Origin of the sequence: Tessaracoccus sp. SD287 (assembly GCF_017355265.1) — a bacterium.
Lineage (GTDB): Bacteria > Actinomycetota > Actinomycetes > Propionibacteriales > Propionibacteriaceae > Aestuariimicrobium.
Map to the genome: position 1 here is coordinate 57,408 of NZ_JADIJQ010000008.1, position 53,505 is coordinate 110,912.

Below are 53,505 nucleotides of genomic sequence, written 5' to 3' on the forward strand. Positions count from 1 at the left end.
GCCGAGGTCCTCGGCGTAGTGGACCAGCTCGAGGCATTCCACGGGTTCGTCACCGCGGCAGACCGTGTAGACCGAATTGCCGGCGTTCGCCATGGAGGCGAGCAGCAGGCCCACCGTGACGTCCGCCTCGACGGTCATCAGGGCGACGTGCTTCTTGGCGGTGATCGAGGCCCAGGCGACCGAGGCGGCCACGTCCGGCACCCCGGAGACCTCCAGGACGAGGTCGACCGGCAGCTGGGGCAGCAGCCGCCCGTCGCGGAGCACGACCCGCTCGCCCCGCTGAATGCGCTCAATCGCCTCGGTGACGTCCTCGCAGAGGACGGCTCCCGGAAGGCCGGCGCGTTCGAGGGCCCCGACGGCCCGGTCCGGGGCAATGTCTGCCACGGCCACCACCTCGATGCCCTTGGCGCGGCTGAGCTGGGCGATCAGGCCGCTGCCCATCTGTCCGGCTCCGACCTGCGCGACGCGGACGGGGCGTCCAAGCTCGTCCTGCCTGCGCAGCAGTGCCTGGGTGTAGTACATGGTCAGCTCCTCGGGGTTTCGGCGCCGCCGGCGCGGGTCAGGGGGGTGGCGCGACGGGTCACACGGACACGGTCCTGCTGCCGGCCGGCGCCGGGGGCGACTGTCGACAGGGAGGTGTCGCGCTGCCCGCGCAAGCTCTTCAGGCGGGTCAGGGCGTCCTCGATGGCTCTGCGGACCTGGACGTCGGTGGTGCGCTCGGCGATGGTGGCCACCGGGCCGACCAGGTGCGGGGCGGGACGAAGCCGCGCCACCACTGTCGCCCCCGCCATCACGCTGGCCGCCACCACGTCCTGGCTGGCGCTGTCCACCACCAGGACGACGACGGCGCCGCGCAGGCGTCCCTTACCGCGTCCGGAGACCAGATGCCGCCCGGGGGCGTTGTGGGACAGCGCGATGGCATTCACGTCGGCGGTGTACTTCTTGGTCTGCCACACCGACAGCCCAACGCTCAGCAGCAGGGCGGTCAGCAGCAGGATCGGCAACAGCCATTCCATGTCGGTCACTCCCCCCGGGTGAATCGGAGGGTCAGGCCGGGCAACGGCATCGGGACGCCGTCACCGGCCGCCTTGATGGCGCCGGGCAGCAGCTTCTGGTCGGGCTGGTTGGCGTAGACCACGACGTGGCCGAGTTCGGCCAGGTTCGCGTTCGCCCGTTCGCCGACCTCTGCCACGGTGAAGCGGTCCTCACCGATCCAGAAGTCGTCGCCGGGGCGCACCTCGGCCGCCTGCCCGGCACCGTCGTGGACGATGCTGACATCGGCCAGGGCGTCGGGGACGGGTTCACCGAACAGGATGTAGCAGCCGGCGTCGAACATCTCGGGTGCGTCGTCACCAATGCGGGTGACGGTGGCGGACCAGATGTCAGTCATGGGTTCTCCTGGGGTTGTTGGGGGCAGGTGCGTGACCACCCGCCCCCAACCGATCAGATGAGGAACGAGGCGAGGAAGGCGATGATGACCGCGATCGGCGAGGTGATCAGGCGACTGAACAGCACCGCCGGGACACCGACCGACACCGTCTCCGGCTGGGCCTCCCCGAGGGACAGGCCCACCGGGACGAAGTCACAGCCCACCTGCCCGTTGATCGCGTACAACGTCGGCAGGGCATACTGCACGGGCACTGCCCCCTGCGCGATCTGGGTGCCCATCAGCACACCCACCACCTGGGCAATCGCCGCACCGGGACCCAGAATGGGTGACAGGAACGGGAGCGCGGTGATGATGCCGAGGGCCACCAGCCCGATCGGGTTGGACGCCATCGGCGAGACGCCGCGGGCGATCCAGTCCGAGATGCCGGTGTAGGTCACGATGCCGATGAGCAGCGAGACGTAGACCATGAACGGCAGGATCGTGTTGAGCATCAGCTTGACCGACTGCCGACCCGAGCTGAGCAGCGTGTTGATCAGGTAGCCGATCGCGCTGCCGAACTTGACCACGATCCCGGTGAAGCCGCCGCCGGCGGCTGCCGTGGCCGCCTCGCGGCGTGCCTCGGCACGGGCGGTGGTCTCGCGCAGTTCCTCCACGGGGGTGGGCTTGGCGGTGGTGACCACGTCGCCCTCCTCGGCCAACTGCACCTGGGACTCGCCCACCGCCGAGACGAAGATGTCCTCGGTGATGTACTGGGCCAACGGACCACCCGGCTCGCCGGCGAAGACGTCGACGGTCGGAATCCCCTTCTTCGGGTAGACCCCCACGCGGGCAGTGCCGCCACAGTTGATCACCGCAGCCATCACCTGGGCGTCGGCGACGTGGTTGGTGAATCCGTCCACGACGTCGGCACCGGACAGTTCGGCGATCCGCTGGGCCACCGGATGGATTCCTCCGCCGGTGACCGACAGGACAACCTTCTTCTCCTCGGTGGGGGTCAGCACGAGTCCGGTACCCCAGCCGCCCTGCCCCTTCGAGATTCGAACGCTGCGGAACATCAGAACACCCCTCCGGTGGTGGCGGCACCGGCACTCTGGAAGTGGCCGTGCTCGTAGGCCTCGTCGAACTTCTTGAAGACCTCCCCGTGACCACCGCGCTTGATCAGCAGCGCAGTGATGACCTGGGTGACGTAGCCACGAATGGCGATCACGACGATGCCGGTCAGGAAGTACAGGGCCGCCAGGCGGGCGTATGCCCCGTCGTCGACCTGCATGACACCTGCGGAGACGCCGGCCCACACGAAGATCTCACCCGCATTGGCATGCGGGAAGAACGACGTGACCGGGTGGACGAAGGAGACCGCGGAGTCGTAGAAGGCGGGCTTGTAGCGCTCGGGCAGGAATCGTCCGAACGAGTAGCACATGGGGTTGGTCAGGATCAGGACGCTGATCACCGGCATGATCGTGTAGCGGGTGAGGGCGTACTTGCCGGCCCACTGCACTGCCTTGGTGACGCGCTCCTCCCCGATCCATGTGGTGATCGCATACATCGCGGTCAACAGGACCAGCAGCAACGGCAGGATGCCGGTGATGAGGCCCAGGAGACTCTCGGCGGACGCGTTGAACAACCCGATGAAGTGGGTTGCGAACCAGGTGATGCCCCGCATCACCGGGTTGCTGCTTGTCTCAAGCAGCACGAAGTCAAAGGCGGGCATACTCAACTCCTCTGTTGGTGAGCACCTTTATGCACATCCATGCGAGCAGATGTGCAGTTGCGGATCATCATGACACCACGCCGGCGCTCTTGCCAAGGCCCGACACCCAGGATCGCTGTGCAAATAGTTGCAGATACATCTGCACCGTTGTGGGCTATGGTGGTGGCCATGTCAGGAGATCACACTGAGCTCGCCACCGATACCCTGCGCACGATGTGGCGCATCCGCCTCTTCGAGGAGGCCGTCGAGGACCTGTACGGCCGGGGCATGATGCACGGCACGATGCACCTGTCGATCGGCCAGGAAGCCGTGCCCACGGGCGCGTGCCAAACCCTCAAGGGCGGTGACCAGATCACCTCCACCCACCGCGGTCACGGCCACTGCATCGCCAAGGGGGCCGACCTGGGCCGCTCGATGGCCGAACTGCTGGCCAAGGACAACGGCTACTGTCGTGGCCGCGGCGGCTCCATGCACATCACCGACGTCTCCCAGGGCAACCTCGGAGCCAACGGCATCGTGGCCGGCGGCGTCCCGATCGCCACCGGCGCCGCCCTGTCCAACAAGATGCGCGGCACGGACAACGTGACCCTGTGCTTCCATGGCGACGGAGCCGTGGGTGAGGGCGCCTGGCACGAGGCCGTGACCCTGGGCTCCATGTGGTCCCTGCCGGTCGTCTACATCTGCGAGAACAACAAGTACGGGATGTCGATGCCGTCGGAAAAGGCGTTCAAGGTCGAACGGCTCTCCGACAAGGCGGCCGGCTACGGCATCCCCGGCGTGACCGTCGACGGCAATGATGTCGACGCCGTCCGTGAGGCCGTCGCCGAGGCCGTCGAGCGCGCCCGCCGTGGCGAGGGTCCGACCTTCATCGAGTGCCTCACCTACCGGTGGCGCGGGCACTCCAAGTCGGACAAGAACCTGTACCGCACCAAGCAGGAGATCGCGCAGTGGCGCGACCGCGACCCGATCGCCGCCTACGCCCACAAGTGCCTCGAGAACGGGTCACTGACCCAGGAGCAGATCGACGCGGTGGCCGACGAGGTGCGGACCCAGATCCGGGAGGCTGTCGTCTTCGGCACCCAGGGCGCCGAACCCACCCTCGAGGACATGCTCGCCGGCGTCTACGCCCCCTCCCCCGTCGACGCCCAGGACATCGCGAAGGGTCTGATCTGACATGACGAACACCGAAACGCGAACGATGACCTACGCCGAGGCCATCCGCGAGGCCATGGCACAGGCCCTCGAACAGGACCCCCGCGTGTTCCTGATGGGCGAGGACGTGGGCGTCTACGGCGGCGCCTTCGGCGTCGAGAACGACCTCATCGACAGGTTCGGTCCCGAGCGCATCCGCGACACGACGATCTCCGAACTGGGCTTCGTCGGTCTCGGGGTGGGGGCCGCGGTCACCGGGATGCGGCCCATCGTCGAGATCCAGTTCTCCGACTTCACCGCCCAGGCCATGGACCAGATCGCCAACCAGGCTGCCAAGCTGCACTTCATGGTCGGCGGCCAGCAGAGCGTCCCACTGGTCATCCGCGCCCCCGGTGGCTCCGGTACCGGTGCGGCGGCGCAGCACAGCCAGTCCCTCGAGGCGTGGTTCGCCCACGTCCCCGGGCTCAAGGTCGTCATGCCCTCCAACGCCACCGACGCGGCGTCGCTGCTGCTCGCCGCCCTCGAGGACCCCAATCCCGTCGTCATCCTCGAACACAAGCTGCTGTACAAGCAGCAGTTCGAGTGCCCCCTGGAATGGCCGAAGGCCCTGCTCGGCCAGGGGCGCATCGAGCGGGAGGGCACCGATCTGACGATCGTCGCCACCGCCATCGAGGTGCAGCGCTCGGTGCAGGCCGCCGAACAACTCCAGGCCGAGGGCTTCTCCGTCGAAGTCATCGACCCCCGCACCATCAAGCCCCTCGACACCGAACTGATCCTGGCATCGGTGCGCAAGACGGGTCGGGTGCTGCTGGTCCAGGAGGCGGCCAAGACCGCGGGGTTCATGGCCGAGGTGTCGGCGATGATCACCGAGTCGGACGCCTTCGCCTACCTGCAGGCGCCCGTGAAGCGACTGTGCGGCCTGGACACGCCCATCCCCTACAACCCCCAGTTGGAGAAGGGCACCGTTCCCCAGGTGGACGACATCGTCCGCGAAGCCAAGCAACTGATCCAGGAGTGGTGACCATGCCCCGCATCCCGATCAACATGCCGAAGATGTCGATGACCATGGAGACCGGCACCCTGGTCGAATGGTCGGTCAGCGTCGGTGACGAGGTCCATGACGGCGACGTGCTCTGCGTCGTGACCACCGACAAGGTGGACATGGACGTCGAGAGCGTCGCCGACGGGGTCATTGCGGAGTTGCTGATCGACGCCGGCGACTCGCTGCCGGTGGGCCAGCCGATGGCCTGGCTGGACTCGGCCAGCGAGGACCTGCTCGGGGACCTCTTCGCCGGGTCCCCGGCGCAGGAGAAGGCTGCCGACACCCCGGCGATTGCCACGGGCGACTTCGAGTCCGATTCCGCGGACGAGCCCGCCCAGGGCGGACCTCCCGCTCCCACCGAGCGGCTCCGCGCGGTGCCGCTGGCCCGCACCCTGGCCAAGGAGCACGGCCTGGACCTGCGCCAACTGGCCGCAGCCCAACCCGGACGCGTGGTGCGCGCCCGCGACGTCCGCGAAGCACTCGAACGCCAGGAGCAGCCAACCGCCGCGCCCGCGCCCCAGCCTGAACCGGTCCGCGCCGAACCGGTCCGCGCCGAACCGTCGCCCAAGCGTCAGGCACCGGCGACCGACCGCAGGTCCCGCGTCCGGCAGGCCACCGCGCGGGTGATGGAGACCTCAGCCCTGGTCCCGCAGTTCACTGCCTACCGCACCCTCGACCTGACCCAGACGGCGCGCGCCCGCACGGCCGGCCTGAAGGGCGTCTCGTGGACGACGATCCTGGTCAGGGCCTACGCCATGATGCTGGAGCAGTACCCCGACCTCAACGCCTCGTGGGTCGACGGCCAGGTGACGGCGAACGAGGACGTCGTGGTGTCCCTGGCCGTCGACACCCCCGACGGTCTGCTCGCACCCGCCGTGACCAACCCGCAGCGGACCTCGATGAAGGCACTGGATGCCCAGATCCGCGACCTCGCCTCTCGGCTGAAGCAGGGAGCACAGGACCGCGACCTGTTCGCCCAGGGCACCGGCACCGTGTCCAACCTGGGGGGCATGGGGGTGGAGATGTTCAATGCCCTGCTGACTCCCCCGCAGGCCACGGCCCTCTCGCTGGGCTCGGTGGGCCACAAGTTTCGGACCGACGAGGCCGGCGCGCCGGCGGCGTTCATGGGCTGCACGGTGGGGCTGACCATCGACCACCGCGTGGCCGATGGAGCTGACGCGGCTCGTGCCCTGGACACCCTGCAGGCGCTCCTGGCCGATCCGATCACCCTGCTGGCCTGACCGACGGGGTCAGCGTCCACCAACGACGAGGGGACCCATCCTGGTGGATGGGTCCCCTCAATAATGTCGCCGTATGTCGCAGCCGGACGGCTCAGGAGGCGAGAACCTCGTCGAGCAGTACCTCGGCGCGCTCCTCCTCGACCTTCTCGGCCAGGGCAAGCTCCGAGACCAGGATCTGTCGGGCCTTGGCCAGCATCCGCTTCTCGCCAGCCGACAGGCCGCGGTCCTTCTCGCGACGCCACAGGTCGCGGACCACCTCTGCCACCTTCAGCACATTGCCTGAGTGCAGCTTCTCGAGGTTCGCCTTGTACCTGCGCGACCAGTTGGTGGGCTCCTCGGCATGGGGCGCACGCAGCACGCTGAACACGCGCTCCAGCCCTGCCGCGTCCACCACGTCGCGCACACCCACGAGATCGAGGTTGCAGGCCGGGACCCGCACCACCAGGTCGTTTTGTCCGATGATCCTCAGGACCAAGTACAGCTGGTCCTCGCCCTTGATTTTCCGGGTCTCAATGTCTTCAATGACAGCCGCCCCATGATTGGGATAGACCACCGTTTCGCCAACCGTAAACGTCATGAGAATATTACCCCTTTCGCCACTCAATTCTAGCACGTCGTGGCGGGGTCAGCCTGACCGATCATCCTAGCCACAGCGACGCCCGATGTCTTGACACCGACCCCGCCGTGTGCCCGGCGTGTCGTCCAGAAGCGCACGTCACTGTGCCAGCGCCAAGGGTTTTCGCTAGTCTACCCGTGGACGCGGGGTGACCCGGCAGTGCAGAACGAGGGAGATGACATGGTTACGGCCCGTATGCGTAGCGCCGCGGCAGCTCTGGCCCTGGCTGGGGTCGTGGCGCTGGGCGGTTGCACCAGCACCTTCACCGCCCAGCCCTACACTCCCGGAGTCGGCACGAACATCGACGCAGGACCCGTCAAGGTGCGGGCACTCGTGCTCGTCCTGGACGGCGACAGTGCCCGGTTGACCGGCTCGATCGTCGGCATCGAGTCCGACACCCTGGTGGCCATTCGCGGGTACGCCCAGGATGCCTCGTTCACCAACCTGGGCGCGCTCACCTTCCCCGACGCCCGCATCGCCGTGGCCCCGAACAAGCTCACCTCGCTGACTGACAAGCTCCTCACCACCACCAGCCCTGACCTCACCGCCGGGCTGACGGCCGAGATCGTCCTCGAGTTCGAGAAGGCCGGCCCCGCCACGCTGCAGGTGCCGGTGGTCAGCTCTGACCACGGCGACTACTCGACGCTGGGAACCCCCGGCGCCTGAACCACCGCCGTGGCCCCAGGGCTCAGCCGTCGAACTTGTAGCCGAGCCCGCGCACGGTGAGCACCCGCACCGGACGCGACGGGTCGGCCTCGATCTTGGAGCGCAGCCGCTTGATGTGCACGTCCAGCGTCTTGGTGTCCCCGACGTAGTCAGCGCCCCAGATGCGGTCGATGAGTTGACCGCGGGTCATCACCCTGCCGGCGTTGCGCAGCAGCACCTCGAGCAGTTCGAACTCCTTCAGCGCCAGCCGCACCGGGGTGCCGTCGACCGACACCTCGTGGCGCTCCACGTCGACGCGCACGCCCTGGCCCTCGACCACGTCGGGGCTCAGGTCCGGATCGACCCCGCGCCGCAGCACGGCGCGGATCCTGGCCACCAGTTCGCGGTGGCTGAACGGCTTGGTGACGTAGTCGTCGGCGCCCAGTTCCAGGCCCACCACCTTGTCGACCTCCGAGTCACGAGCGGTCACCATGATCACCGCCACATTGCTGCGCTGCCGCAGCTGGCGGCAGACCTCGGTGCCGGGCATGCCGGGCATCATCAGGTCGAGCAGGACGAGGTCTGCACCGTTGCGCTCCATCTCGGCCAGACCAGTGGCACCGTCCTCGGCCTCGGCGACGTCGAAGCCCTCGCGGCGCAACATGAATGCCGTCGCCTCACGATAGGACTGCTCGTCCTCGATGATCAGGATCCTGGCCATCAACTTCCCTTCACCGGAGTGGTCACTGTGTGGCTCAGCCCTGGTCGGCGTCCGCGCTCGTGCGCGGCAACCGCAGGGTGAACGTGGAACCCTGACCGGGCTGGCTCCACACGTTCACCGTACCGCCGTGAATTGCCGCCACATGCTTCACGATCGCCAATCCGAGACCGGTGCCACCACTGCTCCTCGACCGGGCATAGTCGACGCGATAGAACCGTTCGAAAATGCGCTGTTGTTCTTCGGGGTTGATCCCTATGCCATTGTCGGCCACCGCAATCTCGACGAACTCGTCGTCGCCGTCGACGACCGTTCGGTAGGTGATGGCGACCCGACTGCCTTCATCGGAATAGACGATGGCGTTCTGCAGCAGGTTGGTGACGGCATCGGTCAGCCGCCGCGCGTCGCACCGCAGCCCCAGGTGCTCGTCCCCCGCGGTGGCGATGGTGACCTGGCGCTGCTGGGCCAGTTCGCGGGTGCGGTCGATGGCACCCTCGACGATGCCGTGCACCTCGGCGACCTCGTCGCCCAGCAGCGGCTCGGCCGCCTGCAACCGGGACAACTCGATGATCTGGCCCACCAGGTCGGCGAGCCGGCGGGACTCCTTCGACAGGCGCATCGCGAAGTGCTCGACGGCCTGCGGGTCGTCCGCGGCCTCACTGACCGCCTCCGACAGCAACGAGATGGCCCCAATGGGCGTCTTGAGTTCGTGGGACACGTTCGCGACGAAGTCACGGCGGGTCTCGTCGACCCGCAGCATCGGGGTGCGGTCCTCGGCCAGGACGATGACGACGCCGTCGTCAAGCAGCGCGACCCGCACCGTCAGGTGCAGGGTGGACGAGCCGGCGCCACGGCTGACCTCGAGGTCGGTGGTGGTGCGGTGGCCGCTGACCCGGCACTCCCGCACCAGGTTGAGGATGGCAGGAATGCCGATGCGGTCGGCGCGGGCCAGGGTGTAGGTGCGGGCAGCGGCATTGGAGCCGATCACCTCGTCGTGGGGCCCGATCACCATCGCCCCCGCCCTCAGGATGCCGATCATCGTGCGCACCTGGGGATGCACCTCGCCGAATCTGCTCACCGCTTGGCTCCGGGCAGCTCGCCAGACGCGCCAGCGGACCGCGACAGCGCCGATGACGATGCCGACCACCAGGCACCCGGCCAACGCCGCTGCTAACCACCACTCCACGCCGCCAGCTTAGGGTGCGGCCCGCCTCGGTGCGTCCCCGGACCACCCGTTCAGGTGCTGTTCACCAGCGGTTCACCGTCACTGCCCCACACGGTCGTCTGGGACCCCTAGTCTCTGACCCGAAGCCCGCCGGTCGGCCCGTCGCGGTGCCGATAACTATCGCCTGTAGTAGATTAGGATGTTTGCAGTTGGTCCAGTGCCAGCCGCAGACGAGGGAAGGACGCACCGATGCGCGCGATGCGAGAGAACTACCACGACGAGCTCAACTCGGTCATCAGTGACCTGGTCGCCATGACCGAGCTGGTGCAAATCGCGCTGAGGGACTCCACGCGTGCCCTGCTCGAGGCAGACCTGACCCTCGCCGAGCAGGTCATCAGCAACGACGCCAGGATCGACGCGATGAACGACGACCTGGAGCAGCGGGCCTTCGTGCTGCTCGCGCGCCAGGCTCCGGTCGCCGGGGAACTGCGCACCATCGTGGCCGCGATGAAGATGATCTTCGAGCTGGCGCGGATGGGCGACCTGTCGGCCCACATCGCCAAGATCGCACGGTTGCGCTACCCCGAGAAGGCGCTGCCGAGCGACCTGGAGCCCAGCTTCGCGCGGATGGCCGAACTGGCCGGTGAGATGGTCGCCACCGCCAACCTGACGCTGACCAAGCGCGACACCTCGGTGGCCCTGACCCTGGCCGACGAGGACGAGGAGATGGACAAGCTTCGTCGTGACCAGTTCAAGGTGCTGCTGAGCGACCAGTGGCAGCACGGCGTCGAGAAGGCCGTGGACGCGGCCCTGCTCGGCCGTTACTACGAGCGGATCGCGGACCACGCGGTGGCGCTGGGCCGTCGCATCATCTACATCATCACCGGCGAGGCGCCCGAGGGCGAGAACTGGCCGAACACGTTCTAGTTGCTGACGAGCAGGAAGACCCCGGGGCGGCGCGCGCCCCGGGGTCTTCGTGTCTGGTGGGACTGGTGCTCCCCCCGGGGCTACTTCTTGCCCTGGTTCTTGACTGCCTCGATGGAGGCGGCAGCAGCCTCCGGGTCGAGGTAGCGACCGCCGCGGGTGACCGGGGCGAAGTCGTCGTCCAGTTCGTAGAACAGGGGCACCCCTGTCGGGATGTTCAGGCCCGAGATGTCGTCGTCGGAGATGCCGTCCAGGTGCTTGACCAGCGCCCGCAGGGAGTTGCCGTGGGCAGCGATCAGTACGGTCTTGCCGGCGGCCAGGTCAGGCTTGATGTCGGACTCCCAGTAGGGCAGCATCCGGGCGACGACGTCCTTGAGGCACTCGGTCAGGGGACGCTCGTTGGCGGGGATGTCGGCGTAGCGCGGGTCGTGGTACTGGCTGTACTCGCCGTCCTGGTCGATCGGCGGCGGCGGCACGTCGTAGCTGCGACGCCACTGCATGAACTGCTCCTCGCCGAACTGGTCGCGGATCTCCGTCTTGTTGAGGCCCTGGAGCTTGCCGTAGTGGCGTTCGTTCAGGCGCCAACTGCGCTTGACCGGAATCCAGTGGCGGTCGCACCCGTCCAGGGTGATCTGGGCAGTGTGGATGGCGCGACGCAGCAAGGAGGTGTGCAGCACATCGGGCAGCAGGCCCTCGGCCTCCAGCAGCCCGGCGGCCTTCTCGGCCTCGCCCACGCCCTTCTCGTTGATGTCGACGTCCACCCAGCCGGTGAACAGGTTTTTGGCGTTCCATTCGCTCTCACCGTGGCGGAGCAGGATCAGCTTCGAGGTCATGCGGGTGATTCTAGCGAGCACGCCGGACCGGCGTTCGGGTGGGTTCGGCTGACTAGGCTGACGGCATGCCCGATTCCCGCACAGCGATGCAGGTGAGCATCCGCACCCGGATCATCGCCCTGGTCATCCTGTTGACGGCGCTGGCGTTGGCCGTGTCGGGGTTCACCCTGTACGTCCTGCAACGGGCCAACACCCTGACCCGGGTCGACGACTACCTGCTCAAGGTTGAGGAGGAGTTGAAGATCCTGGCCCAGGACGGCGTTGATCCCGTCACCGGCGAGCAGTTCACCGGCCCCAGCGAGGTGCTGCGCACCTACCTCGAGCGCAACGTGTTGGCCGCCAACGAGGGACAGGTCGCCGTCGTCGCCGGGAAGATCCGCTGGACCGCCGCCGAGGGTGTGGCGCTGCGGCCCGAGGACGATGCCGAGATGATGCGCCAGTTGGTGCCGCTGGCCGACCTCGACCGTGTCTCCCGCGGCCAGATCCAGACCGCATCGGGTCGTTACGTGTACTTGGTCGTCCCCTTGCACTTCACCTCGCTGGGCGACTCCTCCGAGGCCCGGGGCGCGCTCATCCACGTCCACGACCTCGACGTGGAGCAGGCCCTCATTGACCAGACCGTCAGGCAGTATGCGATCGTCGCCAGCGGTGCCCTCGCCCTGGTCTCGGTGCTGGTGTGGCTGGTCGTGGGACGCCTGCTGCGGCCCATCGAATGGTTGCGCCGGACCACCCAGTCCATTGGGGAGGACGACCTCACCACCCGCATTCCCGTGCAGAGCCGTGACGACCTGGGCGGGCTGACGACCAGCATCAACGGCATGCTCGACCGGGTGCAGCACTCCTTCGAGAGCCAGCGCACCCTGCTCGATGACGTGGGCCACGAGCTGCGCACCCCCATCACCATCGTCCGGGGCCACCTGGAACTGCTCGACCCCCACGACCCCGATGACGTGACCGCCACCCGCGACCTGGCCCTGGACGAGTTGCAGCGGATGGGGAACCTCGTCAACGACCTGCTGCTGCTGGCCACCTCATCCCGCCCGGACTTCATCCAACCCGGCTGGGTCGACGTGGCCACCCTGCTGGACTCCACCTTTGAGAAGGCCCGGGCGCTCGGGCCCCGGACGTGGCGCATCTCCGCCATGGCCTCCGGTGAATGCTGGCTCGACGAGACCCGGATCACCCAAGCCTGGCTGCAACTGGCCGCCAATGCGGTGAAGTACTCCCAGCCTGAGACCACCATCGCCCTGGGCACCCGAGTGACCCGAGGCGAGTTGCACCTGTGGGTCACCGACCAGGGCATTGGCATCGCCGAGGAGGACCTGGTCCGCGTCCGGGAGCGCTTCGGCCGCAGCCGGGCAGCCGCGAACCGGGCCGATGGGGCCGGGCTGGGCCTGAGCATCGTCGAGACCATCGTCTCGGGCCACCACGGACGGTTGCAGATCGACAGCCAACCGGGCAGCGGGTCGACGTTCACGATCGTCCTGCCCATCACCGCCGGCGAGGGCACCGAGGTCGATGGGTATCGTGGCGGACATCGTGTCGCTGCGTCGGCACCGGCTGGCGAGGACGAGGAGGGGTCGCCGTGAGCACCATCCTGATCATCGAGGACGAGGTTCGCATCTCGAGCTTCATTGCCAAGGGTTTACAGGCTGCGGGCTTCACCACCCACGCCACCACCTCGGGGGTGGAGGGGGTGCAGCACGCCGTGCACGGCAACTTCGACCTGGTCGTACTGGACGTGGGGTTGCCCGACATTGACGGATTCCAGGTGCTGGAGCGGTTGCGCGGCCAGGGGGTGAACGTCCCGGTCATCATGCTGACCGCTCGCGGATCGGTCACCGACCGCGTCGCCGGCCTCGAGGGCGGAGCCGACGATTACATGTCCAAGCCGTTCAGCTTCGAGGAGTTGCTGGCCAGGGTGAAGCTGCGACTGCGGACCGAACCGTCCACCGATTCCGGCACCCGGACCGCCACCACGATCTCGTACCACGGGTTGAGCCTGGACTACCGCACCCGACGCGCCGAGGTCGACGGCCGCCAGGTCGACCTGTCCGCCCGGGAGTTCGCCCTGGCCGAGACCTTCCTGCGCCACCCCGAGCAGGTCTTCAGCCGTGAGCAGTTGCTGTCCAACGTGTGGGGCTACGACTTCGACCCGAACTCGAACGTGGTCGACGTGTACGTGCGCTACCTGCGCAAGAAGCTCGGTGCCGAGCGGATCGAGACCGTGCGCGGCATGGGCTACCGGCTGGTCTGAGCGAGCGCGCCCTGCTGCTCCCGCGACGCTCAGTCGTCGTCGTCCACCTCGTCGTCATCGTCATCGTCGGTGTCGTCGTCATCGTCGGTGTCGTAGACGACCTTCTTCGGCGGGGCCTGGGTGACCTTCTTGGCGGTGGGCCTGGCCACCTGCGGCGATGTGGACGTGGCTGGTGCTGCCGGCTGAGTCGTCCTCGCCGCTGCGGGGGTGCTGGGCCCAGCAGTCGTCGCCGCAGTGGTCGTCGTCGCAGTCGGCGGCGCCGACGTGGTGGGGTCGGGCAGCGAACCCACCGTCACGGCGGGTTGGGTGCCGACCGTGATCGCGGGATTGTTGGGCTCCTCGCCCCGGTCGGTGGCGGCTGCGGCCCAGACACCGCCGCCCACGCCCACCAGTCCCAGGAGCAGGGCGATGATCCATCCGTACGACTTGCCCGACATGTTCGTTTCCCCTCAGTTCGTGGTCCCACCCCACCATCGGCAGATGAGGTGACGGGGACGCCACGATGAGAGAACTCTCATCCGCGCCGCTGGACCCGGTGCGGCACCTGAGGCTCGCATGCCAGACTCGAACCATGAGCCACACCCCGCCCCCCACCACCCCACCGACCCGCACGGCGCTGGTCACCGGCGCCTCGTCCGGCATCGGCGCCGCCACCGCACGCTGGCTTGCCGACAACGGCTACCAGGTGCTGTTGGCGGCCCGTCGCGTTGACCGGCTCGCCGAGGTCGCTGCCGAGACCGGCGGACAGGTGGTCCGCTGCGACATCACCGACCCGGCCGAGGTCGCCGCACTGGCCCAGGCCGTCGGCGATTCGCTCGACCTGCTGGTCAACAACGCCGGGATGGCGTTGGGCCAGGACCCGCTGAGCAGCGCCGACCTGGACCAGTGGGAGCAGATGTACCGGACCAATGTGCTGGGCACCGCGCGGGTCACCCAGGCCCTGCTGCCCGCCCTGGAGGCGGCCCGCGGGTGCATCGTGTTCGTCACCTCGACCGCAGCCGACGCCCCCTACGAGGGCGGCGGTGGCTACAACGCCGCCAAGACCGGCGAGCGGGCCATGGTGGGGGCGCTGCGTCTGGAGATCGTCGAGCGGCCGATCAGGGTCTGCGAGATCTCCCCCGGCATGGTGGCCACCGAGGAGTTCTCGCTGACCCGTTTCGGGGGTGACCGGGACCGCGCCGCGTCGGTCTACCAGGGCGTGGACGAGCCGCTGCTGGCCGACGACATCGCCGAGTGCATCGGTTGGATCGCCACCCGCCCGGCGCATGTCAACATTGACCGGATGGTGGTGCGTCCCCGGGCGCAGGCGGCCAACCACAAGGTGCATCGGCGGACCACATGAGCGCCTCGGCGACCGGCACCGACGAGGCCGACCGGCACGCGAGCATCACCGACGCCCACGGCCTGAAGCCGCGTCGTCCGGGGTGGAACATCTCGCTGCTGCCCGCCTTCCTGGTGTGTGTGTCGGGGTTGTTCCTGTTCGCCCTGGAGTGGCGGCCGGTCGGCTACCTGTGTATGGCGGCCGGGATCGCGCTGTGCACCTGGCTCGACCGGGTGCTGCTGCGCGACCTGCTGCTGATCGCGACGGGCATGGTGATCGTCTCGACGGTCTCGGTGCGCGCCAACGTCAGCTGGGCGAACGTGCTGCTGCTGGGCACCGTGCTGACGATGGCCGTGGCGGTCCCCTACCTGATGTCCCGGTTCGGCTACGGCGACCACGCCGTCCGGTTCCAGTGGCTCTCGGGTGAGCGCTGGACGCGTCCGATGATCATCTACCTGTTCGCGGTGCCCGCCATCGGTTGGCTGGTGCTGCCGGCCTACTTCGTGCGCAGCGGCACCTACCTGAACTGGCCCCCGCTGGCGGACTGGACCGAGGTGGTCCGCTTCTTCGTGGGGGTCAACTACATGGGCTCATGGGACGAGTTCTTCTTCATCTGCACCATCTTCGCGTTGCTGGCGCGCCACTTCTCGTTCCTGTGGGCGAACCTGCTGCAGGCGATCGTCTTCGTCAGCTTCCTGTGGGAACTCGGCTACCAGTCCTGGGGACCGGCGCTGACGATTCCGTTCGCGCTGCTGCAGGCCTACCTGTTCATGAAGACCCGATCGCTGCTCTACGTGCTGTGCGTGCACCTGCTGTTCGACGTGGTGGTCTTCCTGTCCATCGTGCATGCCCGCTACCCCGACCGGCTGCCCATCTTCTGGTACTGACCCAGCTCGGCGGGGGCTGGCTCAGTGCAGTTCGATCAGTGCCTGACCACCCTGGACGGCCTGGCCGGGCTTGACCAGGATGGCGCCGACGGTGCCGGCGTGGGGTGCGGTGATCTCGGTCTCCATCTTCATGGCCTCCAGCACCAGCAGCACTGCACCGGCCTCGAAGGCGTCACCCTCCTGCACCAGCACCCGGGCCACCGACCCTGCCAGCGGTGCGACCACCGCATTGGAGCTGGCCGCCGGCATGGATGCCGTGGTCGGGGCGGCCACGTGGGAGGTGGCGCCGCCGCCGATGATGATGGCCGCGGGACGCTGCCGTTCCTCCTCGGCGACCTCGACCTCGACCTCGTACTCGGTGCCGTTGACTGTCAACTTCAGTTGCATGACTTCCTCTTCTCGATCACCGGACGTGCAGGACCTGGCGGTTGTGGATGCGTCCACGCGCCTCGGTGGTCCAGGCGCTGGACTGCCGGAACCGGACGGCCTTCACCGTGGCCGAGTGGCCGAGGTAGGCCGCGACGGCGGCCGAGATGGCGATCAGGTCCTCTTCGGGAATGCGCTGGCTCCTGGCCAGCCGCTGCACCTGCGCCTCGAGGGCCTCAACCTTGGCGGTCAACGCCTCGACGGCGGCGAGCAGTTCGCTGTCACTCATGTCAGCCTCCTGTCAGGCAGGGCCGAGGCCATGCTTCTTGGCGGGGCGGAGTTCACGCTTGCTGGCCAGCAGCTCCAGGGCAGTCGCGATCTCGCGGCGGGTGTCGGCCGGGTCGATGATGTCATCGACCAGGCCACGGGAGGCAGCCACGTAGGGCGTGGAGAAGGTTTCGCGGTACTCCTCGACCAGTTCGGCACGGCGCTTGGCGGGGTCCTCGGCCTCGGCGATCTCTCGCTTGAAGACCACGCCGGCGGCGCCCTCGGCGCCCATCACGGCGATCTCGGCGGTCGGCCAGGCAAACACCTTGTCGGCGCCGAGGTCCTTGGAGCACATGGCCAGGTAGGCACCGCCGTAGGCCTTGCGCATGACCACGGTGATCTTCGGGACCGTTGCGGCCGAGTAGGCGTAGAGCATCTTGGCGCCGTGGCGGATGATGCCGTTGTGCTCCTGGGCCACGCCGGGCAGGAATCCGGGCACGTCGACCAGGTTCACCACCGGGATGTTGAAGGCATTGCAGAAACGGACGAACTTGCTGGACTTGTCCGAGCTGTCGATGTCGAGCACCCCCGACATCACCGAGGGCTGATTCGCGATGATGCCCACGGTGCGGCCCACCACCCGTGCGAAACCGACCACGATGTTCATCGCCCAGCCGGCCTGGACCTCCAGGAAGTCGCCGTGGTCGACGAGCTCGGTGATCACGTCGCGCACGTCGTAACCCTTGCGTCCATCGGCGGGCAGGATGTCGCGCATCTTCGGGTTGGGGGTGACGTCGAGGTCGGCGTCGACGATCGGGGCGTCCTCGGTGTTGTTCTGGGGCAGGAAGCTGAGCAGCTTCTGCGCGATCAGGATGGCCTGGGCATCGTCATCGACCACGAAGTGGTTGACACCCGAGCGGGACATGTGGGCATCAGCGCCGCCGAGCTCGTCCTGGCTGACGTCCTCACCGGTGACCTGCTTGATCACACCGGGACCGGTGATGAACATGTGGGCCTTGCGGGTCTGGATGATGAAGTCGGTCAGCGCCGGGGAGTAGGCCGCGCCACCGGCGCAGGGGCCGGCGATGATGGAGATCTGCGGCACCGCGCCCGACAGTGCCACGTTCTGGTAGAACACCTGGCCATAGCCGGACAGCGAGTCTATGCCCTCCTGGACGCGGGCGCCACCGGAGTCGTTGATGAACACGAAGGGGGTACCGGTCTTCAGGGCCGAGGCCATGGTTTCGGCAACCTTGATGGAGTGCGCCTCGCCCGCCGAGCCACCGACCACGCTGAAGTCCTGGCTGGCCAGGTGCACCGGGCGCCCGAAGACGGCTCCGGTGCCGGTGACGACGCCGTCGGCGGGCATGTCGGCGGTGTCCATGCCGAAGGTGGTGGTGCGATTCCGGCGGAAGGCACCCGTCTCCTGGAAGGTGCCCTCGTCGACCAGCGCGTCGACGCGTTCACGGGCGGTCAGCTTGCCCTGGGCGCGTTGCTTGTCGAGTCGCTTCTCGCCGCCGCCGGCATGCACCTTCGCCCGCGCCTCGCGCAGGTGCTCCAGTCGCGTGGCCATGGTGTGTTGTTCAGCCATTGTGGTCCTCTCGATCCGTCAGCGGCGCTCAGGCCGGCTCGACCTTGACGTGGTGGGTTCGCCCGCCGAGGGTGATGTCGTAGGCGATGGGTCCGCGGACGGCGTGCGCATTGCCCTTGGCGGCCTCGGCGTCAGCCTTCAGCTGGGCTTCGGTCTTGCCGACATTCTTGGGGCCCTCCGCGCGGGTGGCCAGGAAACCGGGGGCGACGCCGGGGAACATCGCGTTGGTCAGCACGTCCTCGTCGGTGCCGTCGAAGCCCTCCAGCTTCTCGGCGTCGCTGACCAGCTTCTCCCATTCGGGTTCCAGCAGGTCGGCGGGGCGGACGGTGATCGCCTCCTTCTTGGCCTGTGCCCGGGCAATCTCGACGACCTCGGCATTGCGCTCGCCGGGGCATTCGCCGTAGTAGCCGAGCATCAGGTCGGCGAACTCGCCGGTCATCACCTGGTAGCGGCCCATCAGCACGTTGAACACGGCCTGGGTGCCGACGATCTGCGAGCTGGGGGTGACCAGCGGCGGGTAGCCGGCGTCCTTGCGCACCCGGGGCACCTCCTCCATCACGTCCTGCATCCGGTCGGCCGCACCCTGGTTGCGCAGCTGGGACTCCATGTTGGACAGCATGCCGCCGGGAATCTGGGAGTCGAAGATGCGGGTGTCGACCAGGGTGGCCGACTCGAACTCCTTGTACTTGGGACGCACCCGCGCGAAGTGGTCACGGATGGCGCCCAACCGGGTCTTGTCGAGTCCGGTGGTGTACTCGGTGCCCTCCAGCATCTCGACCAACGCCTCGGTGGGGTTGTGTCCCGGGCCGAGTGACATTGAGGAGATGGCGGTGTCGACCACGTCGGCCCCGGCCTCAATGGCCTTCATCAGGCTGACCAGGGTGACACCGGTGGTCGCGTGGCAGTGGACGTTGATCTGGACCTCGGGGTAGGCAGCCTTGATGGCGCTGACGACGTCGAAGGCGGCCTGCGGCTTCAGCAGTGCGGCCATGTCCTTCAGTGCCAGCGACTGGGCACCCATGTCGATCAGGCGCCCGGCGAGCTTCACGTAGCCCTCGGTGTTGTGCAGCGGGCTCACGGTGTAGCAGATCGTGCCCTGGGCGTGCTTGCCCGTCTTGGCGACCGCCGCCATGGCGTGCTCCAGGTTGCGCGGGTCGTTGAGGGCGTCGAAGACCCGGAAGACGTCCATGCCGTTCTCGGCCGACTTCTCCACGAACTTGTCGACGACCATGTCCTCGTAGTGGCGGTAGCCCAACAGGTTCTGACCGCGCAGCAGCATCTGCAGGCGCGAGTTCGGCATCAACTCGCGGAACGTCCGCAGCCGCTGCCAGGGGTCCTCGTTGAGGAATCGGATCGCGGAGTCGAACGTCGCCCCGCCCCAGCACTCCACCGACCAGTAGCCGGCCGCATCAATGTCGGCACAGGCCGCCACCATGTCCTCCATGGCCATGCGGGTGGCCATCAGGCTCTGGTGGGCGTCCCGCAACGCTAGTTCGGTCACACCAATCTGTCGCTGACTCATGAGGCAAACCTACCCAGCAACCGGGCTCCCATTTGAGGGGGGCGCGTCAAATGTCGGAATCCACGGGGGCTAGTGCCGCCCAGTACAGCAGCTCGCGCAGCGATGCACATCTCGTGCAACGGATGGCAACAGGGTCATGGACCACCAACGGGGTGCTCAGGCGGCGTTCTCGTCGGGCTGGTGGATGCCAAAGGTGTTGCCCTCGGTGTCGAGGTAGTAGCCCTGCCAGGCCATCCCCGGCAGGGCGTACTTGGGCAGCGCCACCTGCCCGCCGGCCTGCAGGATCTTGGCCTCGGTCTCGTCGTAGTCGGCGGTGCCCATCGTGCAGACGAAGGCGTTGGTGCCCTGCTCGGGGGCAGGTGCCGGGACGGGCCGCTGCAGCAACCCGCCATTGATTCCCGGCTCCCCCTCGGTGCCGGCGACGATGCCGAAGTAGGGGGCGCCGGTGATCTGGCTGTAGTCCTCGAACGTCCAGCCGAAGACGGCGCCGTAGAACGCCTGGGCACGGTCCAGGTCGTCGGCCTGGATCTCGAAGTGAACAGGACCGGACATGGTGGCTCCTTGGGGTGTGGATCGACGCTGTGCCGATGAGATGACTGTGCCACTGGCCGCCGACAAATTCTGGTCCCAGCGACTCTTCGGCCGAGTCCGTGCCACACTCGCCCCATGGCACGCGAACTGGCACAGCACCCCTGCCGCACCGAATGCTCGTGGTCGGGACAGGAGGACTTCATCGACGGCCTGCGCGTCTTCGCCTGCGCGGGCTGCGGCTCGGAGTGGACTGCTGCCGAACCCTGGGCGCCGGCCAACGTTGATGGCACCCAGCCCCTGGACGTGATGGCGGCCCGGATCGCCGCCCGGATGAGGACCGGCCAACCGGGCTGAACGCCGACCAACGGCCACTTCACAACACCCGCCCGCGGGTGTGCAATGTGTATCAGGGACAGGCCACCGGAGTTCCTGTCAGGTGACGTCGTTCCTGTACCCCTGGAGGTTCCACCGTGCCAGCGTCCCAGCTCCGCATCCTCGATCCGCTCACTGCCGAGCCGCTCCCGCACGGCACCATGCCCCGCCCGGTGGCCTACCTCGGTGACCACGTGCTGGTGCGCGGCCTCACCGAGGCCACCCGGGCCGGCGCCCTCGACCTGCTCCGCAAGGCGGCCCAGTCCCTGGGGCTGGACATCGTCGAGCCCCGGGCGTCCAAGGTCGAGTCGATGCTGCGCGAGGACCCCGAACTGGCCCGGCGCCTGGACCTGATCTGGACCACCACCGTCACCGTGGTCCGCGCCGACGGGCCACCGGCCGACGCCTGGCCCGTGCTGCAGCGGGCCCGACGCCTGGACCCCGCCCTGGCCCGCCACCTGCAACTGGACCACCTGGTCCAGTTGGCCCCCGACTACCAGGGCATGCCCTACTACGTCTCGATGCCGTACTACGTCTCGATGCCCTACTACGTGTCGATGCCGACCGGTGGTCCCCCGGCGGCCGAGTACACCCGTGCCGGCAGCGGCGGACGAGCACCGGTCGCGGTGGTGCTGCCCGACCCTGCCCTGCGCGCGCGCCAGTTGCGGCGTCCGCCGCTGGTGGTGGTGCCGGACACGGGTCTGGGCAGCCATCCCTGGTTCACCGACCCGGCGCGGGCCACCGACGTGGTCCATGCCCGCGGCTTCCGGCTGGGCCTGGGCGGTGACGTACCCGCCATCAGCGGGCCGCCGTCGGCGCCGGACCCGTTGCAGGGACGGGTCGCGCCCTACGCCGGTCACGCCACCTTCATCGCGGGACTGGTCCGGCAGGTCTGCCCCGAGGCCCGGCTGCAGGTGATCAGCCTCTTCGACGACGCCGGCACCATGCCCGAGGGTGCCCTGCTCGAGGTGCTGGTCCTGCTGTTGGTGCGACAGTGGGACGTGCTGGATGGCCGGGGCGCCGTCGAGGACCTGATCGACGTCCTGTCGTTGTCGTTGGGCTACTACCACGAGGACCCCGACGACGCCCTGGAGGATGTCCCGCTGCGACTGGTGCTCGACGAGTTCGGACGCAGCGGGACGGCGGTGGTCGCCTCGGCCGGCAACCAGGCCACCACCGACAAGCTCTACCCGGCAGCCTTCGCCGGCCACACCGCCCCCTTCGACGCCTCCCGGGTACCACTGGTCAGCGTCGGAGCCCTGAACCCCGACCTGACGACCGTCGCCTATTTCTCCAATGCCGGCGACTGGGTGTCCTGCCAGCGCGCCGGGGCGGCGCTGGTCAGCACCCTGCCCTGCGACCTGGACGGTGAACTCCAGTCCGCCGCCGCACGGGTCGCCGTCGGCCAGCAGCGAGCCACCATCGACCCCGAGAACTTCCGCGGAGGTTTCGCCACCTGGTCGGGAACCTCGTTCGCCGGCCCGGTGCTGGCCGCCCAGGTGGCGGCCCGACTCGTCGACGACCCACGCCTGGACGACACGGATGCCTCCACCGGCGTCGGTCGCGGCTGGTCCGCGCTCACCGCCGAACTGGGGTGGACACCGTGACCACGACCACCGTCTTCGACCAGGCCGCCTCCGCCTTCAGCGACTACCGCGAGGGGCAGACCGGGCGCATGTACGACCTGGTCCGACTGGTCACCCCGGCCCTGTGGGCCATCGCCCGCTCCTGTCACCTCGACCCGGCCCAGGCCGAGGACGTCGTCCAGACGGTGTGGGTGCGGCTGGTGGCCAGGGCCGACAGCATCACCGACCCCCAGGGCGTGTTCGCCTGGCTGTTGACCACCACCCGACGCGAGGCGTGGCGGGTGAGTGGGACCAGCGTCCGGGAGGCCAACCCTGACCAGGACCTGGATCGACTCGTCTCCCCCGACCCCGGCCCGGAGTCGGTGGTCACCACCGACGACCAGAACAGCAGGTTGTGGCGCCACGTGGGTCTGCTGAGCCCCCGCTGCCAGGCCCTGCTGCGGGTGATCGCCTACGTCACCCCACCCGACTACGCCGCCATCTCGCAAGCGCTCGGCATGCCCGTCGGGTCGATCGGACCCACCCGCGGCCGCTGCCTGGCCGCCCTGCGCACCTCATTGACCGCCGACCCCTCCTGGACCCACCTCGAGAACGGACGCCCGGCATGAACGACGACGCACGCGCACCCCTGACCGACGATGACCTCGCACTGCTCGCCGACATCGGCCGCGCCCAGGACGAGCTGGACCCGCTGCCGCCGGGCCTCCTCGAGCGGATCGAGTTCGCGATCTCACTGGAACTGCTGAACGCCGAACTGGCGACGCTGACCGACGCCGAACTGCTCACCGTCCGCAGCGAGGAGGCAGTCGTTACCGACACCGTCACCTTCACAGCCTCCAGCACCAGCCTGATGATCGTGCTCAGTCCCGACCAGGATGCGGTGCGCATCGACGGGTGGGTCACCGGTGGCGGCATCACGGTCACCCTGCATGCCGGCGCCGACAGCCATCCGGCCGTCTCGGACGCGACCGGCCGCCTGGTCTGGTCGGGGGTGCCGCACGGGCCGGTTCGCTTCCTGGTCGCGCCCGCCCGTCCCGGCGGGCGGCCCGTGGTCACCCCGATGATCGAGGTGTAGTGCACCAGGCCGCCCAGTCGTTGTACGAGCAGGCCCGGTCGGCCCTCGCGGAGCAGCGGACCGAGGATGCCGACGCGCTGCTGCGCCGGGCGGCCGCCACCTGCCCTCCCGGCGACATCGCGCTGGGCCTGCGGATCAGGATCTCGGCCTCGTGGGTGGTTTTCGAGCGCGAGGGGTTGACCGCTGCCCTGGCCGCGGTGAGGTCCGTCCGATCCGCCGCGGCCGCGGCCGGGCTGACCGAGGTGGTCGCCAGCGCCTCGGTCCAGCAGGGAATCCTGCATGCCCGCTCGGGTGACCTGGCTCAGGCGTGGCGTTGCCTGGCGCGGGTCGATGCGACGGCCCTGGCCCTGCCCGACCGGATGCGGATGCTGATGAACCGGGGCACCATCGCCTCCGAACTGCACCATCTCGACGAGGCCGCCGACGACCTGCAGACGGCCGCCGACCTGGCTGACCAGGTGGGGGTGGCACCCCTGCAGTTCATGGCACGCCACAACCTGGGCTGGGTCCAGTTCCTGCGTGGCGACCTGCCCGCCGCCCTGCGTCAGATGCATGACGCCGACCGGTGGGGCGCCGAGCTTGACCGCTCGGTGGCCCGACTCGACCGGGCCCGGGTGCTTCTCGAGGCCGGGCTGGTCACCGAGGCCGAGGACCTGCTGGTGGCGGCGCGCGCCGGGACCCCGTCGACGCAGCAGGCCGCCGAGATCGACCTGGACCTGGCCCGGTGTGCCCTGCTGTTGGGCCACCGCGAGTTGGCACGGCAGCGGGCCGCGGCCGCCGGCAAGGTCTTCGCCCGGCGCCACGAACCGGCCTGGGCTCGTCGCGCGGCCCTGGTGGGCCTGTTGGCCCGACCCACGATGGCCGATGCCCGGCGGCTGTGGCGGCGCGCCACCGACGCCGACGACCGGACGGTGGCGGCCCAGGCCGCAGCGGCCGCGTTCAGCGTCATCGGTGATCGTGACTTCGTCGGGCTGGTGGAACTGGTGCCGGACGCGCGCCGGCTGGCCCGCTCCCCCACGGTGTCGCTGCGGCTGGCCGGGCTGGTCGCACTCGCCCACGCCGAGAACGCGCAGGCCCGCCCTGATCGTGCCCGGCGGCTGTTGCGTCGGGCCAGCAGCAGCCTGACCCGGGCACAGACAGGCCTGGCCAGTCTTGACCTGCGCTCGGCGGCAGCGCTGCACGCCGAGGCGGCGGCCGCCCTCGACCAGGACCTGGCAGCGGCCCGCGGTCCCGCCGCCCTGGTCGAGGCGATGGAGCGGTGGCGGGCCGCCGTCCGACCCATCCCACAGCTGCGCCCAGCCGCCGACCCCCGGGTGGCTGCCGCGGCCACCACGCTGCGGCGGCTGCGGGCCGACCACCCGGCGGGGGCGCCCCTGTCGTCGGCGGAGCGGAGGGAGATTACCGCCGCCGAACGCCACCTGCGGGCCATGACCTGGGGTGCGACGACGGCCCTGCCGCCTGCCACCGTCACCCTGTCTGCCCCGCAACTGCGTCGGGCCGCGGCCGAATCAGCCGTGTGCGTGGTGGTCGTGATCCGTCGCGGGGACGACCTGTCGGCGGTGCTGCTGGACGACCGACCGGCGCGTCTGGTCTCCCTCGGGTCGGCCCGCAAGGCCACCGACGCGGTCGCTGACGTCCATGCCGACCTCACCGCGTCGGCCCGGCTCGGCCCCGCCCACCCCCTGTCCGGGCCGGTCCGCGCCTCGTTGGCCCTGCGCCTGCAAATCCTCTCGCAGCAGCTGGTCAGCCCCCTCGGTGAGCTCACCGGCGGACTGGTCATCGTCCCGACGCGCGCCCTGTCCGGCGTCCCGTGGCCGGCGCTGCCCGGACTGGTCGGGGTGCCGGTCACGGTCGCGCCCACCGCCTCGAGCTGGGCAAGCGCCGGGCGCGAACTGCCCCATCCCCGCGTGGCCGTCCTCACCGGCCCCGAACTGCCCTGCGCCGCCCTGGAGGCCAGGGCTGTGCGTCGGGTCTGGGCCCAGACGTCCACCGCCGCTCCGGCCTCGCTGGTCGACGCCTTCGGCCACCATGACGTGCTGCATGTCATCGCCCACGGTCAGCATCGCGGCGACAACCCGCTGTTCTCCAGCCTGCACCTGGACGAGGGTGTGGTGGTGGCCCATGAACTCGAGGGGGTCGACCTGCGGGCGAGCCACGTGGTGTTGTCGGCCTGCGAGGTGGGGCTCACCACTCATCGTCCCGGCGACCAGCCGCTGGGGCTGACCTCGATGCTGTTGTCCTCGGGGGTGGCCAGCGTCATTGCACCGGTCGCCCCCGTCAATGACGAACTGGCGGTCCGGGTGATGTCCGACTACCACCAGGGCCTCAGCGCGGGTGTCCCGTCCGCCGACGCCCTGGCCGCCGCCGTCGGTGACGATCCGCGGGCCGGCGCCTTCGTTTGCTTCGGGGCTCCCTGGCGGGTCGGCCTCGGCAGCCAGGGCTGAGGCACCCGAACCGAGGACGTATCACCAGCGGCGCTCATCACTCCTGTGGAAATGACGGTGCATCCCCGCACCGGCCCACGATTCCAGGAGGCGCCATCATGGCCCAGGCAATGGGACCGACCTACGCCGGCGGTTCTCAACCCATCACCAAGGACGGGTACGACGTGCTGTACCTGCCTGACGTCAACAATCGCGAGTTGATCGAGGCTGGCGAGGCCCCTGTCTTCTACTACATTCCCAACCAGGTGCGGATGGCCCGCAAGGAGGGCCCTGACAAGGGCGACTACCTGTTCAACCTGCTCCGCTTCGCCGGCACGGGCGGCGAGGGCGTCATTGGTGGCGGCGGGGACGTCGCCGGCGGCATGCTCACCTTCTCGGTGACCGGCGCCCTGCCCGAGAAGACCCGCACCCAGGCCGAGGCCCAGATCACGTCACAGTTCGGGAACTCCGAGGACGTCTTCTTCGGGTTGAAGAACGCCCGCAAGGCACCGATGTTCCGTCCGGCGATCATCACCGCGAGCACCACCAGCGTCTCGAACCTGGCCCCCACCCCCACCGGGTTCCCCACCGTCGACCCCGCGGGCAATCGCGGCGCCGGGGGCGGGTTCCGCACCATCGGCATCCCCAGCAGCCAGGTGCGCAACCGCGACGCGGAAACCGGCCAGACGCCGGTCGACAGCAACCTCGACCCCTGGTATTGCGTGATGCAGGGACAGGGTTCAGGCTCGATCGACCCGTCCGGCACCCACGCCTTCTCGGGGCTGCTCGGCAAGTACCCCACCTCGATCGCGTGGGCATCCTTCCACGGCGGGGGCAGCCCCATGATCGTCATCCAGAACTACAAGCTCAAGGTCTGGTCCCCGGTCTGCACCATCAAGATCGACGGCAACTGGAAGGCCGTCTTCGACCACCTGTCGGTCGCCGGTTCCGGACGGTACCTGTGGGCCAAGGTGGACGTGGCCGCAGAGTTCAACAGGATGAAGAAGTCCGGCACCATCAAGGTCGACGTCAAGGTCGACACCACCCTGCCCGGCGCCGAGGAGATCGCCCGCCGGATGGAGGAACGCTCCGACCTGGTCTTCAACAAGTTCATGGAGATGGCCCAGCGCACCATCTTCGACCAGCCTGCCCCCCAGGTGGAGGCCGCCAAGGCTGATTCGGGCAGCTGGTCACCGTGGGGCGTCGGACTCTCGCTGAAGGCCCGCCACGACGAGACCAGCCTGGAACTGCACTACGAGGAGACCAAGCAGTTCGCCTACCTGCAGGACCACACCATCTCGAGTTCGTTGGCGGGCATGGCGGACGACATCAAGGCCGATCCCGATGCCGAGCGCAAGTACTTCCAGACCGTCTACCTGGACGACTGGCCGCGTCGGCTCACCCGGGTGGTGCGTCCGGTGGCCAGTTGGACCGACAAGACCGTCCAGTTCATGTCGGTGCAGGTCGGTTACCCGAACACCAGCGGAGCCCTCAACTGGGAGGGTCACAGCTTCTCCTCCAGCGACGGCAACGACCCCACCTGGAAGTTCCAGACCGCCCAGAAGGAGGCCGCCGACGTCAGCAACGCCCCCGGTGGGTGGACGCCGGACAAGACGTTCGTGAAGCGCAAGGTGCACCTGGCCGAGCCGCCCAGCGAGACCCTCGACCCGTACCACCGTGTCCAGATCGAGCGCAATGTGATCGACCTCGACCCCGAACCCAACGGCACCCTGCTGAACGACACCACCCTGGAGGTGCGTGCCGACACCGCCGGACGCATTGCCGTGGGGCCGATCGGCCTGGGCATCATGCTCGAGGACAACTCGCAGACGGTCGAGGTGGTCATGGAGCCCACCGACCGCGACTACAAGCCGCTGGGGATGCCTCCGGTGCGGTTCCGGTGGAGCTTCAACGACATCGACACCGACCGCAGCTGGACCGTCTTCAGTGGTGACCCCGAACTGCTGCCCTACTACCGCTACCAGGTGACTGCCACGGTGAAGGGCACCCTGTTCCGCAAGGGACAGAGCTGGACGGGTCCGTGGACGTCCGCCAATGGCAACGGTCCGATCATCGTCGACGTGCCCCCGCCCGACGGCGCCGGCGTCACCACCCGTGCGCTGACCGAGGACCGCGTCCGTCGCCTGCGGGAGATTGCCTCAGCGCCGAGCGACCGAGAGGTCGGGTCATCCGAACAGCCCGCCGCTGAACCGGAGACGGCGCCCCACAAGCGTGGCGAGGACACCCAGCCGCTCACCTTCCTGTCCTACCAGCTGTGAGCGGAGCACTGCCATGACCGGCCCCGACCCGGGCACCGAGATCGACCCGGGAATCCTCGAGGTACAACGCGACGACTCGGGTCGTCCCCGCCTGTCGGTGACCTTCCTGCTGGGTCGGACCCCGGCTCCCCATGAACCGATCGGTGCCCTCGTCCTGAGTGCCACCATCTCGGTAGGCCTGGTGAGTCGGCTGGACGACCTGGTCTGGACGGGCTTCAGCCTGGAGGTGGCCGACCCGGTCCGCGCGGAGTCCCACGGCCCGTTCGGGTCGGCGGCCCTGGCCACCACGCTGGCCGGTGAGGAGGCCCAACGCCTCCTCACCGCGCTGGCGGCGGGACGCGGCGGGCCCACCCTGGAGTTCCGGGCGCGGCGCTCCGACCAGACCACCGCCTACTGGCTGTTCGACCTGGCCGAGGTACTGGCACCAGTGCTGGCAGGCGACCCATCCGCCCTCGTGCACCTGGTCACCGTCGAGGGGGGCACGGTGCGTGAGGTTTTTCGGCCGCGGGCGGCGACCCGCACCAGGGGACCCGGTGACCCCGGCCCGATGGTGCTGCGCCAACAGGTGATCATGCCGATCGCCCAGGTCGTCCGCCCCGACCTGTCGGCCCGACTGGAACTGCACACGATCGGCCACATCGGCCTCAAGGAGCAACTGCTCGGCATCCACGTCGACCCGCAGGAGGTCGGCCCCGTCCTCGGGGCGGGGCCCCTGCTCGACGACCGAGGCGGCGCCACCCACTGGTACCTGCCCGAGGTCACCCTGCTGCGGCCGACGGCTGGTGCGGATGCCGAGACCTCACCGTTCCGCTTCGACCTGGCCACCTCCGGCCACCAGCCAGACGGCACACCGGGGTTGGAGGCCACCGTCCTGGTCACCCTGGCGGCGGGGCCGTCAGCAGCCACCCTCCAGGCATGGGAGCAGGCCGGCAAACCCGCCATGGCACCGCTGCCCTGCAGTGTCCAGGTTGGCCTGCGCATCCCGTTCCGCGACGCCCAGGGTCGGGCGCAGGTCGAGACGGTGATGGCCACCTCGGTGCTTCAGGCGGGGACATTCGGTGACCGGGGATCCACCCTGCAGGCGTCATTCAGCCTGGCCAACAACTGGGCACGGATGGCCTACGGCGCCCTGTCGACGCCGAACTTCCAGACGACGCCACCGACCCTGCAGGTCATCCTCGACCACGCCGGGTGGCAGTCCCAGGGCACGGTCCTTCCCGACAAGTTCTTTGACCAGGTCGCCACCAACAAGCTGATCGCGCTGCGACAACGCGGTGACCTGTCCCGTCCGCTGGCCAAGACGCAGATCGCCAGCCTGGCCAAGGCGGGCGTGCACCTGAACCCGACGCTGGCCAAGGTGAACCTGCCCGAACGGCTCCGTCCGGGCGTGCTGGCCTGGTCCTGGATCAGCAGGTCGACGGCCGTCGAGATCGACGTCGTGATGCCCTGCGCCGAGCACGGCCAGCTCTACCGACAGGCCGGCGACCAGGGCTGGGTGGCCATCGGTTGCCAGCCCGCGCTGAACCTGGGCCAGTCCGAGTACCGCACCTGGCAGGCCGAGACCATCACCTCGGTGACCGGCCTGCGGGTGTTCCGATCGTTGACCCAGCCGGGCCGCTTCCTGGTCGTCCCCGAGCGTTATGGCGTGGGACGCCACCCCGCCAGCGATTCCGTCCGGTCGCTGCGGCCGACGTTGCTGCTCACCTCGACCATTGACGTCGACGACCCCGCCAACATCCTGTGCGTGCTGGCCGCCGCCCTGGAACCGGTGACCAACCGGGCCGAGTTCGACCTGGTTGCCGCCGAACTGGAGCAACGGACCGGCCGGGAGGTGACCCTGCTGTCGCCCGGCCAGGCCGGACTGGTGCCTGACGTGGTCTGGGCCATCCCGGGGGTCCGCAGCCTCGACAGCGTGCCCGTCGACACCGGTTTCACCGTCGTGATCACCACCGGGGTGCCGGGGTTCCTGGCCCTGAAGACCTTGTTGACAACCGGTTCGGTGGTGGGCTCAGCCCGCTACCGGTTGCCGGGCGGCATTGAGTTCGCCAGCACCCTGCGGCTCGACCTCAGCAATGTGGTGGGGCCGGCCGAGGGGCCGGTGGCGGTGGTCCGCACCGGCGACGAGATCACCGTGACCAACCCTTTGGGACGCCGGGTGGCGGTGCACCGCATCGTCGCCGCAGGAACCGTCGCGGCCAGCCCCGAGGTGGTGCTGGCGCCCGCCACCAGCGCGACGGTGGCACTGCCAGCGGGTTCAGCCGAGCCGATCACGGTGGACTTCAGCGTCGAACCCGGTGCCGAGAGCCTGGACGAGACCCGCAGCTACATCGAGGACCTGCAGTTGGGCATCACCTTCATTGCGACCGGTGACCTCACCAGCATCGCCGGGCTCGAGATCGCCTGCGTCTTCCTCGGACATGCCGACGAGGTGTTCACGCTGACGGCTGCCCAGCGCAGCCGGGAGCGCGACTTCGTGCTTCCCCTGACCGCCTACGCCACCGACCCGGCGCTCACCTTCACCGTGACCGCCGTCGGCACCGACGGCACCCGCACCAGCGCCCCCGCCGTCACCTGGCCGGTGCGCAGCCGCGGCGTCCTCATTCCCATCGATACCCCCACGCAAGCATCCTGACGAAAGGAACCACTCCCATGACCGGTTACTCGCTCCACATCGGGGTCAACGTGGTCGACCCCAACTCCTACATCCCGGCACCGCAGGTGCTCGGCGGCTGCGTCCACGACGCCAATTCCATGCAGACCATCGCCGCGAGCCAGGGCTTCCAGACCCGGACGATGCTCGACCACCAGGCCACCTCGGGGGCGGTGCTGACGGCCCTGTCGCAGATGGCCTCGATGTCGGCCGCCGGTGACATCGCCCTGATCACCTACGCCGGTCACGGCGGCCAGGTTCCGGACTCCAACAGCGACGAGGAGGACGGCTACGACGAGACCTGGTGCCTGTACGACCGGCAGGTGCTGGACGACGAACTGCACCAGATGTACTCGCAGTTCCCGGCCGGGTCGCGCATCGTGGTGGTCTCAGATTCCTGCCATTCGGGAACGGTGGCCAGAATGGTGCTGGCCCTGGCCACCCGCGAGGCGCTGGTGCGCAACCCGCTCGGCCGCGAGTTCTGGGGCGAACAGGTCAATGTGCCGAAGCTTCGTCCCCGCAGCATGCCGTTGAGCACCTGCCTGGCCGACAGCGAACGTCGACGTGACTTGTATGCCTCGGTGCAGGCGCTGTCGGCTGGTGCCAGCAGGGCTGCGAACCTGTCGGCCGAACTCATCCTGATCTCGGGCTGCCAGGACAACCAGTTGTCCAGTGACGGGGACTTCAACGGGCTGTTCACCGAGCAGTTGCTGAACGTGTGGCAGAACGGATCGTTCACGGGTGACTACCAGACCTTCCACGGCGCGATTGCCCGGCGGATGCCACCCGACCAGACCCCGAACTACTACACCCTGGGGCCGATCTCCCAAGGCTTCCAGGCCCAGCCCCCGTTCACCCTGGCCGCTCCCGCCCCCAGCGGCGGATCCGGCGGCGGATCCAGTGGTGGGTGGGGCGGAGCGACCCCGACACCCACCCAACCGAGCACGACCCGGCCGACCCTGCGTCGGGGGTCGTCCGGTGAGGACGTCCGGTACCTGCAGCAGAAGCTGGTCGACCGCGGAGCCTGGCTCTCGGTCGATGGACAGTTCGGTGCCGCCACCGAGGGAGCCGTGATCAGCTTCCAGCGCAGCCTGGGGTTGGATGCCGATGGCGTGGTGGGCCCGGCCACCTGGACGGCCTTGGAGGGCGGCTCGCCCGGCGGGGGTTCGACGGGTGGTTCGACGGGTGGGTCGACTGGCGGCGGTTCCACGGGCGGCTGGGGCGGTTCATCCGGCGGTTCGTCCGGCGGCGGTTCATCCGGTGGTTCATCCGGCGGTTGGGGTGGCTCCACTGGTGGCGGCTCCACTGGCGGCGGGTCCACTGGCGGCGGGTCCACTGGCGGCGGGTCCACTGGCGGCGGGTCCACTGGCGGTTCATCCGGTGGTTGGGGCGGTTCCACGGGTGGTGGCTCCACTGGCGGCGGGTCCACTGGCGGATCCACCGGCGGCGGCTCGACAGGCGGCTGGGGTGGTTCCACGGGCGGGTCCACTGGCGGAAGCTCCACCGGTGGCGGTTCGACGGGCGGTGGCACGACGCGTCCCACGCTTCGGCGCGGTGCCACCGGCGAGGACGTCCGCTACCTGCAGCAACGCCTGTCGTACTGGGGCTACTCGCTGAACGCTGACGGCCAGTTCGGGCCGGCCACCGAGTCCATGGTGCGCAGCTTCCAGCGCAGCCGAGGGCTCTCCTCCGATGGTGTGGTCGGTCCACAGACCTGGACCGCCCTGGGCTGACAGCGCCCGAGATGGGGAGAACCTGAACCTCTCGCACAGAACAAGGAGTTCATGCCAGTCCCACCCGACCGGCATGAACTTCTTGCCTGTGGGCACCGAATTCACGGGCATGCAGAACGGGGCGACCCCGAAGGATCGCCCCGTTCGTGCGGCTCAGGTGAGAACTACCGAGCTCACTCAGCCTTGGCGTTGGCCGAGGTACCGGCCGACCGCAGGTTCTGGCAGGCCTCGACGATGCGCTGGGCCATGCCGCCCTCGGCGAGCTTGCCCCAGGCGCGGGGGTCGTAGGCCTTCTTGTTGCCGACCTCACCGTCGATCTTGAGCACGCCGTCGTAGTTCTTGAACATGTGCTCGACGACCGGGCGGGTGAAGGCGTACTGCGTGTCGGTGTCAATGTTCATCTTGATGACGCCGTAGTCCACGGCAGCGGCGATCTCTTCGGCAGTCGAGCCCGAACCGCCGTGGAAGACCAGGTCGAACGGCGACTCCTTGCCGTACTTGGCGCCGACGGCTTCCTGGATCTCCTTGAGGACCTCGGGACGCAGCTTGACCGCGCCCGGCTTGTAGACGCCGTGCACGTTGCCAAAGGTCAGGGCGGTGATGTAGCGGCCCTTCTCGCCCAGGCCGAGCACCTCGATGGTGCGCATGCCGTCCTCGACGGTGGTGTAGAGCTTGTCGTTGATCTCGTTGGACACACCGTCCTCCTCGCCACCGACGACGCCGACCTCGATCTCGAGGATCATGCCGAGCTTGCTGGTGCGTTCCAGCAGTTCGGCGGCAATCTGCAGGTTCTCCTCGACCGGCACGGCCGAACCGTCCCACATGTGCGAGTTGAACAGGGGTGCCTCGCCGTTCTTGACGCGCTGCTCGGAAAGGTCAAGCAGCGGACGCACGTAGCCGTCCAGCTTGTCCTTGGGGCAGTGGTCGGTGTGCAGGGCGATGTTGACGTTGTAGTTCTTGGCGACCTCACGGGCGTAGGCGGCCAGCGCGGTGGCGCCGGTGACCATGTTCTTGATGGTCGCGCCCGAAGCGTACTCGGCGCCGCCGGTCGAGACCTGCAGGATGCCGTCGGAGCCAGCTTCGGCGAAGCCACGGATGGCACCGGTGACAGTCTGCGACGACGTGATGTTGATGGCCGGGTAGGCGAACTTGCCTGCCTTGGCCCGGTCGATCATCTCGGCGTAGACCTCAGGAGTTGCGATGGGCATGGATGCCCCTTTCTGGCTCGATGGCCACTGTCGGTGGCCTGACAAGAAATCTTCGGGTCCAGTCTCTCAAAGTCCCGTCCTCACTGCGAGGCCGGGGTCGGACGTTGGACGCGCAGGGCGCGCCCGTCGCCGTGTGCGGTGCGTCGGGCCGAAGAGGCTCAGCGCAACGTGGCCAGCACCACGTCGCGCGCATTCTCGGCCTCGCCGAGGGTCGCGATCAGGTGGCCGGCGGCGTCGGCGTACTGCTCGTCGGTGATCAGGCTGACCACCTCGAGTTCGCCCTCGACGGTCGCCGTGGACGAGACCCCGGTGCCCCGCACGTTGACGGTGGGCGGACGAACGGTGCCATCGGGTTTGGCCACCGAGGCGGCGGTGTCGGCCTCACGGATGGTGCGTTCGAGTTCGGCCAGGTAGACCGGGTCGAACATGGCGTCATAGACGTAGCGGGTGCCCAGCACCGTGTGCTCGGTGGTGCCGATGAAGCCCTCCTCGGCGTCCTCCAGGGGGGAGCCGCGGAAGGTCACCGGCAACTGGTAGATGTCGTCGCCGACCTGCAACAGGAAGGTCTCGACGCCCACCTCGCCGTCCGGGTCGACGAAGCGGAACCGGTCCAGCATCTCGACCTGTTCGGGGTCTCCGCTGAACCAGACCTGCTTGGGCAGCCAGGTGCGGGCCAGCTCGACCTTGGTCGGGCTGATGCTTGCGTCATGGACATGCGCGATGCCGGCCATGGGTGTGCCTCCTTTTGCCGTGGGAACGATGACCAGTCAACCAGATGGGCCTGATCCGCACCCGCAGTTGCAGGCTGCGGTCATTCACCCCAGATGGAGTCCATGCCGGACAGGTCGAGGCTGCGACGCCCACCCGAGTAGGCGCGGATGGCCGAGTCGATCGTCCCCGGCAAGGTGTCCAGGAACGACACGGGCACCTTCCACGTCTGCTGGGCACCGGTCAGGCTCAGGTCGGGGCCGGCGCCCAGGCGTCGTCCGCCCACGCTGATCTCGTGGAGCTGTGCCCAGTCGAACTGCTGGGCGGCGCCGGCGGCGTCCACATGGATGCCGCGGTGGTCGATCCTGAGCGCCTCCCCCGCCGGGACGCTTCCCAGTGACCGACGAGCCGCCCGCAGCTCGAGGAACCGCCAGACCAGGAAGCCGAGGACGATGGCTGCGGTGGGGATGAAACCGACCAGGATCTGCCAGGTGCTCAGCTGGTCGCGCAGCCAGAACCACAGTGCCACCGAGATCGCCACGTACAGCGCCACGCTCAGCCAGGCTCGCTTGCGCAGGGACTGCGCCTTGGCGACGCGGCCAGCCGCTCGGACGGGGCTGTAGCCAACGACGAAGGCCTCGGGTGTCTGCATGGCTCCTAGGCTAGTGCGCCCGGGTGGCCGCGTGCCCCGGATGACCGGCGGCAGCATGCTGCAGCGCCCAGTGGTACAGCGTGACCGCCGCAGCGGCGCCGGCATTCAAGGATCGGGTCGAGCCGTACTGGGTGATGGCGACCAGGCTGGCGCAGGCGGACACCATCTCGTCGGTCAGTCCCGGCCCCTCCGAACCGAAGACCAGGCACACCGACTCGGGCAACACGGCGGTCTCCAACGGCACCGAACCGGGCAGGTTGTCGACCCCCACCAGCGGGATGCCCCGCTCTGCCATCCACGACGCCAGGGACGCCTCGTCGGGGTGGTGGTGCACGTGCAGGTAACGGTCGGTGACCATGGCCCCGCGACGGTTCCAGCGGCGGCGTCCGACGATGTGCACCCCGGCGGCATTGAACGCGTTGGCCGTGCGCACGATGGATCCAATGTTGAAGTCATGCTCCCAGTTCTGGATGGCGACGTGCACACCGTGGCGGGTCTTGTCCAGGTCGGCGACGATCGCGTCCATGGTCCAGTAGCGGTAGCGGTCGATGACGTTGCGCCGGTCGCCGTCGGCGAGCAGTTCGGGGTCCAGGCGCGGGTCCTCGGGCCAGGGCAGCGGGTGCGGACCCACACCCACCTCCTCACCCGGGAATGACGGCGGGGCCCCGCTCTCGCGAGGCCCCGAGATGTCGTCTGTCACTGCTGCGGCGGCTGCTGCTGGTTCTGGAACGGGGCCTGGTATCCGCCCTGCTGCTGATTCGGCTGCTGCTGGTTCGGCTGCTGCTGGCCGTAGCCAGGCTGCTGGCCGTAGCTGGCCTGCTGGCCGTAGTTGGCCTGCTGGCCGTAGTCAGCCGAGGGCTGGCCCTGCGGAGCCTGGTACTGCTGCTGGGGCGCCTGCCCCTGCGGGGCCTGGTACTGCTGCTGCGGCTGGTACTGCTGCTGCGGCTGGTACTGGGGCTGCTGCTGGTCCTGGGGTGCCTGGTACTGCTGCTGGGGCACGGTGTGCTGCTGGTTGAACTGCTGGGTCGAGCCGAGCGCCGGGGTGCTCTGCTGGGCGTCGTTGCCGGGCCGGTAGCTGATCTCACCGAAGTTGACGTCGGGCGCCTGGCGCACGGCGACGTCGTTGACCTCGAAGTAGGTCGCCTTCTCGAACTTGAACATGTTGGCCACCAGGTTCGAGGGCACCTGCTCGACCTTGGTGTTGTAGTTGCGCACGTTCGCGTTGTAGAAGCGGCGGCCGGCGGCGATGCGGTCCTCGGTGTCGGTCAGTTCACGCTGCAGTTCCAGGAAGTTCTGGTTCGACTTCAGGTCGGGGTAGGCCTCGACGGAGACCAGCAGGTTGCGCACGGCCCCCGAGAGCTGGGCCTCGACGTCGGAGCGGGCATCGCTGGGGCTCGAACCGCCCTGCTGGCTCATGGCGGCGGCCTGGTTGCGCAGCCGGGTGACCTCTTCCAGGGTGTTGCGCTCGTGGGCGGCGTAGGCCCGCACGGTCTCGATCAGGTTCGGGATCAGCTCGTAGCGACGATTCAGTTCCACGTCGATCTGGCGCCAGGACTCCTGGATGACGTTGCGCATCTTGACGAAGTTGTTGTACGGGGCGACAAAAAGAAGTCCGCCCAGCAATAGCACTGCCGCGATGATGATGATCGCAACGATGACGCCGCTCATGTTCACTCCTGCTTGTCGTGTGCTGCCGTGTCGACCACGACAGGTGCCCTGACCACGGGACACAGCCAATCTAGCGGGGGCTGGGCGCAATCGGGAGTGGGTCGATGCTCAATCGGTCGGACGCTGGCGCTGCGCCTTGGTCTCGGAGCGACGTTTCTTGGCCGCCAGTCGGCGGTGCACCGATCCCCTGGTCGGCCGGGTCGCCCGCCGCGGCGGGGGTGGTGGGGCCAGCGCATCGCGGACGATGGCGGCCATCCGATCGCGGGCCTCGGAGCGGTTGCGGTGCTGGGAACGGTGCTCGGAGGCATCCACCATCAGCACGGTGCCGCTCAAGCGAGGCCCCAGCACCCGGACCAGTCGTCCGCGCTGGGTGTCGGTCAAGGTCGTCGAGGCGGCAATGTCGAAGCTGAGCTGGACGCGGCTGTCGGTGGTGTTCACCCCCTGACCGCCGGGCCCCGACGAGCGGGCGAAGCGTTCGACCAGGTCCCCGGCGGGGACCACCAGCCCGTGCGGGATGCCGGGCCCGGGGGCGATGACCAGGTCGGGCATGGTCTCAGTCCAGGTCGAGGTCCGCCAGACCGAGGGCCGCGCGGTACTCCAGCCCGGCCTCGCGGATGGCTTCCTCGGCGCCGGAGGCCCGGTCGACGATGACGGCCACACCCACGACCTCGGCGCCGGCATCCCGCAGCGCGGCGACGGCCTGCAGCGGCGAGCCGCCGGTGGTCGAGGTGTCCTCGACGACCAGCACCCGACGACCCGCGACCTCGGTGCCCTCGATCAGGCGTTGCATGCCGTGAGCCTTGGTGGCCTTGCGAACCACGAAGACGTCCAGCCGCTCCCCCGCCGCAGCGGCGGCGTGCAGCATCGAGGTGGCGACCGGGTCGGCGCCCAGGGTGAGCCCGCCCACGGCGTCGAAGTCCCAGTCGGCCACCAGGTCACGCATGACGCGTCCGACGATGGGGGCGGCGGCCCCGTCCAGGGTGACCCGGCGCATGTCGACGTAGTAGTCGGCCTCGCGACCCGACGCCAGGGTGACCCTGCCGTGGACGATGGCCAGGTTCAACACATGCTCGATCAGGGCGTCGCGGTCAGTCATGCCCCTGAGCTTAGGGGAGTCGGACAGGGGTCGGCGCTGGCTGAGGGGTGCTGGGCTCAGCGCTGGTCGACGAGTTCGGCGAAGACGACGGCGCGACGCTGGGTGGCGACGAGGTCGGCGGCGGTGGTCAGCGTCATCAGGGCCTGCTCGGGCTGGCGGTTGTCACCGGGCACCGGGTCGAGCACCCATGCCCCCGCCGGTCCCGAGTCGACCCGGGCTGGCGGGGCCACCACCCGATAGGTGAAAGTCTCGGTGGCGGTCTGCAGGGTGATCAGGTCACCGGGAACCAGGTCGAGCAGGTGCCGGAAGGGTGAGCCATGGGTCACCCGCAGGCCGGCGACGGCGAAGTTGCCCGGCTGGCCGGGAGCGCCCGTCTGCGGGTACCAGCCCAGGCCGCGGTGGAGTTGGTCGGTGTCGACCCCGGCCAGCACCGGCCACTCAATGCCGAGCCGGGTCGAGCGCAGGATCGCGACGACCTCACCGGTCTCGGGCACTGCGTCGGGAGGCTGGGTGCGCCACTGGTCGCGGGTCCGTTCCAGCAGGGTGGCCACCCGGTCACGGGCGAGGGCATCGGTGCCGATGGTCGCCCAGCCGAGCGAGAGCAGTCCGGCGACCAGGGCCACGATGATGATGCCGACGGTGAGGCCCAGGGCGGTGGGGCGACGCCGGCGAGGGGTCCGGCTGGACCCTTCACGACGACTGGACCCTCCACGACTGTTGGACACGGTCACATTCTGACAGCACCCGAGGGGCTCAGGGTTTGCGTGCCACCAGAGTGAAGCTGGCCGGCAGCCGCTCGGGGCGGTCCTTGAGCCGCCACTCCCCCGCCTCGTCGACCACCATCAGGCCCGGCTGTGCCTCCCAGGGCACCGAGTCGTGCTCGACCAGCAGCTCCAGGCGCAGGCCGGCGTCCAGCACCGCCATCACGATCTCGCTCAGCGCGTGGTTCCATTCCTGGCTGACGGGTGAGGTGACCGTCCCGGAGCCGGCATAGGTCTGCTCCTCGGACCACAACAGACCGTGCTCGTTCTCCCAGTAGGGCAACTCGAGGGCTGGGGTGGCCTGGCCGGGGCCCGAAATCCACGATTGCTGGTCGCGGTCTGGGTGGTGGTCGCGCACCGTCACCCCGACCAGCGTGTTCAGCACCGGGTGGCCGTCGCGGACGAACAGCCGCCCGCCGGAACGCAGCAGGCGGGCCACGACCTGGGCCCAGCGACCAATGTCGGGCAGCCAGCACAGCGCACCCACGCCGGTGTAGACCAGGTCGAAGTCACGCCCCGCCAGCGCCTCGACGGCGGAGTACACGTCGGCCTGGACGTAGTCGACCTGGACCCCGGCGCGCTCGGCGATGGTGCGGGCATGCTGCAGGGATCTGCCGGACAGGTCGACCCCGGTCATCGAGGCGCCGAGGCGGGCCAGGCTGATGGTGTCGGTGCCCAGGTGACATTGCAGGTGCACGGCGTCGAGTCCGGCGACCTCCCCCAGCCGGGGCCGGTCGAACTGCACCACCTGCGAGATCCACTGGGGGTCGGCGATGCGGGCGAGGTCATAGCCGTCGGGGCCCACGTGCACGTCGGCACGGGCATCCCAGTTCGCGGCATTGACGGCGAGGTAGTCCAGGGGTGCTGCCATGGGGCCATCCTCACCCATGTCTGACCAGCTGTGTGCATCCAGTGCCAGCAGTGTGCATCCACTGCGACCCACTGGCCTGTCTGGGCCCCTTCAGGCCCACTGGGTGCACGTTGCTGGGCGGTCCGGCCCGGCAGGCCCGATTCCATGACCGCTGGCGCTCAGCGGAACCAGAGGGCGGTGTCCCCGGTCAGGTTCGGGGAGTCCTCGGCCGAACCGTCATGCATGGGTTGCGCCCCGCCGATCGTCGACTCCAACTGCGACCCCGAAATCATCCGGTAGGTGAACACGGCCCGGGCCGCCTCGCGTGACAAGTGGTCCACGGGCAGGGGGTCGGTCGATCCTGCCAGCACCAGGTTGCCCTTGCGGCGTCCCTTCAGCGTCGACGGCTCGGCCGAGAGCGTGCGTTCAGTGAAATAGATCCGCATCCCGGCCAGCACCCGACGGGTCCAGTCGAAGGGCAACCGGTCGGTGACGTTCATCACCAGCAGGCCACCGGAGTGCAACACCCGGCGGTACTGCGCGAAGGCCTCCACCGTGACCAGGTCGGCCGGCACCACCAGTCCGGCGAAGGCATCCACGATGATCACGTCGGCGTAGTCGTCGGGCATCGCGGCCAGCCCGGTGCGTCCGTCGACGGGTCGCACCTTGATGCCTGACTGCTTCGGCAGCGGGGCCCGTTCGCGCACCGCGGCGGTGAGTTCCTCGTCGGGTTCGCAGACGATCTGGGCAGACCGCGGACGGGTGTGGGCCACGTAGCGGGCCAGGGTCATCCCGGCACCGCCAATGTGGACCACCCGCAGCCGCTGCCCCTCGGGGGCGTGGGCATCAATATGGGCGGCGATCCGCTGCACGTAGTCGAACTCGAGCCGGGTCGGGTCGTCCGGGTCGATCCAGGACTGGTCGGCGCCACCCACCCGGACGACCCAGGCGCCGGGCACGTCGGGGTCGGGCAGGATGCCGTCGAGCATGGTCACGCCGACAGCGTATCCAGTGGGCCTCTGCACGACGACGGCACGCCTGCCCGTGATCGAGCAGGCGTGCCACGTCGCGGAGTCCCACCGATGGGACGCCGGGCTGCCGATTACTCCCCGTCGACCCCGTCGGCGATCACCAGTTCGTCGTCGGCCACGTCGAAGCGGACGGTCGCCCCGTCACCGACGTGCCCGGCCAGCACTTGGCGGGCGACCTGGTCCTCGATGGTGGTCTGCACCAGTCGGCGCAGCGGACGGGCACCGTAGACCGGGTCGAAGCCGGTACTGGCCAGCCATGCCTTGCCTGCCTCACTCACCTCGATGGTGATGCGCCGTTCCGCCAGTCGACGGTTCAACCGGGCCAGGGTCGTGTCAACGATCCGGACCAGGTCGTCCTGGGTCAACGGGTCGAACATGACGATGTCGTCGAGCCGGTTCAGGAACTCGGGTCGGAAGGCCTGGCGCACCACGCCCATCACCGAGTTGTTCTTCGCCTCCGGCGACAGGGTCGGGTCGGCCAGGAACTGCGAGCCGAGGTTGCTGGTCATGATCAGGATCGTGTTGCGGAAGTCGACGGTGCGGCCCTGGCCGTCGGTCAGCCGGCCGTCGTCGAGCACCTGCAACAGGATGTTGAACAGGTCGGGATGAGCCTTCTCGACCTCGTCGAGCAGTACCACTGAATAGGGACGGCGGCGCACCGCCTCGGTCAACTGACCGCCCTCCTCGTAGCCGACGTAGCCGGGGGGCGCCCCGACCAGCCGCGAGACCGAGTGCTTCTCGGAGTACTCCGACATGTCGATGCGCACCATGGCCGACTCGTCGTCGAACAGGAAGTCGGCCAGCGACTTGGCCAACTCGGTCTTGCCGACGCCGGTCGGACCCAGGAACAGGAACGAGCCCGTCGGCCGGTTCGGGTCGGAGATGCCGGCCCGGGAGCGACGCACCGCGTCGGCAACGGTGCTGACCGCCGCCCGCTGCCCAATCAGCCGCTCGCCAATGATCGCCTCCATCGACAGCAGCTTCTCCGACTCGCCCTGCAGCATCTTGCCGACCGGAATACCGGTCCAGGCGGAGACGACCTCGGCAATGTCATGGGAGTCCACCTCTTCGGAGACCATCTTGGGGGTGGTCTCCTCGGCCTCTGCGGCCGCCTCCAGCTGCTTCTCGAGTTCGGGGATGCGTCCGTACTGGATCTCGGCAGCACCACCCAAGTCACCCTCGCGCACGAGCTTGTCGGCCTCCGTGCGCAGCTTGTCGATCTGCTCCTTGAGGTCGCCGACGGCGTTCAGGCCGGTCTTCTCGGCCTGCCAGCGGGCCTCCAGGGAGCGCAACTGCTCCTGGGCGTCGGCCAGGTCGGCGTTGAGCCGCTCGAGTCGCGCCCGGGAGGCGGGATCCTCCTCCTTCTCCAGGGCGAAGACCTCCATGCTCATCCGGTCGGTGGAGCGACGCAGCTGGTCGATTTCCTCCGGGGAGGAGTCGATCTCCATCCGGAGCCGGGACGCGGCCTCGTCGATGAGGTCGATGGCCTTGTCGGGCAGCTGACGGCTGGTGATGTAGCGGGCCGACAGGCTGGCCGCAGCGACCAGCGCGCCGTCGGTGATGCGCACCTTGTGGTGGGCCTCGTAGCGTTCACGCAGGCCGCGCAGGATCGCGATGGTGTCCTCGACCGAGGGCTCACCGACGTAGACCTGCTGGAAGCGGCGCTCCAGGGCGGGGTCCTTCTCGATGCGTTCCCGGTACTCGTCCAGGGTGGTGGCACCAATCATCCGCAGTTCCCCGCGGGCCAGCATCGGCTTGAGCATGTTGCCGGCATCCATCGCGCCCTCGCCGGCCGCGCCGGCACCGACCACGGTGTGCAACTCGTCGATGAAGGTGATGATCTGGCCCTCGGCGTCCTTGATCTCGGTCAGGACCGCCTTGAGACGCTCCTCGAACTCACCGCGGTACTTGGCACCGGCGACCATGGAGGCCAGGTCGAGGGAGACGACGCGGCGCCCCTTCAGCGAATCCGGCACGTCGCCGGCGACCACCCGCTGGGCCAGTCCCTCGACGACGGCGGTCTTGCCGACGCCGGGCTCGCCGATCAGGACAGGGTTGTTCTTGGTGCGCCGCGCCAGCACCTGGACGACCCGGCGGATCTCGGCGTCACGTCCGATGACCGGGTCGAGGCGACCCTCGCGGGCCTTGTCGGTGAGGTCGACGGAGTACTTGTCCAGCGCCTTGGCCCCGCCCTCGTCCTCGGCGGAGGTGACCCGCTTGTCGCCCCGGTTGGTGTTGAAGGCGGCCTCGATGGCGGCGGCGTCCAGTCCGACCTGCTGCAGGATCTTCTGGGCGTCGGACGCGACGGCGGCCAGCCCGATCAGCAGGTGTTCGGTCGCGACGAAGTCGTCGCCGAGCTTGTCGGCGCGGGTCTCGGCGTCGGCCAGCACCCGGGCGAAGGGCCCGGACAGGGTGGGCTGGGTGACCGAGGACCCGTGGGCGCTGGGCAGCTTGGCGATGGCCCCCTGGGCAGCCGAGTCGACCAGCGCGGGGTCGACGTCGAGGCTCGCCAGCAGCGGGGCGACGGTGTTGTCGGGCACCAGCAGCAGGGCGTGCAGCAGGTGGCTCGGTTCGGCCGAAGGGTTGCCGTTGGTCAGGGCGTTGCGCAACGCCGCCGAGACGGCGTCACGGCTCATGGTGGTCAGCTTGTCAGTGTTCACGGCATCGCTCCTGTGCGTTGAAGTCAAAGTTGAGCTTACTGGACTCAACCCTGATTCCCGAGGGTTTGTTCCCACCCATTCCGAGGTCCCCACCCGTCAAGGGCGGCCCTCGCGCCTCCGGTCGGCAATGCCCGTTACTTCAGGTCGGATCCCGGGTCGTCGGCTAGATTCGTGGGACCACGCTGGCCGTACGAAGGAGTCGGAACGTGACCGAGACCGCAGTGCCCACCGTCCTTGAGGCGCGGCCAGAGGTCGTCGGCGAGTCCCGGTCACGGGTCTCGATGACCAGGGCGGCGCTCGACCTGATCCTGACGCTGTGGGCCAGCCACGGCCCGGTGATGTTCCACCAGTCCGGCGGCTGTTGTGATGGCTCGGCCCCCATGTGCTTCCCGGCCGGTGAATTCCGCACCGGCGGTTCGGACGCGTTGCTGGGCACCTTCGAGATCGCTGCCGACGTCCTGGCCGGTGCCGGGATCTCGCCGGCCGAGGATTCGGAGATTGGTTTCTGGATGAGCCAGGAGCAGTTCGAGTACTGGCGCCACACGCACCTGACTTTGGACGTGGTCTCAGGCCGAGGCGCCGGCTTCAGCCTGGAGGCACCCGAGGGCAAGCGGTTCCTGATCCGTTCGCGGCTGCTGGACGACGCCGAATGACGGCCTGGTCACCCTCCGAGGTCACCTACCAGGCTGCCGTGCTGCGCGCCCATGCCCAGCTGGGCGACTCCGCCGCGACGTGGATGCCTGCCGCTGCCGGGGCGGGTGACCATCGGGTGCGTGCCTCGGTGCTCGACTCGTGGCGACGTTCGCTGGCGCACCTGTCCTCGCAGAGTGCCCCACGGACCCACCTGGCCTATGACGAGGCTTCCCTGCGCGAGGCCCGTGACCAGCACGCCTTCGCGCTGGTGTTGCCACTGCTGCGCTCGCGACTGATCGAACCGGCCACCGACGCCGGGCTGTTGGTGGCCCTGGGCGACGCCGCGGGACGACTGCTCTGGGTCGAGGGCGAGTCACCGGCGCGGCACCAGGCCGAGACCATGGGATTCGTGCCGGGAGCCGACTGGTCCGAGTCCGTCATGGGCACCTCGGCGCCCGCCCTGGCCCTGGTGACGAACTCCGCTGTCCAGATCGCCGGCGCCGAACACTTCGCCGAGGTCGTCCACCCGTGGAGTTGTTCGGCGGTGCCGGTGCGCCATCCCTTCACCGGCGAGACGCTCGGCATCATCGACATCACCGGCGGCGCCGAAGCGGCCTCGCCGCTGGTGGTCCCGCTGCTGGAACTCACCGCTCGCGCCGTGCAGGAGGAACTCGGCGCCCATCTGCGTGCCCACGACCTGGGTCACCGCCCGGCACCGCCCCGACCAGCGACTGCTGCCCCGCCCCATCGCACGGAGGTGCCGCGTCTGCACCTGACCGGACGAGGGACGGCCCGACTCAGCACCGGCAGCCAGTCCCTAGAACTGTCCGGACGCCACGCCGAGCTGTTGACCCTGCTGCACGGCCATCCCGATGGGCTCAGCGGCGCCAAGCTGGCCGAGGACGTCCACGATCGGGCGGGCTCCGAGGGCACGGTGCGCGCCGAGCTGGTGCGACTGCGCAAGGTGCTGCAGGAGTTCGCCGGCAGTGCCCATGGGCTGGTGCTGACCAGTCGTCCGTATCGTCTGGTCGGCGCCCTCGACAGCGACCTGGCCCGCGTCCTGGCCGCCCTCGACCGCGGCGACGTGGACGGCGTCCTGGCCCACTACCGGGGGCACCTGCTGCCGGCCTCGGAGGCGCCCGCCATCCGAGTCCTGCGTGAGCAGACCCATGCCCTGGTGCGTGAGACGGTCCTGGCCCAGGGCAGCTGGCAGCAGGTCTGGGACTATGCCCGGCTGCCGGAGGCGAGCGACGACGTCGACGCGCTGATGACGGTGCTGCGGCTGGCGCCCAGTGATGCCCCCGAACGGGCGGCTGCGCTCGTCCGGGCTGAAACCCTCGAGGCCGAGGACCGCGTGGCCTGAGCCCTCGCCCGCCCCGGTCTGTGACGTGGCTCACAACAGTGCAACGTCGGTGCAACGTTGCCCTTCGTAGGCTGCCCAGCATCCGACCTTGCCGTCGGCGCCACCACCGAGGTGTGGCGCGCGACGTCTGAACGCGGTTCGTCCGCACCGAAGGAGTAGCCAATGGCTGTCTACGCACGTCCCGGGGAAGAGGGTTCGAAGGTCACCTTCAAGGCCCGTTACGAGAACTACATTGGCGGCGAATGGGTGCCGCCGGTGCGCGGCCAGTACTTCGAGAACCCGACGCCGGTCACCGGCCAGGTGTTCACCGAGGTCGCCCGCGGCACCGCCGAGGACATCGAACTGGCCCTGGACGCCGCCCACCGGGCCGCCCCTGCCTGGGGCAAGAGCTCACCGGCCGAACGCGCGCTGGTGTTGACCAGGATCGCTGACCGCATAGAGCAGAACCTCGAGACCATTGCCGTGGCCGACAGCTGGGACAACGGCAAGCCCATCCGCGAGACCCTGAATGCCGACATTCCGCTGGCGATCGACCACTTCCGCTACTTCGCCGGGGCGATCCGCGCCCAGGAGGGCAGCCTGTCGCAGATCGACGACGACATGGTGGCCTATCACTTCCACGAGCCGCTGGGCGTGGTCGGTCAGATCATCCCGTGGAACTTCCCCATCCTGATGGCCGTCTGGAAGCTGGCCCCGGCCCTGGCGGCCGGCAATGCGATCGTCCTGAAGCCGGCCGAGCAGACCCCCGCATCGATCCTGGTGCTGATGGAGATCATCGGCGACCTGATTCCGCCGGGCGTGCTGAACGTCGTCAACGGCTTCGGGCTGGAGGCCGGCAAGCCACTGGCCTCGAACAAGCGCATCCGCAAGATCGCCTTCACCGGTGAGACCACCACCGGACGACTGATCTCGCAGTACGCGTCGGAGAACCTGATCCCGGTGACCCTGGAGTTGGGCGGCAAGAGCCCGAACCTGTTCTTCGCCGACGTCAACAGCGCTGATGACGCCTACTGGGACAAGGCCCAGGAGGGCTTCACTTTGTTCGCCTTCAACCAGGGCGAGGTCTGCACCTGCCCCTCGCGGGCACTCATCCAGGAGTCCATCGCCGACGAGTTCTACGAGGCAGTCGTGGCCCGGACGGCAAAGATCAAGCAGGGCAACCCGCTGGACACCGACACCCAGATCGGCGCCCAGGCCTCCAACGACCAGTTCGAGAAGATCCTCAGCTACCTCGACATCGGCAAGCAGGAAGGTGCCGAGGTGCTGCTCGGTGGCACCCGGGCCGAGGTCGAGGGTGACCTGGCCGGTGGCTTCTACATCGCGCCCACCATCTTCCGTGGACACAACAAGATGCGCATCTTCCAGGAGGAGATCTTCGGACCCGTCGTGGCGACCACCACGTTCACCGACTACGACGACGCCATTGCCCAGGCCAATGACACCCTCTACGGCCTCGGCGCCGGTGTCTGGAGCCGCAATGGCAACGTCGCCTACCGTGCCGGTCGTGACATCCAGGCGGGTCGGGTGTGGGTGAACAACTACCACGCCTACCCGGCGCATGCCGCGTTCGGTGGGTACAAGTCCTCGGGCATCGGGCGCGAGAACCACCTGATGATGCTCAACCACTACCAGCAGACCAAGAACCTGCTGGTCAGCTACACCGAGAACAAGCAGGGCTTCTTCTGAGCCTCATCACCACGAGGCCTGCTCGACCGTGGCGAGTTCTGCACCGAGTTCGGTGGAGAACTCGCCACTGTCGGCGTGTCGTCCGTCAGACCCGGATGCCGCTGGGCGCCTCATTGCCGGACGGGCCCGGCCCCTGCTCGGGCACACACTCCTCGGGTCGCACCTCACCCGTGGGGTTCCGGTGGATCGACTCGTCGCCACCGACCAGCGAACCACCTGGCGCGCCGCTGCGGGCAGCGATCACCTGGCCCATGATCGAGACGGCGGTCTCTTCCGGGGTCTCCGCGCTGATGTCCAGACCGACCGGGGCGTGCAGCCGCGACAACTCCTCGTCGGTCATGCCGGCCTCGCGCAGCGCCGCCTCACGGTCGCGGGTGGTCTTGCGTGAGCCCAGCGCGCCGACGAAGGCCGCACCGCAGCGCAGCGCGACCTGCAGCGCCGGGATGTCGAACTTCGGGTCGTGGGTCAGCACCAGGATCACCGTGTTCGGGGCGACCCGTCCGGCCTCCACCTCGCCGGCCAGCCAGCGGTGCGGCCACTTCACCACCAGTTCGTCGGCCTCCGGGAAGCGCTCGGGGGTGGCGAAGACCGGACGGGCGTCACAGACGGTCACCCGGTAGTCGAGGAACTTGCCCAGTCGGACCACGGCGCGGGCAAAGTCGATGGCACCGAAGACGATCAGCCGGGGCGAGGGCGCCCACGAGCAGACCAGCAGTTCCTCGGCGGTGGCGGTCTCGTCCAGGTACTGCCCATCAATGCCGAGCGTGCCCCGGGCAATCGACAGCGCGCGTTCGTCGGCCTGGGCCGACCCGAGCGAGCCGACCAGCGAATCTCCCCCCGTGTAGGCGACCCAGCGGCCCAGCCCCGCCGCGCCGGCGCTGCCGGGTCGGGTGTCGACGCGCTGGATGAACACGACGGCGCGCTGCTCGGCCAGGGCCTGCTGCACCACCCGCAGCGGCTCGGCCTGGCCGGGGTCACCGGGGTCGACGCGGCTGATGGTGACGTCGATCTCGCCGCCGCAGGTCAGCCCCACCCGCAGCGCGTCCTCACCGGAGACGCCGTAGTGGGTGCTGACCGAACCGCCCGCCTCAATGGTCTGCAGCGAGGTCTCGTAGACCGCGCCCTCAATGCAGCCACCCGACAGGCTGCCGATGGCTGCCCCCGCGCCGGTGACCGCCATGAAGGTGCCCACCGGCCGGGGTGACGAGCGCCAGGTGCGGGCAATGATCGCGGTCGCGAACGGCTCGCGCTGGGCCAGCAGCACCTGCAGTTCGTCGGCGATCTCACGCATGGGCGGGCACCTCTCTCAGTCCTGCGGGTCGGGCAATGGCCCGACCGGCCTCGGCCAGGGCATCGACGCAGTCACCGGCCACCAGTTCATCCACCCACGGCAGGGCCGCGACCAGCGCGCGGGTGGCAGGCTGCCATCCTTCGGCGCCGGCCCGCGGATGGATCCAGACGATCTTGTGCACCAGCCGCGCCACCCGCGCCACGGCATGGGCGAAACCCGCAGGCTCGCCGGTGTCCAGCCCGTCCGACATCAGCACCAGCACCGCTCCTCGCAGGGGGCCGCGTCGTCCCCACCCGTCGACCAGTTGGGTGAGTCCGTCGGCCAGGCGGGTGCCGCCGGTCCAGTCGGGCACGGTCTGGCCGGCGGCAGCGATGGCGGCGGCCACATCCCGCTGGGACAGTTGCTCGGTGACCCGGGTCAGCCGGGTGGCCAGGGTGAACACCTCGGCCTGGTGGCTGCGGCGCAGAGCGTAGGCGAAGCGCAGGTTGGCCTCGGCCCACTCCTTCATCGAGCCCGACACGTCGACCAGCACCACCACCCGGCGGGGTCGGGTCGCATGCTCCCGGTAGCGAAGCTGCGGCAGTTCGGCGCCGCTGCGGACCAGGGCGCGGGTCGTTGCGGCCGGGTCCAGGCGATGGCCGCCCTTGGTCCGCCGCCTGACCCTGCGCATCGGCCGCTCGACCTGCAGCCGGGCCAGCAGCCGCATCGCCTCGTCGCGTTCGGCATCGGCCAGGCCACGCAGCGGACGACGACGCAGCCGTTCGGCCAGATGCGGCGACTCGTGCGGCGGGCCCGGTTCACCGAGGCCGGCCTGCCCGTCCTCATCGCCGGGCAGGGGCACCTCGACCGGGTCGGTCTGGTCGACCGGCAAGCGGTACCAGGCGAAGTACTGGCCAAAGACCGCGTCGTGTATCGCGATGTCCTCGGGACTGGCGCACAGGGTGGCGCGGGTGGCTGAGGCGACGGCGTCGCGGTCGAGCAGATCCACCAGGGACACCGCCGCCACCATCGTCATCGCCCGGTCGGGCGGCAGCACCATCCCGTGCTCCCGGAGCGCAGCGACGAAACCGAGCAGCACCTCGTCCAGACCGCTCACCTGGACACCCCGGCCGAGACCAGGCCAGCCCCGCGCGCCCGATCGAGGTCCTCGGCGTGCTTGACGACCGCCGGCAGGGTCAGTTCTGCCAGCGGGTCGGCCAGGTCGTCGACACCCAGCAAGGTCAGCGCCTTGACCCAGTCGATGCTCTCGGCCAGCCCCGGCGGCTTGACCAGCGCCAGGCCGCGCAGCCCGGCCACCGCGTCCATCACCTGCTCGAGCATTCCGGTGCGGGCCTCGGGCACGTGGTGGCGCACGATCGCCAGTTCGCGTTCCCTGCTGGGCAGGTCAATGTAGTGGTACAGGCAGCGCCGCTTCAGGGCGTCGTGCACGTCGCGGGTGCGGTTCGAGGTGACCACCACGAAGGGCGGCACCTCGGCGCTGACCCGTCCCAGTTCGGGAATGCTGATCGCCCAGTCCGACAGCACCTCGAGCAGCAGGGCATCGAACTCGTCGTCGGCCCGGTCGACCTCGTCGATCAACAGCACCGCCCGGTGCTCGGTCGTGGAGCCCCGCAGGGCGGCCAGCACCGGACGTTCCAGCAGGTACTTGCTGTCCCACAGGCCGGTGTTGACGTCGTCCTCCGACCCCAGCGCCTGGGTGCGGGCATGCAGCAGTTGCCGCGGGAAGTCCCATTCGTAGAGCGCCTGCTCGGGTTCAATGCCGTCGTAGCACTGCAGCCGGAACATGGGTCCACCCAGCACCCCGGCCATCGCCGCCGCCAGGGCGGTCTTGCCGACCCCGGGCACGCCCTCGCAGAACAACGGCCGTTCCATCCTCAGCGCCAGCCAGGCCGACGTGGCCAACTGCTCGTCGGCGAGGTAGCCGTGGGTCTGCAGCGCCTGGGCAAGCTCAGCGCGGTCCATCATCATTCCTTCCGAGCGACCTCGTCTTGAGCGCGGTCGGGGTGTCGACATCGTCACCTGCGGCCAGGTCACCGCATTCCACCAGGGCCACCCGCTGCCGGGCGAGCCAGTCACGAGCCCCACGGTCACCCTGAAGGCCTGCGGCCAGCGAGCCCCAATGGTCTCGTCCAATGACGACCGGATGCCCCGGGCTGCCACCATACGCGGCCCGGACAACGGCGGCTGTCGCGGCGTCCGGGGCAGTAGCCGCGGCCGCCGCGAGCACCCGCGACACCACGGGAGCGTCCACGTCGGGCAGGTCGACCAGCATCAGGACGAGCACCTCGGCGTCCGGGTCGTCGGCCTCGACAGCAGCCAGACCGGCGGCCAGGGAGGCCCCCATGCCCTCGGCCCAGTCGTGGGCCACTACCGGGCGGGCCCCGGCGGCGACCAGCAGCGGCGCGACCTGGTCGGCGGCGGCGCCAACCACCACGCTCACCCGATCACACCCTGCCTCGACCAGCACCCGGATGCCACGCACCACCCAGGGTTCGCCGTCGGCGCCGGTGACCAGCGCCTTGGGCGTGCCCATCCGGCGACCGGCCCCGGCCGCCAGCAGCAGTGCGTGGCTTCGCATGCAGCAACCCTAGGCGGACACCGCGCGGGCGGCCAGCGCGTCGATGGCCTGGCTGAAGCACTGCGCGGGCGGGGTCACCAGCCCGGCGCCGACCTGTCCGGTGCCGGCCACCGCGCCTGCCATGCCGGTGTTGATCTGCGGCAGGATGCCGGTGCGGGCCACCCGGGTGACGTCGACCCCGTGCGGGACGCCGCGGAACTCCAGGATGGGCAGCTGCCACATCGGGTGCTCGGAGGCGGTGATCTCGTACATGGTGCGGCTGGTGGTCAGCGCGAAGGGCACGTCACCGCCGACGAGCTTGACGATCGCGGGGGCGGCGGCCATGGCGAAGCCGCCGATGCCGGCGGTCTCGGTGATGGCCGAGTCGCCGATGTCGGGGTTGGCGTCCTCGGGTCCGTAGGAGCCCAGGAACAGTCCCTCGGGCTTGTTGGCGGGGCCGGTGAACCACTCGTCGTCGGTGCCGGCGGTCTGGATGCCGAAGTCGGTGCCGTTGCGGGCCATGGTGACCATGATCGTCGAGCCGGGGATCCCCTTGCCGGCGGCCATCGCCAGCTTGCAGGTGGGCATCACCAGGTTCAGCGCGAAGTGGTCGTTGGCGCCCACGAAGCGGGCCACCTCGGCGACGTCCTCGGGGGCTGTGCCGCTGGCGACCAGCGCCGGCAGCAGGTCACGCAGGAACATCAGCGTGGCCGACCGGTTGCGGTTGTGGCCCTCGTCGCCCATCTGCAGCATCTGGGCGACCATCGCCTTGGTGTCAATGGGTCCGTGCACGGCCATCGCCTTGGCCAGGGCCGGGCCGAGCACCCGCGACATCCACTGCAGCCGCTCCTGCACCTCGGGACCGTAGGCGCCGTAGCGCAGCACCTTGCCCAGGCCCTCGTTGAGGGAGCAGTAGGCGGTGTTGCCGTGCACGGGGTCGCGCAGCTCGAACATCCACATGGACGGCGACACGACACCAGCCATGGGACCTACCGCGTCGTGGTGGTGGCAGGGCTCGAAGCTGGCCCGACCGGCGGCCAGCGCCGCCTCGGCAGCCTCCGGCGTGTCGGCCAGGCCCTCGAAGATCATCGCGCCGATCAGGGCGCCCTTCATCGGGCCGGAGGCCCGCTCCCATTCCAGCGGCGGGCCCGCGTGCAGGAACTGGCCCTTCTGCAGGCCGAAGACCTCGCTGGCCGGACGCAGCCCCACCACCTCGGCACCGGCGGCCTGCATCCGGGAGATGGCGGTGGCGTTGGCCTCGACGCGGCGCGGGTCGGCCATCACCGCAGCCAGCGCGGCGGTGTTGACGCCGTCCATGGGCGGACGCCAGTCGACCTCGCGGACCGAGACGCCCTGGTCGCGCAGGGCGTCGGCGAACAGGCCGGCGCCGGCGGTGACGGCGGCCGCGGGGGCATGGAGGAGCTGGTGCAGGGTCGGGGTGCTCATGACAGGTTCCCTTCGGTGAGCTGGCTGATGGCGTGGCGGGCGGCCTGCGCATTGGAGGTGAAGACCGAGGCTCCGGCGGCGCTGAGCGCCTCGGCGACGCGGGCGAGTCCCTGGGGGTCGGACTCGGTGCCGATCAGCGAGACCACCACCGGCAGCTCGCGTCCCTCGGCGGCGGCCGCCGCGCGGGCGTCCCGGATGGCGTCGGCATGGTCGGTGGCCGGGTCGGGGTGGGCCCCGTAGCCAATCAGCAGGTCGAGCAGCAGCACCCCGCAACTCGGGTCGCGGCCCTCGGCGCGGATCCGCTCCAGGCGCAGGCTGGGGTCGATCATCGGGTGCGGACGACCGCGGGTCATCTCGTCGTCGCCGAAGTCGAGGACGACATGGCCCTCCGAGGGGGCATCGGGTGCCAGGGCGAGGGCGGGGTCGCTGACCAGGTTGGAGCGGATGTCGCCGAGTGCCTCCTCGGCGATGAACATGGCCTCGTCGGCCAGGGTGCCACCGCAGAACAGGCCGCGGAGCTTGCCGGCCACCGGCTGGGCGGCGTCGACGCCGGGCCACGACGGCCAGGTCGGCACCTCGTGGCCGCCTTCCCGCAGCGCCGCCTCGACACCGGCGGTGAGGTCGGGAAGGCCCCTGCCGAGGGTGGCCCAGGTGACCGTCTTGCCGATGCCCGCGGCCTGCTGCTCCAGTCGGGCCACCACCTCGGGGGCGGCGGGCTTGGAGACCAGGATGATCTGGTCGGTGTCGGGGTCGGCGCCCAGCGCGTCGATCGCCTGGCTGGCCGACCGGCCACCGACGGCCGCCCCCAGGTCACGGCCGCCCAGACCGAGGCAGTGGCTGATCCCGACCCCGGCCAGGTCGAGCAGGCACATGACCTGCTGCGCGCCGGTGCCCGAGGCGGCGATCATGCCGACCGGGCCACGGCGGACCACATTGGCGAAGCCCAGGGCCATGCCATTGACCACGGCGGTGCCGCAGTCGGGGCCCATCAGCAGCACCCCCCGGCGGGCGGCGGCGTCCTTGAGGGCAATCTCGTCGGCGACGGGCACATTGTCGCTGAACAGCATCACCGACAGGCCCGCGTCGATGGCGTCCATGGCTTCGGCGAAGGCGTGGGCACCGGGCACCGAGATGACGCTGATGGCGGCGCTCGACTCGCGCTGGGCGGCCGAGGCCGAGGTGCGCGAGGCAACATCGTCGGCGCCGGTGCCGGCATTGCGGGCCTGTTCGCGCAGGGCCGCCAGGTTGGCGTCCAGGGCGGCGAGACCCCGGGTGAGGGCCTCCTCGGAGTCCGCGCGCAGGGCCACCACCACGTCATTGGGGGTGACGCTGGCCGGAATGTCGTAGCCCGACTGCTGCAGCAGTCCGACGTTGAGTTCGGTGGCCATGCCGATCTGGGCGTCCTCGACGCCGTCGGTCATCTTCACCTGCTGCGAGATCTGCATCAGGCTGACGGAGTCGTAGTAGGTGCCTTGGCGCACCTCGACGTGAGCTGTCGTCATCACTGTTCCCTTCGTGGTCTGATCAAGGTCGTTCGTGGTCGATCCGCGTCATCAGTGACGTAGTTTTCATACCGAAGTCGGTATGAAAACTACGTC

At 69.3% G+C, this 53,505-nt stretch carries 52 protein-coding genes (1 of these 52 cut by a window edge); 20 read left to right on the forward strand and 32 right to left on the reverse strand.

Annotated elements, in window-relative coordinates; genetic code table 11:
- The 5 genes in view from IPV09_RS04975 to IPV09_RS04995 are tightly spaced (at most 53 nt apart) and all read right to left on the reverse strand, a layout consistent with a single transcriptional unit that may run on beyond the window.
- Positions 1–522: the 5' portion of an NAD(P)H-dependent oxidoreductase gene (locus IPV09_RS04975; protein ID WP_207474101.1), read on the reverse strand. 771 nt of this gene lie to the left of the window's left edge; the window shows 522 of its 1,293 coding nt (coding positions 1–522); the start codon lies at positions 520–522; its stop codon lies beyond the left edge, outside the window.
- A 2-nt stretch (positions 523–524) separates the two neighbouring features.
- Positions 525–1,016: a transcriptional regulator GutM gene (locus IPV09_RS04980; protein ID WP_242681255.1), complete on the reverse strand. Its 492-nt coding sequence runs from the start codon at positions 1,014–1,016 to the stop codon at positions 525–527.
- Positions 1,017–1,021: 5 nt separating this feature from the next.
- Complete coding sequence (locus IPV09_RS04985; protein ID WP_207474103.1) at positions 1,022–1,390, reverse strand: PTS glucitol/sorbitol transporter subunit IIA; 369 nt, start codon at positions 1,388–1,390, stop codon at positions 1,022–1,024.
- 53 nt (positions 1,391–1,443) lie between these two features.
- Positions 1,444–2,445, reverse strand: a complete 1,002-nt coding sequence (locus IPV09_RS04990) for a PTS glucitol/sorbitol transporter subunit IIB (RefSeq protein WP_207474105.1) — start codon at positions 2,443–2,445, stop codon at positions 1,444–1,446.
- Complete coding sequence (locus IPV09_RS04995) at positions 2,445–3,101, reverse strand: PTS glucitol/sorbitol transporter subunit IIC (RefSeq protein ID WP_242681244.1); 657 nt, start codon at positions 3,099–3,101, stop codon at positions 2,445–2,447. Before IPV09_RS04995 ends, IPV09_RS04990 begins: the two co-directional genes overlap by 1 nt.
- A 213-nt stretch (positions 3,102–3,314) precedes the next feature.
- Between IPV09_RS04995 and IPV09_RS05000 the strand changes: the two genes are divergently transcribed.
- The 3 genes from IPV09_RS05000 to IPV09_RS05010 are packed head-to-tail and all read left to right on the forward strand — an operon-like array spanning position 3,315 to position 6,536.
- The gene (locus IPV09_RS05000) at positions 3,315–4,274 is read left to right on the forward strand and encodes a thiamine pyrophosphate-dependent dehydrogenase E1 component subunit alpha (protein ID WP_207474106.1); all 960 of its coding nucleotides are present in this window, start codon (positions 3,315–3,317) and stop codon (positions 4,272–4,274) included.
- A 1-nt stretch (position 4,275) separates the two neighbouring features.
- Positions 4,276–5,274 (forward strand): alpha-ketoacid dehydrogenase subunit beta, encoded by a 999-nt coding sequence (locus IPV09_RS05005; protein WP_207474107.1) that lies wholly within the window; start codon positions 4,276–4,278, stop codon positions 5,272–5,274.
- Positions 5,275–5,276: 2 nt separating this feature from the next.
- Positions 5,277–6,536 (forward strand): dihydrolipoamide acetyltransferase family protein, encoded by a 1,260-nt coding sequence (locus IPV09_RS05010; protein ID WP_207474108.1) that lies wholly within the window; start codon positions 5,277–5,279, stop codon positions 6,534–6,536.
- Between the two features lie 91 nt (positions 6,537–6,627).
- Here IPV09_RS05010 and IPV09_RS05015 read toward each other — a convergent pair whose 3' ends face one another.
- Positions 6,628–7,113 (reverse strand): CarD family transcriptional regulator, encoded by a 486-nt coding sequence (locus tag IPV09_RS05015; protein WP_207474109.1) that lies wholly within the window; start codon positions 7,111–7,113, stop codon positions 6,628–6,630.
- Positions 7,114–7,332: 219 nt separating this feature from the next.
- Between IPV09_RS05015 and IPV09_RS05020 the strand changes: the two genes are divergently transcribed.
- Complete coding sequence (locus IPV09_RS05020; protein WP_207474110.1) at positions 7,333–7,818, forward strand: hypothetical protein; 486 nt, start codon at positions 7,333–7,335, stop codon at positions 7,816–7,818.
- A gap of 22 nt (positions 7,819–7,840) precedes the next feature.
- On the opposite strand, the gene IPV09_RS05025 is transcribed toward IPV09_RS05020, so the two are convergent.
- Positions 7,841–8,518, reverse strand: coding sequence for a response regulator transcription factor (locus IPV09_RS05025; protein ID WP_207474111.1), 678 nt, complete (start codon positions 8,516–8,518; stop codon positions 7,841–7,843).
- A 34-nt stretch (positions 8,519–8,552) separates the two neighbouring features.
- A complete protein-coding gene (locus tag IPV09_RS14590; RefSeq protein ID WP_207474112.1) occupies positions 8,553–9,701 on the reverse strand; it encodes an ATP-binding protein in 1,149 nt (382 codons plus the stop codon).
- Positions 9,702–9,938: 237 nt separating this feature from the next.
- Here IPV09_RS14590 and phoU point away from each other — a divergent pair, with 237 nt between their 5' ends.
- On the forward strand, positions 9,939–10,607 hold the full coding sequence (phoU, locus tag IPV09_RS05035) for a phosphate signaling complex protein PhoU (protein WP_207474168.1): 669 nt from the start codon (positions 9,939–9,941) through the stop codon (positions 10,605–10,607).
- An 80-nt stretch (positions 10,608–10,687) separates the two neighbouring features.
- Here the strand turns inward: phoU and IPV09_RS05040 are convergent, their stop codons facing one another.
- Entirely contained in the window at positions 10,688–11,437 is a 750-nt protein-coding gene (locus tag IPV09_RS05040; protein WP_207474114.1) for a phosphoglyceromutase, read from the reverse strand.
- A gap of 65 nt (positions 11,438–11,502) precedes the next feature.
- Here IPV09_RS05040 and IPV09_RS05045 point away from each other — a divergent pair, with 65 nt between their 5' ends.
- Entirely contained in the window at positions 11,503–13,026 is a 1,524-nt protein-coding gene (locus IPV09_RS05045; protein ID WP_207474115.1) for a cell wall metabolism sensor histidine kinase WalK, read from the forward strand.
- On the forward strand, positions 13,023–13,694 hold the full coding sequence (locus IPV09_RS05050; RefSeq protein ID WP_207474116.1) for a response regulator transcription factor: 672 nt from the start codon (positions 13,023–13,025) through the stop codon (positions 13,692–13,694). Before IPV09_RS05045 ends, IPV09_RS05050 begins: the two co-directional genes overlap by 4 nt.
- 29 nt (positions 13,695–13,723) lie before the next feature.
- On the opposite strand, the gene IPV09_RS05055 is transcribed toward IPV09_RS05050, so the two are convergent.
- Positions 13,724–14,131 carry a hypothetical protein gene (locus IPV09_RS05055; RefSeq protein WP_207474117.1) on the reverse strand — a complete coding sequence of 136 codons (408 nt, stop codon included), beginning with the start codon at positions 14,129–14,131 and terminating at the stop codon, positions 13,724–13,726.
- Between the two features lie 134 nt (positions 14,132–14,265).
- On the opposite strand from IPV09_RS05055, the gene IPV09_RS05060 reads away from it, so the two are divergent.
- Together IPV09_RS05060 and IPV09_RS05065 are read left to right on the forward strand one after the other, a co-directional pair.
- Positions 14,266–15,036: an SDR family NAD(P)-dependent oxidoreductase gene (locus tag IPV09_RS05060; protein ID WP_207474118.1), complete on the forward strand. Its 771-nt coding sequence runs from the start codon at positions 14,266–14,268 to the stop codon at positions 15,034–15,036.
- Positions 15,033–15,902 carry a CPBP family intramembrane glutamic endopeptidase gene (locus IPV09_RS05065; RefSeq protein WP_207474119.1) on the forward strand — a complete coding sequence of 290 codons (870 nt, stop codon included), beginning with the start codon at positions 15,033–15,035 and terminating at the stop codon, positions 15,900–15,902. The genes IPV09_RS05060 and IPV09_RS05065 overlap by 4 nt, the downstream gene beginning before the upstream one ends.
- A gap of 21 nt (positions 15,903–15,923) precedes the next feature.
- Here IPV09_RS05065 and IPV09_RS05070 read toward each other — a convergent pair whose 3' ends face one another.
- The 5 genes from IPV09_RS05070 to IPV09_RS05090 all read right to left on the reverse strand — a co-directional run bounded on the left by IPV09_RS05070 (position 15,924) and on the right by IPV09_RS05090 (position 20,200).
- Positions 15,924–16,289, reverse strand: a complete 366-nt coding sequence (locus tag IPV09_RS05070) for a biotin/lipoyl-containing protein (protein WP_207474120.1) — start codon at positions 16,287–16,289, stop codon at positions 15,924–15,926.
- A gap of 16 nt (positions 16,290–16,305) precedes the next feature.
- A complete protein-coding gene (locus IPV09_RS05075) occupies positions 16,306–16,557 on the reverse strand; it encodes a hypothetical protein (protein ID WP_207474121.1) in 252 nt (83 codons plus the stop codon).
- A 12-nt stretch (positions 16,558–16,569) separates the two neighbouring features.
- Positions 16,570–18,126 carry an acyl-CoA carboxylase subunit beta gene (locus tag IPV09_RS05080; RefSeq protein WP_207474122.1) on the reverse strand — a complete coding sequence of 519 codons (1,557 nt, stop codon included), beginning with the start codon at positions 18,124–18,126 and terminating at the stop codon, positions 16,570–16,572.
- A 28-nt stretch (positions 18,127–18,154) separates the two neighbouring features.
- The gene (locus IPV09_RS05085) at positions 18,155–19,648 is read right to left on the reverse strand and encodes a methylmalonyl-CoA carboxytransferase subunit 5S (RefSeq protein ID WP_207474124.1); all 1,494 of its coding nucleotides are present in this window, start codon (positions 19,646–19,648) and stop codon (positions 18,155–18,157) included.
- A 156-nt stretch (positions 19,649–19,804) separates the two neighbouring features.
- A complete protein-coding gene (locus IPV09_RS05090; protein ID WP_207474126.1) occupies positions 19,805–20,200 on the reverse strand; it encodes a VOC family protein in 396 nt (131 codons plus the stop codon).
- A gap of 114 nt (positions 20,201–20,314) precedes the next feature.
- Here IPV09_RS05090 and IPV09_RS05095 point away from each other — a divergent pair, with 114 nt between their 5' ends.
- The 8 genes from IPV09_RS05095 to IPV09_RS05130 all read left to right on the forward strand — a co-directional run bounded on the left by IPV09_RS05095 (position 20,315) and on the right by IPV09_RS05130 (position 32,297).
- Positions 20,315–20,533: a hypothetical protein gene (locus IPV09_RS05095; RefSeq protein ID WP_207474128.1), complete on the forward strand. Its 219-nt coding sequence runs from the start codon at positions 20,315–20,317 to the stop codon at positions 20,531–20,533.
- Positions 20,534–20,649: 116 nt separating this feature from the next.
- On the forward strand, positions 20,650–22,158 hold the full coding sequence (locus IPV09_RS05100; protein WP_207474130.1) for a S8/S53 family peptidase: 1,509 nt from the start codon (positions 20,650–20,652) through the stop codon (positions 22,156–22,158).
- Positions 22,155–22,745, forward strand: coding sequence for an RNA polymerase sigma factor (locus IPV09_RS05105; RefSeq protein WP_370590226.1), 591 nt, complete (start codon positions 22,155–22,157; stop codon positions 22,743–22,745). Before IPV09_RS05100 ends, IPV09_RS05105 begins: the two co-directional genes overlap by 4 nt.
- On the forward strand, positions 22,742–23,212 hold the full coding sequence (locus IPV09_RS05110; RefSeq protein ID WP_207474132.1) for a hypothetical protein: 471 nt from the start codon (positions 22,742–22,744) through the stop codon (positions 23,210–23,212). Before IPV09_RS05105 ends, IPV09_RS05110 begins: the two co-directional genes overlap by 4 nt.
- Complete coding sequence (locus tag IPV09_RS14595; protein WP_207474133.1) at positions 23,212–25,656, forward strand: CHAT domain-containing protein; 2,445 nt, start codon at positions 23,212–23,214, stop codon at positions 25,654–25,656. Before IPV09_RS05110 ends, IPV09_RS14595 begins: the two co-directional genes overlap by 1 nt.
- Positions 25,657–25,754: 98 nt before the next feature.
- Positions 25,755–27,914, forward strand: coding sequence for a hypothetical protein (locus tag IPV09_RS05120; RefSeq protein WP_207474134.1), 2,160 nt, complete (start codon positions 25,755–25,757; stop codon positions 27,912–27,914).
- A gap of 13 nt (positions 27,915–27,927) precedes the next feature.
- On the forward strand, positions 27,928–30,546 hold the full coding sequence (locus IPV09_RS05125) for a hypothetical protein (RefSeq protein WP_207474135.1): 2,619 nt from the start codon (positions 27,928–27,930) through the stop codon (positions 30,544–30,546).
- Positions 30,547–30,563: 17 nt separating this feature from the next.
- On the forward strand, positions 30,564–32,297 hold the full coding sequence (locus IPV09_RS05130) for a peptidoglycan-binding protein (RefSeq protein ID WP_207474140.1): 1,734 nt from the start codon (positions 30,564–30,566) through the stop codon (positions 32,295–32,297).
- A 173-nt stretch (positions 32,298–32,470) separates the two neighbouring features.
- On the opposite strand, the gene fbaA is transcribed toward IPV09_RS05130, so the two are convergent.
- The 11 genes from fbaA to clpB form a co-directional block, all read right to left on the reverse strand.
- Complete coding sequence (fbaA, locus tag IPV09_RS05135) at positions 32,471–33,505, reverse strand: class II fructose-bisphosphate aldolase (RefSeq protein ID WP_207474141.1); 1,035 nt, start codon at positions 33,503–33,505, stop codon at positions 32,471–32,473.
- Positions 33,506–33,663: 158 nt separating this feature from the next.
- On the reverse strand, positions 33,664–34,236 hold the full coding sequence (locus IPV09_RS05140) for a hypothetical protein (RefSeq protein ID WP_207474142.1): 573 nt from the start codon (positions 34,234–34,236) through the stop codon (positions 33,664–33,666).
- An 80-nt stretch (positions 34,237–34,316) separates the two neighbouring features.
- Positions 34,317–34,865, reverse strand: a complete 549-nt coding sequence (locus IPV09_RS05145; protein WP_207474143.1) for a hypothetical protein — start codon at positions 34,863–34,865, stop codon at positions 34,317–34,319.
- A 10-nt stretch (positions 34,866–34,875) separates the two neighbouring features.
- Positions 34,876–35,496, reverse strand: coding sequence for a TrmH family RNA methyltransferase (locus tag IPV09_RS05150; RefSeq protein WP_370590227.1), 621 nt, complete (start codon positions 35,494–35,496; stop codon positions 34,876–34,878).
- Between the two features lie 65 nt (positions 35,497–35,561).
- Positions 35,562–36,533: a LemA family protein gene (locus tag IPV09_RS05155; protein ID WP_207474144.1), complete on the reverse strand. Its 972-nt coding sequence runs from the start codon at positions 36,531–36,533 to the stop codon at positions 35,562–35,564.
- 108 nt (positions 36,534–36,641) lie between these two features.
- Positions 36,642–37,082: an alternative ribosome rescue aminoacyl-tRNA hydrolase ArfB gene (arfB, locus tag IPV09_RS05160; RefSeq protein ID WP_207474145.1), complete on the reverse strand. Its 441-nt coding sequence runs from the start codon at positions 37,080–37,082 to the stop codon at positions 36,642–36,644.
- Between the two features lie 4 nt (positions 37,083–37,086).
- Positions 37,087–37,629: an orotate phosphoribosyltransferase gene (gene pyrE / locus IPV09_RS05165; RefSeq protein ID WP_207474147.1), complete on the reverse strand. Its 543-nt coding sequence runs from the start codon at positions 37,627–37,629 to the stop codon at positions 37,087–37,089.
- Between the two features lie 56 nt (positions 37,630–37,685).
- The gene (locus IPV09_RS14600) at positions 37,686–38,354 is read right to left on the reverse strand and encodes a sortase domain-bontaining protein (RefSeq protein ID WP_207474148.1); all 669 of its coding nucleotides are present in this window, start codon (positions 38,352–38,354) and stop codon (positions 37,686–37,688) included.
- 28 nt (positions 38,355–38,382) lie between these two features.
- Positions 38,383–39,261, reverse strand: a complete 879-nt coding sequence (locus IPV09_RS05175) for a bifunctional 2-polyprenyl-6-hydroxyphenol methylase/3-demethylubiquinol 3-O-methyltransferase UbiG (RefSeq protein ID WP_242681245.1) — start codon at positions 39,259–39,261, stop codon at positions 38,383–38,385.
- 158 nt (positions 39,262–39,419) lie between these two features.
- Positions 39,420–40,229 (reverse strand): spermidine synthase, encoded by an 810-nt coding sequence (locus IPV09_RS05180; protein WP_207474172.1) that lies wholly within the window; start codon positions 40,227–40,229, stop codon positions 39,420–39,422.
- Positions 40,230–40,342: 113 nt separating this feature from the next.
- Complete coding sequence (gene clpB / locus IPV09_RS05185; RefSeq protein WP_242681262.1) at positions 40,343–42,907, reverse strand: ATP-dependent chaperone ClpB; 2,565 nt, start codon at positions 42,905–42,907, stop codon at positions 40,343–40,345.
- Between the two features lie 305 nt (positions 42,908–43,212).
- On the opposite strand from clpB, the gene IPV09_RS05190 reads away from it, so the two are divergent.
- The 3 genes from IPV09_RS05190 (at position 43,213) to IPV09_RS05200 (ending at position 46,613) form a co-directional block, all read left to right on the forward strand.
- The gene (locus tag IPV09_RS05190) at positions 43,213–43,584 is read left to right on the forward strand and encodes a DUF779 domain-containing protein (RefSeq protein ID WP_207474173.1); all 372 of its coding nucleotides are present in this window, start codon (positions 43,213–43,215) and stop codon (positions 43,582–43,584) included.
- A complete protein-coding gene (locus tag IPV09_RS05195) occupies positions 43,581–44,927 on the forward strand; it encodes a helix-turn-helix domain-containing protein (RefSeq protein ID WP_207474150.1) in 1,347 nt (448 codons plus the stop codon). Before IPV09_RS05190 ends, IPV09_RS05195 begins: the two co-directional genes overlap by 4 nt.
- Positions 44,928–45,089: 162 nt before the next feature.
- The gene (locus tag IPV09_RS05200; RefSeq protein WP_207474151.1) at positions 45,090–46,613 is read left to right on the forward strand and encodes an aldehyde dehydrogenase family protein; all 1,524 of its coding nucleotides are present in this window, start codon (positions 45,090–45,092) and stop codon (positions 46,611–46,613) included.
- An 85-nt stretch (positions 46,614–46,698) separates the two neighbouring features.
- On the opposite strand, the gene IPV09_RS05205 is transcribed toward IPV09_RS05200, so the two are convergent.
- The 6 genes from IPV09_RS05205 to IPV09_RS05230 are packed head-to-tail and all read right to left on the reverse strand — an operon-like array spanning position 46,699 to position 53,409.
- Positions 46,699–47,904 carry an XdhC family protein gene (locus IPV09_RS05205; RefSeq protein WP_207474152.1) on the reverse strand — a complete coding sequence of 402 codons (1,206 nt, stop codon included), beginning with the start codon at positions 47,902–47,904 and terminating at the stop codon, positions 46,699–46,701.
- Positions 47,897–49,000, reverse strand: coding sequence for a VWA domain-containing protein (locus IPV09_RS05210; RefSeq protein WP_207474153.1), 1,104 nt, complete (start codon positions 48,998–49,000; stop codon positions 47,897–47,899). The genes IPV09_RS05205 and IPV09_RS05210 overlap by 8 nt, the downstream gene beginning before the upstream one ends.
- Entirely contained in the window at positions 48,997–49,866 is an 870-nt protein-coding gene (locus tag IPV09_RS05215; RefSeq protein WP_207474154.1) for a MoxR family ATPase, read from the reverse strand. Before IPV09_RS05215 ends, IPV09_RS05210 begins: the two co-directional genes overlap by 4 nt.
- On the reverse strand, positions 49,853–50,482 hold the full coding sequence (locus tag IPV09_RS05220) for an NTP transferase domain-containing protein (protein ID WP_207474155.1): 630 nt from the start codon (positions 50,480–50,482) through the stop codon (positions 49,853–49,855). The genes IPV09_RS05215 and IPV09_RS05220 overlap by 14 nt, the downstream gene beginning before the upstream one ends.
- 9 nt (positions 50,483–50,491) lie before the next feature.
- Positions 50,492–51,907 carry a DUF1116 domain-containing protein gene (locus IPV09_RS05225; RefSeq protein WP_207474156.1) on the reverse strand — a complete coding sequence of 472 codons (1,416 nt, stop codon included), beginning with the start codon at positions 51,905–51,907 and terminating at the stop codon, positions 50,492–50,494.
- Positions 51,904–53,409: an FdrA family protein gene (locus IPV09_RS05230; protein WP_207474157.1), complete on the reverse strand. Its 1,506-nt coding sequence runs from the start codon at positions 53,407–53,409 to the stop codon at positions 51,904–51,906. Before IPV09_RS05230 ends, IPV09_RS05225 begins: the two co-directional genes overlap by 4 nt.
- Positions 53,410–53,505 lie beyond the last annotated feature (96 nt).

What these genes read in the sequence shown, in the direction of transcription:
- IPV09_RS04980 (WP_242681255.1), bottom strand. Translation starts at nt 1,016, where the DNA reads ATGGAATGGCTGTTGCCGATCCTGCTGCTGACCGCCCTGCTGCTGAGC.
- IPV09_RS04985 (WP_207474103.1), bottom strand. Translation starts at nt 1,390, where the DNA reads ATGACTGACATCTGGTCCGCCACCGTCACCCGCATTGGTGACGACGCA.
- IPV09_RS04990 (WP_207474105.1), bottom strand. Translation starts at nt 2,445, where the DNA reads ATGTTCCGCAGCGTTCGAATCTCGAAGGGGCAGGGCGGCTGGGGTACC.
- IPV09_RS04995 (WP_242681244.1), bottom strand. Translation starts at nt 3,101, where the DNA reads ATGCCCGCCTTTGACTTCGTGCTGCTTGAGACAAGCAGCAACCCGGTG.
- IPV09_RS05000 (WP_207474106.1), top strand. Translation starts at nt 3,315, where the DNA reads ATGTGGCGCATCCGCCTCTTCGAGGAGGCCGTCGAGGACCTGTACGGC.
- IPV09_RS05005 (WP_207474107.1), top strand. Translation starts at nt 4,276, where the DNA reads ATGACGAACACCGAAACGCGAACGATGACCTACGCCGAGGCCATCCGC.
- IPV09_RS05010 (WP_207474108.1), top strand. Translation starts at nt 5,277, where the DNA reads ATGCCCCGCATCCCGATCAACATGCCGAAGATGTCGATGACCATGGAG.
- IPV09_RS05015 (WP_207474109.1), bottom strand. Translation starts at nt 7,113, where the DNA reads ATGACGTTTACGGTTGGCGAAACGGTGGTCTATCCCAATCATGGGGCG.
- IPV09_RS05020 (WP_207474110.1), top strand. Translation starts at nt 7,333, where the DNA reads ATGGTTACGGCCCGTATGCGTAGCGCCGCGGCAGCTCTGGCCCTGGCT.
- IPV09_RS05025 (WP_207474111.1), bottom strand. Translation starts at nt 8,518, where the DNA reads ATGGCCAGGATCCTGATCATCGAGGACGAGCAGTCCTATCGTGAGGCG.
- phoU (WP_207474168.1), top strand. Translation starts at nt 9,939, where the DNA reads ATGCGAGAGAACTACCACGACGAGCTCAACTCGGTCATCAGTGACCTG.
- IPV09_RS05040 (WP_207474114.1), bottom strand. Translation starts at nt 11,437, where the DNA reads ATGACCTCGAAGCTGATCCTGCTCCGCCACGGTGAGAGCGAATGGAAC.
- IPV09_RS05045 (WP_207474115.1), top strand. Translation starts at nt 11,503, where the DNA reads ATGCCCGATTCCCGCACAGCGATGCAGGTGAGCATCCGCACCCGGATC.
- IPV09_RS05055 (WP_207474117.1), bottom strand. Translation starts at nt 14,131, where the DNA reads ATGTCGGGCAAGTCGTACGGATGGATCATCGCCCTGCTCCTGGGACTG.
- IPV09_RS05060 (WP_207474118.1), top strand. Translation starts at nt 14,266, where the DNA reads ATGAGCCACACCCCGCCCCCCACCACCCCACCGACCCGCACGGCGCTG.
- IPV09_RS05065 (WP_207474119.1), top strand. Translation starts at nt 15,033, where the DNA reads ATGAGCGCCTCGGCGACCGGCACCGACGAGGCCGACCGGCACGCGAGC.
- IPV09_RS05070 (WP_207474120.1), bottom strand. Translation starts at nt 16,289, where the DNA reads ATGCAACTGAAGTTGACAGTCAACGGCACCGAGTACGAGGTCGAGGTC.
- IPV09_RS05075 (WP_207474121.1), bottom strand. Translation starts at nt 16,557, where the DNA reads ATGAGTGACAGCGAACTGCTCGCCGCCGTCGAGGCGTTGACCGCCAAG.
- IPV09_RS05080 (WP_207474122.1), bottom strand. Translation starts at nt 18,126, where the DNA reads ATGGCTGAACAACACACCATGGCCACGCGACTGGAGCACCTGCGCGAG.
- IPV09_RS05085 (WP_207474124.1), bottom strand. Translation starts at nt 19,648, where the DNA reads ATGAGTCAGCGACAGATTGGTGTGACCGAACTAGCGTTGCGGGACGCC.
- IPV09_RS05090 (WP_207474126.1), bottom strand. Translation starts at nt 20,200, where the DNA reads ATGTCCGGTCCTGTTCACTTCGAGATCCAGGCCGACGACCTGGACCGT.
- IPV09_RS05095 (WP_207474128.1), top strand. Translation starts at nt 20,315, where the DNA reads ATGGCACGCGAACTGGCACAGCACCCCTGCCGCACCGAATGCTCGTGG.
- IPV09_RS05110 (WP_207474132.1), top strand. Translation starts at nt 22,742, where the DNA reads ATGAACGACGACGCACGCGCACCCCTGACCGACGATGACCTCGCACTG.
- IPV09_RS05120 (WP_207474134.1), top strand. Translation starts at nt 25,755, where the DNA reads ATGGCCCAGGCAATGGGACCGACCTACGCCGGCGGTTCTCAACCCATC.
- IPV09_RS05125 (WP_207474135.1), top strand. Translation starts at nt 27,928, where the DNA reads ATGACCGGCCCCGACCCGGGCACCGAGATCGACCCGGGAATCCTCGAG.
- IPV09_RS05130 (WP_207474140.1), top strand. Translation starts at nt 30,564, where the DNA reads ATGACCGGTTACTCGCTCCACATCGGGGTCAACGTGGTCGACCCCAAC.
- fbaA (WP_207474141.1), bottom strand. Translation starts at nt 33,505, where the DNA reads ATGCCCATCGCAACTCCTGAGGTCTACGCCGAGATGATCGACCGGGCC.
- IPV09_RS05140 (WP_207474142.1), bottom strand. Translation starts at nt 34,236, where the DNA reads ATGGCCGGCATCGCGCATGTCCATGACGCAAGCATCAGCCCGACCAAG.
- IPV09_RS05145 (WP_207474143.1), bottom strand. Translation starts at nt 34,865, where the DNA reads ATGCAGACACCCGAGGCCTTCGTCGTTGGCTACAGCCCCGTCCGAGCG.
- IPV09_RS05155 (WP_207474144.1), bottom strand. Translation starts at nt 36,533, where the DNA reads ATGAGCGGCGTCATCGTTGCGATCATCATCATCGCGGCAGTGCTATTG.
- arfB (WP_207474145.1), bottom strand. Translation starts at nt 37,082, where the DNA reads ATGCCCGACCTGGTCATCGCCCCCGGGCCCGGCATCCCGCACGGGCTG.
- pyrE (WP_207474147.1), bottom strand. Translation starts at nt 37,629, where the DNA reads ATGACTGACCGCGACGCCCTGATCGAGCATGTGTTGAACCTGGCCATC.
- IPV09_RS05175 (WP_242681245.1), bottom strand. Translation starts at nt 39,261, where the DNA reads ATGGCAGCACCCCTGGACTACCTCGCCGTCAATGCCGCGAACTGGGAT.
- IPV09_RS05180 (WP_207474172.1), bottom strand. Translation starts at nt 40,229, where the DNA reads ATGCTCGACGGCATCCTGCCCGACCCCGACGTGCCCGGCGCCTGGGTC.
- clpB (WP_242681262.1), bottom strand. Translation starts at nt 42,907, where the DNA reads ATGAGCCGTGACGCCGTCTCGGCGGCGTTGCGCAACGCCCTGACCAAC.
- IPV09_RS05190 (WP_207474173.1), top strand. Translation starts at nt 43,213, where the DNA reads ATGACCAGGGCGGCGCTCGACCTGATCCTGACGCTGTGGGCCAGCCAC.
- IPV09_RS05195 (WP_207474150.1), top strand. Translation starts at nt 43,581, where the DNA reads ATGACGGCCTGGTCACCCTCCGAGGTCACCTACCAGGCTGCCGTGCTG.
- IPV09_RS05200 (WP_207474151.1), top strand. Translation starts at nt 45,090, where the DNA reads ATGGCTGTCTACGCACGTCCCGGGGAAGAGGGTTCGAAGGTCACCTTC.
- IPV09_RS05205 (WP_207474152.1), bottom strand. Translation starts at nt 47,904, where the DNA reads ATGCGTGAGATCGCCGACGAACTGCAGGTGCTGCTGGCCCAGCGCGAG.
- IPV09_RS05215 (WP_207474154.1), bottom strand. Translation starts at nt 49,866, where the DNA reads ATGGACCGCGCTGAGCTTGCCCAGGCGCTGCAGACCCACGGCTACCTC.
- IPV09_RS05220 (WP_207474155.1), bottom strand. Translation starts at nt 50,482, where the DNA reads ATGCGAAGCCACGCACTGCTGCTGGCGGCCGGGGCCGGTCGCCGGATG.
- IPV09_RS05225 (WP_207474156.1), bottom strand. Translation starts at nt 51,907, where the DNA reads ATGAGCACCCCGACCCTGCACCAGCTCCTCCATGCCCCCGCGGCCGCC.
- IPV09_RS05230 (WP_207474157.1), bottom strand. Translation starts at nt 53,409, where the DNA reads ATGACGACAGCTCACGTCGAGGTGCGCCAAGGCACCTACTACGACTCC.